This window comes from Kibdelosporangium persicum, assembly GCF_013280595.1.
Taxonomy (GTDB): domain Bacteria; phylum Actinomycetota; class Actinomycetes; order Mycobacteriales; family Pseudonocardiaceae; genus Kibdelosporangium; species Kibdelosporangium persicum.
Genome location: NZ_JAAATY010000032.1, coordinates 1 through 57,671, shown reverse-complemented (window position 1 = coordinate 57,671; position 57,671 = coordinate 1). Strand labels below are relative to the sequence as shown.

Genomic DNA, 57,671 nt, shown 5'->3' with positions numbered 1-57,671 from the left:
CTCGCGGTCGCACTGCCAGACGTACACGGCCACCCCGGCGAACGGCGAGCCGCCCTTGGCCAGGTCGGCGATCGTCAACTCCAGCGTCATGGGCACGCCTTCGGCCGTGCCGTTCGGCCCGCCGAAGCTGGACCGGATGTCGCTACGCACGACACCGCTCTGTTCCAGCACGTCGGGGCCGTTGGAGCCGTCGCCCGGGTACGGCCCCGCCGTTTCCTCCGGAATCTCACCGACCGCCGCCGAACCGCTCGAGCCGGTCGGTGTGGTGGACGCCGCCCCTCCGCCAGTGCCGGGAGTGGTGCAGGCGGCCAGTGCCGCGCCGGCCGCGCCGAGCCCGAGGAAACGCAGGGCACGGCGGCGGCTGAAGAGCGTCGCGATGTCGAAGCCGAGGCCCTGGTCGACCACTTCGTCGTGTGGTCGGGGCAAGCGGCGGCCCTCGTAGGTCAGTTCAGGTTCGGTCATGACAACCATGCTCGCGCCACGAGCTATGCGCCGCCTGTGGATAACCTGTTGGTCCGCTGTCTAACGCGTCGGCGCGTCCGTGACGCGCTCGACGTGGGCGCCGAGCCGGTTCAGGTTCTCCACGAACCCCGGGTAACCGCGGTCGATGTGGAACACGTCCCATACCTCCGTCACGCCGTCCGCGCACAGCCCGGCGAGCACGAGACCCGCGCCCGCGCGGATGTCCGATGCCCAGACCGGCGCACTCGACAGCTTCTCCAGGCCGCGGATGACCGCGTGGTGCCCGTCGGTCCGGGCGTCCGCGCCGAGCCGCATCATCTCTTCGACGAACCGGAAGCGGGCCTCGAAGAGGTTCTCGGTGATCATCGCGGTGCCCTCGGACACCGCGCACAACGCGATCGCGAACGGCTGCAGGTCCGTGGCGAAGCCCGGGTACGGCAACGTGACGAAGTCGACGGACTTCGGGCGTTCGGCCATCACCACGCGGAAGGCCTTGTCGTCGTAGACCGTGACCTCGGCGCCCGCGGTACGCAGCTTGTCGAGCACCAGGTCGAGGTGGTGCGGGTCGACACCACGAACGGTCAGGTCGCCTCGGGTGACGGCGGCGGCGAAGGCCCAGGTCGCGCCGACGATCCGGTCACCGATCACGCGGTGCTCGGTCGGTTGCAGCGACTCGACGCCGTGCACGGTCAGCGTCGACGTGCCCGCGCCCTCGATCTTGGCGCCCATCTGCTGGAGCATCGTGCACAGGTCGACGATCTCCGGCTCGCGCGCGGCGTTGTCGATCACCGTGGTGCCGTCCGCGAGGACCGCGGCCATCAGGATGTTCTCGGTCGCGCCCATGCTCGGGAAGTCCAGCCAGATCTGGGCACCGTGCAGGCCTTCGGCCTCGGCGACGACCGAGCCGTGCTCGATCTCGCTCGTGGCACCGAGCTGACGCAGGCCGTTCTGGTGCATGTCCAGCGGACGCGAACCGATCGCGTCACCGCCCGGCAGCGCGACGACGGCACGGCGGCAACGGCCGACGAGCGGGCCGAGCACGCACACGGACGCACGCAGCTTGCCCATCGACGCCGCGTCCGGTTTGTGGTTCAGCCTGGACGGGGTGGTGATGACGACGGTGTCGCCGTCGACGCTCACCTCACAGCCGATGCTGCGCAGGACGTCGGCCATGTACGGCACGTCAAGGATCTGCGGGCAGTTGGTCAGCGTGGTCGTGCCCTCCGCGAGCAACGCCGCGGCCATCAGCTTGAGCACACTGTTCTTGGCTCCGACGACCTCGACCTCACCGACGAGTCTCGCGCCGCCGTGAACCCGGAAGTGCTCAGACACGCACCCTCCTGAAGAGAAGACCCTGGGATTGGCGACAATCGTACGGCTGTCCGATTGTCACTCGGACTGGGAGGCTCCCGCCGCCTCGACCCGCTGCCGCAGGCGCAACATCGGCTTCTCGGCGAGCTCGACGAAGTGGTGCAGGGTCAGCTCCGAGGCACGAGCGCCGTCACCGGTCTCGATGGCCTGCGCGATCAGGCGGTGGTCGTCCAGGGCGCGCTGGCGGATCTCGGTGTCGTACGGCAGCGAGTCGGTGCCGAACGTGAGCTGGATGCGCAGCTGCGAGTCGATGCTCACGTAGTAAGGGTTGCCCGTGGCCTCGGCGACCGCGGAGTGCAGTGTGTGGTCGGCCGTCCGCATCACGTCGCGGTCCTCGGCCTTCTCGTAGGCCTCGACCGCCGCCCAGATCTTGCGGATGTGCTCGTCCCCGCGCCGTTCGGCCGCGATCCCGGCGATCATCGGCAGCAACGAGCGGGTGAGGTCGAACAGCCAGGTCAGGTGCTGCCACCGCGGCAGCAGCATGCTGCGGATGTGCGCCCCGGACTCCGGACCCCACGTGCTGTGCACCCGCACGCCGCCGCTGCGGCCGCGCGTGATGCCCACGTAGCCCAGGGATTCCAGCTGGTGCAGCGCGTCACGCAACGTGGTGCGGCTGACGTTGAGCCGGGCGGCGAACTCCCGCTCCGGCGGGAGTTTCTGCCCCGGCAGCAGCGCGCCGAGCGCGATCGCCGTGATCAGCCGATCCACCAGCTGCTCGGCCGCCGACTTGACCTTCATGGGGCCGGACGGCGCCATGTCGAGGCTCAGTCTGAGGGACGGCCCGTCGCTCGCACGTGTACTCAAAGTCCAACGCTCCCTGCGCAGCCGAGCATCGAACATAGCCCATCGGGTAGCTGTCGCCGATCACTCTAGATGCCGGGAAAGTTAAGGACCAGTATCTGGCCCGATCGTCAGTTTTTCGACGTTCCGCAGTCACAAAGTGGTGCGTGCGAGGCCGTTCGGGCGGCCCGCCGGCATGCCCGGGTCACATAAGGTGCTGACCATGGCCGTGCACCTCACACGCATCTACACCCGGGTCGGCGACGACGGCACGACCGGACTCGGCGACTTCTCCCGCGTGCCGAAGACAGACCCGCGTCTGGCCGCGTACGCCGACGTCGACGAAGCCAACTCGGCGATCGGTGTCGCGGTGGCGGTGGGCGATCTGCCCGACGAGATCGGCACAGTGCTGCGCACCGTGCAGAACGATCTGTTCGACGTGGGCGCCGACCTGTGCAACCCGATCGTCGAGAACCCGAAGTACGAGCCGCTGCGGATCAAGCAGGCGTACATCGACCGTCTCGAAGGCTGGTGCGACGAGTTCAACGGCAGGCTGCCGAAGCTCGAGTCGTTCATCCTGCCTGGCGGAACGCCCGGCGCGGCCTACCTGCACGTGGCCCGGACGGTAACGCGACGAGCCGAGCGCGCGACATGGGCGTTGATCGAAGTCGATGCCGAACGGACGAACGTGCTGGCCGCGAAGTACCTCAACAGGCTGTCGGACCTGCTGTTCATTCTCTGTCGCCTGGCGAACCCGGACGGTGACGTCCTGTGGCAACCGGGTGGTGCGGGAATCGAATAGCGGGGACATGCGCGCTTTGTGTTCCTTTTGGTCTTAGAGTGTGTGGCTGCGAGCAGCAGGGGCGAACCGGCGAGGAGGTGACCATGCCCACGGGTGAGCCCGCCGGTAGTGGTCCCACCGCACGCCGGATGGTGCTGGGCAGCCAGTTGCGCCGGTTGCGCGAGGCCAAGGGCATCTCACGCGAGGACGCCGGCTACGCGATCCGCGGCTCCGGCTCGAAGATCAGCCGGGTCGAACTCGGCCGCGTGAGCTTCAAGGAACGCGACGTCGCGGACCTGCTGACGCTCTACGGCGTGACCGACGAGACGGACCGGGAGATCTTCCTCGGCCTGGTCCGCGAGTCGAACCAGCCAGGCTGGTGGCAGCGCTACAACGACCTGATGCCGCACTGGTTCCAGGACTTCGTCGGTCTCGAGGAGTCGGCCTCCCGGATCCAGACCTACGAGGTCCAGTTCATCCCGGGCCTGCTGCAGACCGAGCAGTACGCCCGCGCGGTGATGCTCCGCGGCCGGCCCGACGCCCCACCGGAGGAGATCGACCGGCGAGTCACCCTGCGAATGCAGCGGCAGCGACTGCTGGCCTCGCCGCAGGCGCCCCGGCTGTGGGCGGTCATCGAGGAAGCGTGCATCCACCGCCAGATGGGCGGCCGCAAAGTCCTGCGTGAGCAACTGGAGCACCTGCTCGACCTGACCAGGATGTCGAACATCTCACTGCAGATCCTGCCGTTCGAACTCGGCGGATCAGCCGCGGAGACGCCCTTCACGCTGTTGCGGTTCGCCGAACCGGAACTCCCGGACATCGTGTACCTCGAACACCTCTGCGGAGCGCTCTACCTGGACAAGACCGACGAGGTCGAGGTCTACAACAAGGCCGCACACCGCCTGGTCGTCGAAGCGGAGACGCCGGAGCAAACCCGCAGGACGATCTCCAAAGTCCTGAAGAACCTGTAACCCGGCCTCGCCCGCCGACACGGCCCCGCGTCTTGTGCAGCCCTGGCGCGTGAGCCCGAAGGACCGCTTCCACACAGCCGCGAAGCCCTCGCACCCCGGCCGGGAAGCCGTACCACCACCACATCCACCCGGTCAGCCCAAATCAGCCCCGACGAACCCCAAGATCAACATCCCCGGACCAGCCCCCACCCATCCCAAGGGGGTGGGGACTCCCCAAGCATCAATTCTACCGGTGAAGATGGCCGTGAGCTGCGGAAACAAGGGGCGAGTCGGTGCGAACGGCCCGTTCGCGCGGACTGTTATGGCGGCGTGACCAACCAAAGGCCGACGTCAGCCGTGCAAGGGGTGTGCACGTTCGGGCAGCGACGCGTCGATCACGGCCCCGAGTCCGCCCGCGACACGCCCGACTGTCATCATTGTTCGGCAGTCGCGACGGTTATGTGTGGCACGAATTAGGCCGTACGGGGCCGTAGGAATGCAATCGATCTCACGGTGTGCGACCAGCGACTACTCGCTGTCGACAAAATCCACCAAGATCACTGTCGAGATGGCCAAGTGTGAATTACGTGCAGATGCACGTGCATGCGCACGGGCACCGGCCCGTGCTACCTTGCTTGTGCACGAAGATCCAGACGTGCCGCCGCCAGGGCAAGTCGGGGAAAAGGTGGGAGCACTCCATGACGGCTGTACACAACGGGGTTTCCGCAGACCGCCTAGGCGGCGTCGATTGGCGACGCAGCCGGATGAGCGGAGCGGTCGGTAACTGTGTCGAGGTCGCGACGCTCGAGTCTGGCGAGATCGCGGTCCGCAACTCCAGGTTTCCCAACGGTCCCGCACTGATCTACACGCGGGCCGAGATGGCCGCCTTCCTCGCGGGTGCGAAGGACGGCGAATTCGACGACGTCCTGTTGTGACTCTGACGAAGGTGGCGACATGGACGACTTCGATGCGCAACTCAGGGAGCTGATCGCCCGAGGGTTCAGCTTCGCGCACCCGCGCGACGCCACGGGGGAGGTGGCCGCCGTCGTCGGCGTGCGTGTCCACCATGGCGTGGTCGACGTAGTGCAGATCTACGGTGAGCACGATGCCGACGCCACCCGTATCCCGGGTGACGAGATGGACATCTTCTTCCCGTACAAGGTTTTCTGGCGTGCCAGCGGCTCGTCCGCCGAGGTCGTCAAGGAATTACTGGCCCTGCCGGATCCCGAGCCCGGGGACGTCCCGAAGGTCAACGGGTGCTGGGTTCCGGCCCGTCCTGGCAGGTCGAAATGGCTGTCCGCGTCCGCGTGAGCCCCACGGTGCTGCCTCGAGAGGGCAGCTCGGGTCCGCGCGCGTTCATCAGGGAACTGGGTGTCAGACTTGCCGCAGGGGTGACTCGACTGAGTCGCTCCCGCGGCGCCAAAACGAACCACTAGCCTCTCCTACCAATCCGTTCGTGCGCCGGATGCGAATCATCTGGCGTGCGGGCTGAGGTACGAGGAGGGGTGGGCATGCGGGAACGGGCGCAGCGGTCACGGGAACCCGGCGGGCCGCGACCGGCCACCCTGGATGACTTGCTGCCGCGCGTCGCCCGGGGGGACGAAGTCGCCTTCGAGCAGCTCTACCGCCACCTCTCGGCGCCGATTTTCGGCCTGGTGCAGCGGGTCCTGCGGGATCCCGCGCAGTCGGAAGAGGTCGCGCAGGAGGTCTTCATCGAGCTGTGGCGTTCGGCGACCCGCTACAGCCCGGACCGCGGTTCGGTGCAGTCGTGGGCGATGACCATCGCGCACCGCAAGGCCGTCGACCGGGTCCGCTCCGCGCAGGCGAGCAGTGACCGGGACACCCGTGCCGCACGCGCCGAGACCGCGCGTCCCTTCGACGAGGTCACCGAGGTCGTGGCCGGGCGGATGGAACGCGAACAGGTCCGCCGATGTCTCGGCACACTCACCGATCTGCAACGCGAGTCGGTCATGCTCGCGTACTACCAGGGCTACACCTATCGGGAAGTCGCGCACCTGCTTGACTCACCCCTTGGCACGGTCAAAACACGATTGCGGGACGGGCTGATCAGGCTGCGTGACTGCATGGGGGTGACGGCGTGAACAACGATGTGCACACCCTGACGGGTGCCTACGTGCTGGACGCGCTGTCCGAAATGGAGCGCCGGGCGTTCGAGGACCACATGGCCGGATGCCCCGCCTGCCACCAGGAAGTCGCCGAACTGCGGGAGACCACCGTGCGCCTCGGCACCGCGGCCGCCGCTGTCCCGCCGCCGCAGCTGTGGCACAAGGTGCACGCGGCGATCGGCAACACCCGCCAGCTTCCGCCGTTCTCCGTCAACGAGCCGGCCCGGCTGCGGTCGAAGCGCCGGGCTTCGCGTGTCGCGGTGTTCGCCGCGGCGGCGAGCATCCTGGCCGCGGCGGGCCTGGGCGTCGGCTGGATGGTCACGAACAACGACCTTCAGGACGAGCTGGCGCAAAGCCAGACCGAGCTTTCCCGGCTCCAGGCGTTGTTGAGCGCGCCGGACTCAAAGGTGGTCAAGGGCGACCTACAGGGCGGCGGCACAGCGACAGCGGTCCTTTCGCCGAGCCGCAACGCCATGGTGACAATGCTGCGGGACGCGCCGCCGTTGTCTGGGACGTCGGTCTACCAGCTGTGGTACGTCCGCGACGACGGTCCGCCTGTCCCGGCGGGAAGTTTGGCGAGCTCCAACGGCGCGATCCCGTCCAACGACCTGACACCGGCTCAGGGAGCCACCAAACTGGCGATCTCGGTCGAGCCCGCCGCCGGTGCGACGGCCCCCGGCCCGAACATCGTCGCAGCGATTTCCCTGGTCTAGCCTCGTGAGTGTTTATCCGGGTTAGAACACGGATAAACGCTCACGACTGGTTTTCAGGAGGCGTACGGGAGGCGGCGGCCGGGAGGTGCCGACTCCAGCCAGGAGAGGAAGCCGGTCAGCGCGTCCGGGGTCATCGCGATCTCGACGAGAGTGTCCGGTCCGCCGTAGGCGCGCTTGCTGCGCGGCGGGTCCAGTTCGGCGCGGCAGCGCAGGATGACGGCGCCGTTCGGCACGCCGTAGAGCTCTTGGGCTTCCGGTTCACGACGGTCGTCGATCTCGAAGCCGTCGCGCTGGATGATCCTGTTCGGGCCGTTACGCAGGCTCAGCGCGCGGTACCAGGTGAACTCGTCACCGTGATACCGCGCCACGCCGAGGTGCCAGCCTCGCGGATTGTCCAGGTGCGTACGCAGGGCGACGTTGATGCCGCCCATCCGGATCAGTCTGACCCGGCGGACACCCAGCAAGATCAATGTGGCGGCCGCGACCGCCAGGAGCGTTCCGATGAACCAGAGGATCTCCACGGCCGCTCCCGCCCAGTCCCGCGGATCAGACCGTCTGTCCGGCGGCGCGCACTCGGGCCTCTGCTCTCGCCCGCTCGTCCGCGTCCTGGGCCGCGGCTACCTCGGCCCGCGCCTGGTCGATGTCGATCTCGTCGGCGAGCTCGGCGTTCTCGGCGAGAATGCTGACGCCGTCACCCGTGACGGAAAGGAAGCCGCCCTGCACCGCGGCGATGACCGTGTCGCCGTCCACCGTGCGGATCTTGACGACACCACCCTCGACGAGCTGGCCGAGCAGCGGTTCGTGGCCGGGCAGCACACCGAGCTCACCCTCGATGGTCTGCGCGATGACCATCGTCGCTTTGCCCGACCAGAGCCGGCGCTCGACGGCGACAAGTTCAACGGAAATCTCGGCCACGCGTTTCTCCTTCGTGTCCCCTTGGCGGCCAGTCTAAACGGCAGGCGTTCGCAACCTCGACGCCCCTCCCGGTGTGAAGCGGGTCAAGGATGGCGTTAAGGGGGTTGCCGGGTGCCTGACAAGGGTGACTTCGAGCAGTTCGTGGCGGGCCGGTCGGCGGTGCTGCTGCGCACGGCGTACCTGCTCTGCGCGGGTGACCGGGGTGCCGCCGAGGACCTGCTGCAAGAGGTGCTCGAACGGATGTACCCGAAGTGGAAACGGATCAAGGGCGAGCCGGAGGCGTACGCGAGGGCCGCGCTGGCGAACGCGTCGGCGAACCGATGGCGCCGACGATCCAGGCGCGTACATGAGACACCGCTCACAGACACGACGCACACGGCGGTGAACGGCCCGGAGAAAGAGGTGCTCGACCGCGACGAGGTCGTGCGCGCTCTGGGCGGCCTGCCGGAACGCATGCGCGCGGTCCTCGTACTGCGCTTCTACGACGACTTGAGCGAGGCGGACACGGCCTGCGCGCTGGGGTGCAGCGTCGGCACGGTCAAGAGCCAGACATCGAGGGGCCTGACCAGGTTGCGGGAGTTGCTGGACGAGCACATCAGGAGCAAGCCATGAACACGGAAGAACTGAAGGCGGCGCTGCGTGGTGCGACGGTCGAGCTCGAACCGCGCCCGACGCTGACGGCCGACGTGATGCGCGGCGGCGTACGGCGCCAGCGCGTCCGCAGGATCACCGTCGCCGCCACGACCTTGGTCGCCGTCGCGGCCGTCAGCACGACAGCGTCCGCCGGCTGGCAGTTCCTGTCAGAGCCGACGCAGGTCGCGACCGACCCGAGGATGACCAAGCCGACTCGGGGCGATCTGGCCCAGGACGCGGCCTTCCTCGAAGAGGTGATCGAGGCGTGGGAGGACAAACCCAGAGAACCAGTCGACAAGGTGGTGACGAAGCCGCATGTGTACTGGGCGGGCACCACGCCCGCGGGCCGCGCGGCCGTGGTGATGCAGGAGACCGCCACCCACGAGACCGTTCGTGGGCTGGTCGGCATCAGCCAGCGGAGCGGCGAGCTGGAACTGCTGATCCTCGACGAACCCATGCCGCGCGAAGGCAAGGACAAGGCCTACAAGTTCGGGCCGGAGGACCGCGTCGTGCTCGCGCTGGAAGGCGAGCAGCCGCAGTTCGTCTCGGACAAGGTCACCTACGACAACCCGGACGGCCTGGCGGACCGGGATTGGCGCCCGATGCGCGAGGCGGACGGCGTGCTGCTGGCCGAACTCCCGCCCGGCACCGGCCCGATGGACGGCAATGTCATCGCGGGCGACCCGAATGACGGCGTCACCGAAGACGAGATCGTCGACACCTACAACGCCGACGAGGCCCGGATCTTGGCGCTCAAGCACACCTACAGTGGCCTCGACTGGGGCACGGCACAGGGTGGGGTCCACCTGATGTGGGCGCAGCCGGGGCAACCACCCGCGCACTGGAACGACTCTCCCTGGCTGTCCGAGCGCTGGCAGAAGGCACTGGCGAAGACGGACGTGATCGACCCGGCGCAACGCCATCTCTCCGGGTCCCACACGTGGTACGTCTCGGTGGCGGGGACAGCTTCGCAGCAGTACGTGATCAGCGAGCACGTGACACTCCACAGTGGACCGACCCGGCTCTACGCGGTGACCATCACCGCCGAGGGCAAGCACGGCGAGGTGTACTCACTTGGCCCGACACAGAAGGGCAGCCCACTGCCCGTGCTGGTCACCTTGCCCGACAAGAGCGGGAAGCTGGCGGTGGCCAAGGGTGCGACGCTGAGCTATCGGACCACAAAGGACGGTGCGTGGCTGGAGAACGTGCACGAGGCACTGCGAGTGCCGAACGACGCTGTCGAGATCAGGGTGTCGTACCCCGGCAAGGAGCCCGCGATCGTCCCGGCGGCCCGCTGATCGACCGGGCCGACCCGGCCCGGAAACATCCGATCACTGGCGTCACACTCGGTGACAGGATCGCGGGCCGGTACTCCATTGACAGGGATCGCCGTGCGGAAACGCTGGGAGGCCTAGCCTTGTCGGCCGTTCAGCTCCTACGCTCGTGATGCACGACGCAAACCTTTGGTGACGATCCATGCCGGACCGTCCGAGGAATCGAGGAGTGCACAGATGATCGAGAACACCGAGCGCGAGGTCTGGACCACGCCGGACTTCGTCGAGTACGAAACGCCGATGGAGATCACGGCCTACGCGGCACGGATGGACTGACCGGTCCACGGGCGAGGGCCGGCCCTACCGCGGCCCTCGCCCCTCCACCCCCGCGCATGGAGGAAACGCAATGTCCACTCCGGACTCACCGCTGTCCGCCGGCGACTTCGTCGAGGCCTTACGCGGCCTGTCGCACCGCTACTGGGGAACCCATCCCTTCCACCGCAGACTGCACGACGGCAGCCTGTCGGAGTTCGAGCTTCGCACGTGGGCGGCCAACCGCTGGTACTACCAGAGCATGCTGCCGCAGAAGGACGCGGCGATCATCAGCAACTGTCCCGTGCCACGAATCCGTCGTGACTGGCTGACCAGGATCGTCTACCACGACGGTGCGGCCGAGGGCGAAGGCGGACGCGAGAGGTGGCTGCGGCTCTGCGAAGCGGTCGGCCTGACCAGGGAAGAAGTCCTCGACGAGCGGCATGTCGCGCCCGGCGTGCGGTTCGCCGTCGACGCTTACGTGACCTTCGCACGCACCAAGCCGTGGGTCGAGGCGATCGCGTCCGGCCTGACCGAGATGTTCTCCGGGCACCTGATGCGCCAGCGTGTCGCCGACATGTTGGCGAACTACCCGTGGATCCGCCGTGAGGACCTGGCGTACTTCACCAACCGGATCGACGCGGTGTCCGGCGAGGGACAGGCCACAGCGGACATCGTGGTCGAGTACTGCCGGACCCGTGCCGAGCAGGAGAAGGCCATCGCCGCTCTGTCGTTCAAGTGTGACGTGCTGTGGTCCATGTTGGACGCGGTCGAGCGCGCGGCGAGGAAGGAGTGAGCCGATGTCCATGATCGGCCTGGACTCCGCGCCACGGTTGCGCCGTGGCGTTCGGCTGACGTACGACAAGACGCGCGAGACGCACGTCCTGCTGTTCCCCGAAGGCGTTCTGGTGCCCAACAAGACCGCCGCGGCGGTGCTCGAACTGTGCGACGGCGTTGCCACCGTCGCCGAGATCGCCGCTGAGCTCGGCCGCAGGTACGAGGGCGTCCGCGTCGAAGACGTCCGGAACGTGCTGACCCGGCTGGAAGAACGGCGGGTTGTCGAATGGAAGTGACCGCCCACCAGCCGACAGCACAGCCGCCACTGGGCATGCTCGCCGAGCTGACCCATCGGTGCCCGCTGCACTGCCCGTACTGCTCCAACCCGATCGAGCTCGTGACCAGGGAGAACGAACTGTCGACGGACGAATGGCTCGACGTCGTCGGCCAGGCGCGGGAACTGGGCGTGCTACAGGTCCACCTGTCCGGCGGGGAACCGTTGGCCCGCCACGACTTGCCGGTGCTCGTGAGCAGAGCGGCAGACCTCGGATGTTACGTCAACCTGGTGACCAGCGGTCTCGGCCTGACCGAGGAACGCCTGACGGACCTGGTCGATCGCGGTCTCGCCCACGTGCAGCTGTCCGTCCAGGGCGCCGACGCCGAGACGGCGAACCGGATCGCGGGCGTCAAAGCCCATGCGCACAAGCTCAAAGCCGCCCAAGCGGTCAAGGAACTCGACATACCGCTGACCGTGAACGTGGTGCTGCACCGCGCGAACCACCATCAGGTCGCGGACTTGATCGCGCTGGCCGAGCGGATGGGCGCCGATCGCCTGGAACTGGCGAACACCCAGTACTACGGCTGGGGCCTGCGCAACCGCTCGGCGCTGATGCCCACGGCCGAGCAACTGGCCGAGGCCGAACCGATCGTGCGCGCCGCGACCGAGCGTCTGCGGGACACGATGCAGATCGTCTACGTGGTCGCGGACTACTACTCGCCGTACCCCAAACCCTGTATGTACGGCTGGGGTTCCCGGCAGTTGACGGTGGCGCCGAACGGCGACGTGCTGCCGTGCCCGGCGGCCTCGTCGATCACCACGTTGACGCTGGACAACGTCCGGTCGAGGAACCTGGCGGACATCTGGTATCGCTCGGCGGCGTTCAACGCCTATCGCGGCGAGGACTGGCTGCCCGACCCGTGCCGCGGCTGCTCGCGCAAGGGCATCGACTTCGGTGGCTGCCGTTGCCAGGCGTTCCTGCTGACCGGCGACGCGGGCGCGACGGACCCGGTCTGTTCGCTGTCCCCGGACAGAGGGCTGATCGACACGATCCTGGCCAGCACCCCGTCCGAGCCGCCGGAGCTCGTGATGCGGCAGAACACGATCAAGGTGGTCTAGCGTGCAGGTCCTGCTGCTGGGTACGGCCGCGGGCGGCGGGTTCCCGCAGTGGAACTGCGCCTGCCGGATGTGCACGGCGGGCCTGCCCGCCCGGACCCAGGACTGCGTCGCGATCAGCGCGGACGGTGCCGGTTGGTACCTGATCAACGCTTCGCCGGACATCCGCACGCAGATCCTGTCGGCACCGGCGTTGGCCGCGGGTCCGGGCCCGCGCGACACCCCTGTGCGCGGAGCCTTGCTGACCGACGCGGAACTCGACCACACCCTCGGCTTGGCCATGCTGCGCGAAGGCGCGGGGTTACAGGTCTGGGCACCGCCCGCCGTCCTGCACGCCCTGGGCACGGATTTTCCGCTCCAGGGCATCGTTTCCCGCTACGGTTCCTGGGATTGGCGTCCGATTCCGGAAACTTTCCCGATCGACGGGCTGTCGGTGACGGTTTTCCCGGTCAGCGGCAAGAAACCCAAATATGTCCGGTCCACAGCGGACGGTCCATGGGTGGTCGCGTACAAGATCACCGACCCGTCCGGCGGCAGTGTGGTCTACGCGCCGTGCTTGAAGACGTGGCCGGACGGCTTCGACGAGCTGATCGAGGACGCCACGTGCGTGATTCTCGATGGCACGTTCTACTCACCCGACGAGATGTCCGGCGCTACCAACAAAGGCGTGGGGTCCGGTGCGCAACGCGCGATGGGCCACATCCCGATAGCGGGCCCGGACGGCAGCCTCGCGCGGATCGCGCGTCATCCGGGGAAACGGTGGATCTACACGCACCTCAACAACACGAACCCGATCCTCGACCCGGCTTCCCGGGAGTACGAAGAGGTGCTGGCGGCTGGCGCGGAGGCGCCGCTCGACGGCACCCTCATCACGGTGTAGTCCGCCCCAGCGCACGTGCCAGTTCGTCCAGGTAGAAGGCGACCGGCCGGAGCGTGAGCAACCCGCTGCCCGCCCCGGCCAGCTCCCCTGCCGCGGGACGCAGCACCTCGTGGAGCCGTTCCATCGTGGCACGGTCCCCCGCCTCGATCGCGGCCATCGCGTGCAGGCACGTCCGGGCCTCGAAAAGCAGGTCCCTTGGTGACTCCGGAATCGTCCTGCCGGGCCTGCACCACGGTTCGAAACCGCCGAAATCCCTGGTCAGATCGACCGGAAGCCCGTTGCGGACCTCGTGGCAGAACAGCGCGAAAGACAGCATTCCGTCGTCGAATCCGGGCATCTCGGCCGCGGCCAGCGAAGCGGCGGCGTCGCGGTACAGGCCTGAAGCGTCCTCGCCCGCCACCGAGGCACGAAGCGCCTTGTACCACTGCGTGAACACGCTCACCAGCGGCAACTGGTAGTCGGCACCGAGCCGCGACACCGCGGCGGCATGCGCGTCGGCGACGGAGAACTCGGCGAGCGCGGAGTGGGCCTGCATCAGGATCAGGTGCCCGAGCACCTCGAAGGTCACCAGGGAATGCCTCGACGCCAACGAAACCAGCTCGGACCCGATGCGCACGCGTTCCGGAGCGAGCCCAGCACGGGAGAACGACTGCATGAACCGGGCGTTCAAAGCGAAAGCGAGCATCGAAGGGTCGTCGAACGACCGCGCGAGGGACTCGGCTTCCACGGCGGCCTCGACCGCACGCGGCCCGCCTGAGCTGCGCAGTTCCATGGCGATCGTGGCCAGCAACCGGCTTCGCGAAGCCGCGGACACCGAAGGCAGGACACGTTCGGTGACCGCGACCACCCTGGCCGCCAGGGCTGGATCGTCGTGCGAGGGCCAGATCGCGGGCACGTCGAAGGAAGCGATCACGCGCGCGGTCAACTCGGGGTCGTCGATGGAGGCGAGCAGGTCGAGCGCGGAACTCCGGAGTGCCCGGGCCTCGCCGAGTGAACCGCTGAACGACAACGCCCGGACCAGGCCCATGGTCAGCTCAAGCTGTTCACGGACATCAGTCGCGCCGGCCAGAGCAACGCGCCAAAGCCGTGCGGCCTCACCGAAAGCGAACCGTACCTCCGCCTCCGCAGCCGCGGCACGCGCATAACGACCGGCCCGCGAGTCTGACGCCATCGCGAAGTGGTGTGCCAAGGCAGCGACGTCGTCCGGCCGCACGCGTTCGATGATCTGTCCGACCTCAAGATGCAGTTGTGCCCGGCGTGACTGCGAGAGGTCCTCGTACAGCGAGTCACGGACCAAGGCGTGCGAGAACTCGAACTGACCAGCCGCGACCTCGGTGAGAAAACCTTGCCGCACAGCGACTTCAGCAGCGTCCAACGAGCCGGCCACGTCGAGTGGGAACGAGTTGCCGACCACGGAGGCCGTCCGGAGAACCGCCTGGACATCGGAAGGCAGCTGGGACAACCGATACCGCACAACATCCCGCACCCCCGCAGGCACGCTGGACAAGTCACCGTCAGCGGCGAGCAGCCGCGCGAGTTCACGGACGAAGAACGGATTTCCGTTACTGCGCCGATGGATCACTTCGGCGGTCGACGCATCCACGTCCAGTCCGACCGCGGCGTGCACGACGGCCGGGACATCGGACACGGCAAGTCCGCCAAGGTAAATCCGCGTCGGCTCGGACCGCGCGACCCGGCCCAGGAAGGAGGTCGGCGCCTCGGTCGTCCGGAAGGTCGCCACGACCAGCACGGGTGCGTCCACTGGGTCGGTGACCACAGAAGCCAGCAGCGTCAACGTTTCCTCATCGGCCCAGTGCACGTCGTCAAGCACGACAAGCAACCGCCCTCGCGCGGCCAGGTGCGACCGGAAAGCCTGATACCGCTGGAAACGCGCCACGGCGGGATCGACGATGTCAGCCCAGCCGGACGGCAGGTCCTCCAGGTTGCCGCCCCACCGGACGTTCCACCCGTCCGATTCCAGCCGAGCACGCAGCGCGGACGCCAAAGCGGTCTTCCCCGCCCCCGCTTCCCCGCTGATCAACGCCAGCTTGAGGTGCCCGGATCGGACAACCGCCGAGGCGGTGTCCAACAGGTGCGCCATCTCCTCGTCCCGGCCGACCAGCACCGGCCCCTGACGGACGGGAACAACCTGCGCCAGGACATCGGCCTGGAGCTGGCGCAACGCCGGCCCCGGGTCCACACCCAACTCCTCGGACAGCACCCGGCGGGCCCGGTCCAACGAATCCAGCGCGTCACCCTGGCGTCCCGCGCGGTACTGAGCCAGGGCGAGCAACCTCCAGGCGTCCTCCCGCCACGGATGTCCGTCCACATGCGCCTGAAGATCGGGCACGGCCTCAGCGGCACGGCCCAGCCCCAGCAGCGCCTCGGCACGCCGCTCCACAGCCAGCAGCCGGAGCTCGTCCAGCCGGGAGATCTCGGCCCGCGCCCACGCCTGGTCCGCGAACTCGGCGTAAGCAGGGCCCCGCCACAACGCGAGCGCGGAGTCCAAATCGGACAAGGAGCCGCCGAGCGCGGCCTCGAAGTCCCAGGCGTCCACCGAGTCCGCGCGCAGTGCATAGCCAGGGCCGGACGTCACGAGCAGCTTCGCGGGAGTCCGGGGTGGCCGGTCGGGCTCCAGGGCTCGGCGCAACGCCGCCACGAAGGTCTGGATCGCGCCGACCGCCCCGTCCGGCGGGTCCTCCCACAGGTCGGCGACCAGCATGTCGACCGGGACGACCCGGCCCCTGGCGACGAGCAGTCGCGCGAGCACCGCCCGGTGCCGGGGTCCTTTGAGGTCGATCGGCCCAGCGGCGGCCGAGGCCACCAACGGGCCGAGCACGCCGAACCGAACCGAGGAACCCATCACTCAGCACTGTACTCAGCCGCCGCTGATTCACCGCTGATCGACCGCCCGCACGCTGGGTCCCATGAAGATTCCCGTCGCCGACGGCGTTGAGTTGAACGTCACTGTGCAGGGCTCCGGCAGCCCGATCGTCCTGCTGCACGGTTTCCCGCAGACCCACCTGATGTGGCGGCACGTGGCCGCCGATCTGGCCGCTGATCACACCGTCATCTGCCCTGACCTGCGTGGATACGGCGACAGCGACAAGCCTGACCACGGCTACGACAAGCGCACCATGGCCCAGGACGTGGTCGAGGTCGCCCGTCACCTCGGCTTCGAGAAGTTCGCCCTGGCCGGGCACGACCGGGGCGCGCTGGTGGCGTTCCGCGCCGGGCTCGACCACCCCGGCAAGATCACCCGGCTGACCATCCTCGACGTCCTGCCCACCCTCGACATGTGGGACGTCATGCACGGCGCCACCGCGGCCGTGGGCTTCCACCTGTTCCTGATGGCCCAGCCGCCCGGGCTGCCGGAGAAGCTGATCAGCGCGGCCCCGGACGACTTCTTCGGCTACTTCCTCGACATCTGGTCGCGCACCCCGTTCGACCAGGACGTCCGCGCGGCATACCTGGAGGCTTCGCGCAACGCCGTGCCGTCGATCGTCGCGGACTACCGTGCGTCGGCCACTGTGGACATCGAGCAGGACACCGAGGACCTGCGAGCGGGCAACCAGCTCAGGATGCCCGTCACCGTGATGCAGCAGGACTGGGGCTCGGTCCTCGGCTTCGACGCCAAAGCACTCTGGCGGAAGTGGGCTCCGGACCTCACCCACATCACGGTCACCTCGGGCCACTTCATGGCCGAGGAGGCACCGGCGGAAGTGATCAAAGCGCTGCGCGCATGAGAAAGGCCCCCGGCGACAAAACCGGGGGCCTTCCCATCAAAGAACTACAGCACGACCAGGGTGCCCCTGGCCAGCTTCGTCGCGTCGGTCGAAGCGCCGTTCCACGCGGTGGAGAACACCAGCTTCGAGCCGTCGAACAGGGTGATCGCCATGCCTTCCTTGACCTTGCCGGTCACCCGCAGGGTCAGGCCGGCGGCCACGGTCTTCGGCCGCCAGTGGTCGGTCACGTCGACCAGCTCGGCACGGCCGCGCATGTCGATCGTGCCCATCCGGGACGAGCCGAACGAGTCCACGCGGACGCTGCGGATCTGGTACTTCTTGCCGCCCGAGGTGAACGTCACCAGGCTGGCCCCGGTGGACTGCCCGTTGACGTGCGTCACCGCCAGCGTGAAGTCCGCCCTGGTGCCGTTGTCGGCGCCGTACGCCTTGCTCAGCGGCACCGAGCCGTTGCCGATCACGAGGCTGTTCCGCGAGTTGGTGACCTCAACCCGCCCAGGTGCTTTTCCCGTGTAGTTGCCACCGACGGAAGCCGTCACCTCGTGCACACCGGCCGGGAGCTGCGCCGTGCAGTTGCCGGACGCGTCCGCCGGGCCAGTGCCCAGCGGCGCCAAGGAGGCCGTGCACAGCGTCTGGTCGCCCGCGGTGAACGTCAACGTTCCACTCAGGACATCGCCGGGCGTGTTGTCGGTGTTGTCCCGCACGGTCGCCCGCAGCAGCACAGAGCCACCGTCCACCAAGGAATCCCCTGTGTACGTGACCGCGGCGTCCTCAGGGGTGACCTTGATGGGGAACGACGACTTCCCCACGACACCGGTCGAGTCGGTCACCGACACGGACACCGGGTAGTCACCGGGCGCGGCCGTGGTCGTGCCCGAGATGTTCCACGAACCCGGCCCGGCCTGGGTCAGCGAGAGACCGGCGGGCAGGCCGGCGGCGGTCGCGGTCAGGCCCTCGACCGGGCTGTCCGGGTCGTTGGCGGTCACCGGGAACGACGCCGCGTCGCTGTACTGCACAGTCGCGCCGGCCGGTGCGGTGACCCGCGGCGACGCCTGGATGGTGAAGTCCACGGCGTTGAGGTCGAAGAAGACGTTGCCGACCGCTTCGATCCTGATCCGGGCCTTCTCGGTCGCCACGTCCGGCAGGGCCAGCGACTCGCTGCCGTCGTTGGCCGTGCGCTCCGCCAGCACGTGCGGGAACGTCACGCCGCCGTCGGTGGACAGCGAGATCTTCACCTCGGCGGCGTTGACCGGTGCCGCGTTCGTGCCCGCGACGTCCCACGTGATGTCCTGCGCCGAACCGCCCTGGTAGGTGGTCCCGGCGGTGTTCTGCGAGGTCACCAGGAACGGGCCGGTGTCCGGGGCCAGCACCAACGCGGTGTCGGCACTGCCCACACCGCCACCGCCCGCGCGGTAGTCACGAGCGGTCAGGCGGAAGTGCAGCGTGCGGTCTCCGGCCAAGCCGACCCAGTCCGCCGTCGGCAGGAACTCCGAGTAGCAGTCCACCAGCGCGGCCGGCACGGTCGCGGGCGGCGCCGGTGCGGCCGGGCACGCGCCCGCCTCGGCGTTGGTGTTGTTCGCCGCCACCTGCTGCATGTCCGGGAACACCCGCGTCGGGTTGTCGTTCACCGCGTTCTGGCCCGGCGAGTAGTACTTCAGGGTGTCCTCGTCGCTGACGATCGCCGCCGTGCCGAACTGGCGGAACAGCGGGCCGTCCTTCTTCACGTTGTTCACCAGGGCCGTGCCCAGGCTGCCGCCGCGGTCGTTCTGCTCCCACATGTAGGTGAGCTTGTCGCCGTCGGCGTCCGTCGCGGTGCCGGTCAACGAGAACGGCGTACGCAGCGGGATCGTGTACTGCGCGGCAGCGGTCACGACCGGGGCGTGGTTGGTCGTGTCCTCGACCTTGAACCCGGTGTTCTCCTGCGGGCCACCGTCCACAGTCTCACCGACGACCGCGGTGGTCCCGGTGCCGGTGAAGCCGAGCGACGGGACGTCGACCGCGGCGACCGCTCCACTTTGGAACGTCACCTGGAAACCGGTGTCGTTGAACAAGGTGTTGCCGAAGCCGGCCACGGCCACGGTCGCACCCGCCGGCCAGCCCTCGATGCCCTCGATGGCGGCCTTGATGCCCGCGGCGGTGTAGTTGGTGCCCCGCACGATCGGCGCGGACTGCTTGCCGTTGTAGGACAAGGTGAACGAGTCGGTGCCGTCGAAGTCACGCAGGCCGATGTTCTGCACCTCGTTGATCGGCGCCCGTGGCGTCGACGTGAACGTGGTGATCTCGGTGAAGCTGCGCTGCGACCAGTAGGGGTCGCTGTGCGGCTGCAGGTTGTCCTGCCCGCAGATACCGGCGTACGCCATGATCGACGAGCCGCTGCCCGGCTCGTACGAGTTGGCCGCGCTGCGGTTGCCGCCGGAGCAGGCGCCCTGGGTACCGTTGAACGTGTGGTTGCCGGCGAACTGGTGGCCGATCTCGTGCGCCACGTAGTCCACCGCGAAGAAGTCGCCGACCGGCGTCGGCAGACCGGTGCAGCCACGGGCCTTTCCGCTGCCACCGACCACGCCGAGACCGGCGATGCCGCCGCCGTTCAGGCCGAGCCCGATGTGCCCGACGTCGTAGCTGCCCGCGCCGATCAGCTGGCCGAGCACGATCTGGTTGCGGTTCAACAGGCCGCTGCTGCAACCCGCGAGCTGCGAGGTCGTGAAGCACGGCGCCGCGCCGCAGGGACCGTTCGCGCCGGTCGCCTCGGCGGCCGTGTTCAGGTTGGTCTTGTCGGTGTCGTTGACCAGGACCAGCCGGATCGCGGTCTCGTCCTCGTAGATCTGCGCGACCCGGTTGACCAGCGTGACCTTCGCGGCCGTCACGTTCTCGGCGCCGAAGTAGTTGGCGTACGAGGGATCGGTGACGAGAGCCAGGCGGTAGGTCCGGAGCTTGACGATCGGGCCGGCGTCCGCGGGCAGGGCGTCCTGCAGGACCTCTTCGATCTCTTCGTTCTCCACCAACGGCCCGGCGTCGTTACGCAGGTTGTGGCCGTAGTAGCTGGCGTAGAGGCTCTGGTCGCGGTGGTAGTAGGGGTCGACGTACCAGTGACCGCGCTTCGAACGCACGGAAGCGTGGAACCCCAGTGGTGTCAGGTCCGCGCGTACGGTCGCGGTCGGGTCGTCGATGCCCTTGCCGGCGTAGGTCTTGATCTCCGGGTGCGCGGCGGCGAGCTTCTCCTCCATCACCGGCGCGTCGACGAGCGAGAACCGCTCGAACGTGCCTTCCGGCGTGGGCAACAGGACTTCCTTGCCCGCCGCCGCGGCGCGCGGCGCGAGCGACAGGTCGCCCTGCATCGCCTCCCGGTCCAAAGTGAACCCGGCGAACTTGTCCGTCCGGATGTCGGCCTGCTTGGCCGACCTCGCCGCGATCGGATTGCCTTCGACCTTCGTCCAAGGGTTCTCCGACTCGGCCGGTGCCACGGTGCCGAACACCGGCAGCAGCGCGAGCGACAGGCCCGCGATCGCGAGTGCGGCCAGACTGCGGCCGCGGGTGGGTAACGACGATCTCACGGTACTCCTCTAAAAAAACCCTCGTGAGTGGTTATCAGGGTTAGAACCCGGATAACCACTCACGAGGTGAATGGGTTATGCGATCAGGAATCCGCCGGTGTTGAGCGGGATCTCCCGTGTCTTCGCGCCCGTCCAGTCGGACGAGAACAGCAACTTGTCACCCTGCATGAGGGTTACCGCGACGTTGCGGCCGTTCTGAGTGACGTGCAACGTGACGCCCGCGGCGACGAACATCGCCTGGCCGCTGGTCACGTCGGTGAGCAGAACCTTGGCGCGCACGTCCAGCGAGCCGGACGTCCGGGCCCCGAAGGACTCGACGTTGTTGCCGAACGCCAGGTACTCCTTGCCGCCGGACCGGAACCTGACCGTGCTCAGGCCGGTCGTCTTGGCGTTGTTGTGCACCAGCAGAGCCGAAACGTTGACCGGAGTGCCGTGGTCGGCCCGGTAGGCGCCGGCGGACTTGGTCGCGGTGATCACGCCGGCCGCGAGCACGGTCCGCTTCTGCGACGCCTGGGCGTCCACCGATGTCGTTGCCGTACCGGCATAGTTGCCGCCGGCGGACACGCTCACCGAGGTGACGCCCTGCGGCAGCTTGGCAACGCACCCGCCCGAGCCGTCCGAGGTGCCAGTCCCGAGCAGACCGACAGTGGCGGTGCACAATGCCTTGCCACCGGCGGAAAACGTCACGTTCGCCTTCTTGACGTCACCCGGAGTGACATCGGTGTTGTCCCGGATCGTCGCCCGGAACAGCACGGAATCGCCGTACACCAACGAATCCCCGGCGTAGGTGACCTCGGCGTCCTCCGGCTTCACGGTGATCGGCACCGTGAGCGTGCTGGCCACACCGGTGTTGTCGGTCACCGTGAACGCGACCGGGTACGTCCCCGGCTTGTCCGTGGTGGTGCCGGAAATCGTCCACGTCCGCTTGTTGCCGTCCGCGGTTCCCGGTGCCACCGCCAAACCCGCGGGCAGGCCCGCCGCGACCGCGGTCAACACCGAACCGGCGCTGTCCGGGTCCTCAGCGGTGATCGTGACCGGCGCGAGAGCGTCGCTGTACTGCACAGCGATGTTCTGCGGGCTGGTCACCCGCGGCGAGGCGTTGATGGTGAAGTCGGCGTCGTTGACGTCGAAGAAGATGTTCCCGACTGCCTCGATCCTGATCCGGGCGGTGGTGGTCGCCAGATCCGGGATCTTCACCTGCTCGCTGCCGTCGTTGGCCGTGCTGCGGGCGATCACGTGCGGGAAGGTCTTGCCGCCGTCGGTGGACAGCGAGATCTTCACGTTCTTGACGTTGATCGGCGCGGCGTTCGTGCCCGCCACGTCCCACGTGATCGTCTGCTTCGAGCCACCGGCCAGCGCACCGGCGGCGCCCTGCGACGTCACCAGGAACGGACCCGCGGTCGGCACGAGCTTCACGGCCGTGTCACCGATACCGATCCCGCCACCACCGTGCCGCGCATCCCGTGCGGTGAGCCGGAAATGCATGGTCCGGTCGTCGTTGAAACCGACCCAGTCCGCCGTCGGCAGGAACTCCGAGTAGCAGTCGATCAGCTCCGGCGGCACGTTCGTCTTGCCGCCCGACGGCGGCTTCGGCGGGGCGGGCGGGCACGCGCCGGTCTTGGCGTTGGTGTTGTTCGCCAGGATCTGCGCCATGTCCGGGAACACCCGGGTCGGGTTGCGGTTCACCGCGTTCTGGCCCGGCGAGTAGTACTTCAGGGTGTCCGCGTCGGAGACGATCGCGGCCGTGCCGAACTGCCGGAACAGCGGGCCGTCCTTCTTGACGTTGTCCACCAACGCCGTGCCGGTCGCCTTGCCGCGGTCGTTCTGCTCCCACATGTAGGTGACCGCGTCACCGTCCTGGTCCTTCGCGCTACCGGTCAGCGCGAACGGCGTGCGCACCGGGATCGTGTAGGACGACGGCACCTTGACCACGGGCGCGTGGTTACGGGTGTCGGTGACCTTGAAGCCCTTGTTGTCGACCGGACCGCCCTTGATCGACTCACCGGCGAAGCCGGAACCGCCGTTCACCGTGACGCCAAGGGAATCCACGTTCACACCGGCCAGCGCGCCGCCGAACGTGACCTGGAAACCGGTGTCGTCGAACGGCATCGGCCGGTAGTCGGGCTGGTCGCCGAACCCGGCGACGGTCACCGTCGCCCCGGTGATCGACTCGACTGCGGCCTTGACGCCCGCCGGGGTGTAGTTCACGCCCCGCACGATCGGCGCGGACGTCTGTCCCTTGTAGGACAAGGTGAACGAGTCGTCGCCGTCGAACCCGCGCAGCGAGACGTCCTGCTGTTCGTTGATCGCGGGCAGATCCGACGTGATGTACGACGTGATCTCGGTGTAGCTCTGGTGCGACCAGTACGGGTCGCTGTGCGGCTGCAGGTTGTCCTGCTGGCAGATGCCCGCGTACGCCATGATCGACGAACCGCTGCCCGGCTCGACCGAAGTGGTCGGCTCACGGTTGCCCGCCGAGCAGTTCCATTCGGTGCCGTTGAACGTGTGGTTACCGCCGAACTGGTGGCCGATCTCGTGCGCCACATAGTCGACGGCGTAGAAGTCGCCGACCGGCGTGGGCAGACCGGTGCACCCGACGGCCTTCTCCTGGCCGCCGACAACACCGAGACCGGCGATACCGCCGCCGTTCACGCCGAGCCCGATGTGCCCGACGTCGTAGGAGTCCGCGCCGACGAGCTGACCGAGCGCGATGCCCGTGGCGAACAGCGTCGGGATGTCACAGAACTCCAGCTCCTCCGGCTTGAAGCACGGCGCCGCGCCACACGGTCCGTTCGGCTCGGACGCCATGGCCGGGGTGTTCAGGTTGGTCTTGTCGGTGTCCTTGATCAACACCAGCCGGATCGCGGTCTCGTCCTCGTAGATCTGCGCGACCCGGTTGATCAGCGTGACCTTCGCGGCCGTGACGTTCTCGGCGCCGAAGTAGTTCGCGTACGACGGGTCGGTGATCAGCGCGAGCCGGTAGGTCCGCAGTTTCACGACGGGGTTCTTGTCGATGGCCGCCTGAACTTCCTTGGCGACGCCGACAATGCCCTTCTCCTGCAACGGCCCGCTCGGGTTCTGCACGTCGTGGCCGTAGTAGCTGGCGTACAGGCTCTGGTCCCGGTGGTAGTACGGGTCGACGAACCAGGAGCCGTTCTCCGAACGAACGGAAGCGTGGAACCCCAGCGGTGTCAGATCGGCTCGCACCGACGCAGTCGGGTCGTCGATGCCTTTGCCGGCGTAGGTCCTGATCTCCGGGTGCGCCGCCGCGAGGCCCTCTTCCATCACCGGCGCGTCGACGAGAGAGAACCGTTGGAACGTGCCTTCAGGAGTCGGCAGCAGCACTTCCTGTGCCGCCGCTGCCCGCATCCCCAGTTGGCCCTGCATGAGCGTCCGGTCGAGGGTGAATCCCGCGAACCGGGAGGTCCTGATGTCGGCCTGCTTGGCCGACCGGGCCGCCACCGAAGCCGGGTCCGCTTTGGTCCACGGGTTGGTCGGTGCGGCGGGTGCCGTGGTGCTCAGCACCGGCATGAGCGCGACCGCCAGCCCGGCGATCGCGAGAGCGGTCAGACTCCTCGCGGGTCTGGACCATAACCGGGAACGTTCCAACTCACCCCTCCTGACAGAACGCGTTCACAGGCATTCTTGTCGCGGGATGAGAGAGTCATAACAGCCAAAAGTAGTAGGCCATTCGCGCAGACCGACCAATCACGCGAGCAGATCCGCAGGCCACCAGACTCGGCGAACATCCAACGACCGCCCGCGATGCCCGATCGCGCCTCACAACGCGCCCCCCAGAACAGGCCCCCACCCAACCCGGGGGGACAGCCCTGCTCCAGTCTATCGCCGCCAGGCCCAGGAGCGGAGGGTTACCGGGCGGTTGTGGACAACTGGATTTGCGAACGGACCATTGGCTCGCCCGACACCACCGAAACACCGCAAGGCCCAAGATCGGGAAGTCACCGGACAGCTGTGCACAACTAGATTCGCCAACGAACCGTCGGCTCGCCCGACACCACCGAAACACCGCAAGACCGAAGCTCGAAGAGTCACCGGACAGTCGTGGACTACTACAGACCGTCGACTCGCCCAACACCCTCCAAACACCGCTGGACCCAAGATCGAAGAGCCACCGGACAAATGTGGACAGCGCGATTCGCGAACCTCGCCCAACACCACCGAAACACGGCGAGGGCCGCCCGGTGAACCGGGCGGCCCTCGTCGGGGTTCTGCTGCGGACGGCTTACTTGCCGGTCAGCTCCTTGGTGCGCTTCTCGAGGTCCTCGAGGCCACCGATGCCCAGGAACGCCTGCTCCGGGACGTTGTCGAACTCGCCCTTGGCGATCTTGTCGAAGGCCTCGACGGTTTCCTTGATCGGCACGGTCGAGCCGGGCTGGCCGGTGAAGACCTCGGCCACCAGCATGTTCTGGGACAGGAACCGCTCGATCCGGCGGGCCCGGTTCACCGTCAGCTTGTCCTCTTCGGACAGCTCGTCCATACCGAGGATGGCGATGATGTCCTGCAGCTCCTTGTACTTCTGCAGGATTCGCTTGACCTCCTGGGCGACCCGGTAGTGCTCGTCACCGACGATGTTCGGGTCCAGGATGGTCGAGCTCGACGCCAGCGGGTCCACCGCCGGGAAGATGCCCTTCTGGAACACCGACCGCGACAGCTCCGTGGTGGCGTCCAGGTGGGCGAACGTGGTGGCCGGCGCCGGGTCGGTGTAGTCGTCGGCGGGCACGTAGATCGCCTGCATCGAGGTGATCGAACGACCACGGGTCGAGGTGATGCGCTCCTGCAGCTCACCCATCTCGTCGGCCAGCGTCGGCTGGTAACCCACGGCCGACGGCATCCGGCCCAGCAGGGTGGAGACCTCGGAACCGGCCTGGGTGAACCGGAAGATGTTGTCGATGAACAGCAGCACGTCCTGGTTCTGCACATCGCGGAAGTACTCCGCCATGGTCAGCGCGGACAGCGCGACGCGCATACGCGTGCCGGGCGGCTCGTCCATCTGACCGAACACCAGGGCGGTGTCGTTGATGGTGCCGTCCTCGCCCAGCTCCAGGAAGAGGTCGTTGCCCTCACGGGTGCGCTCGCCGACACCGGCGAACACCGAGGTACCACCGAAGTTCTTGGCGACACGGGTGATCATTTCCTTGATCAGCACCGTCTTGCCGACACCGGCACCACCGAACAGGCCGATCTTGCCACCCTGCACGTACGGGGTGAGCAGGTCGATCACCTTCAGGCCGGTCTCCAGGACCTCGGTACGACCCTCAAGCTGGTCGAAGGCCGGCGGCTTGCGGTGGATGGTCCACCGCTCCGCGTCCTTGGCGTAGCCGGGCTCGTCGAGGCAGTCGCCCAGTGCGTTGAACACGTGGCCCTTGACGATGTCGCCGACCGGAACGGCGATGGCCTGGCCCGTGTCGCGCACCGGGGTACCACGCACCAGGCCGTCCTGCGGCTGCATGGAGATGCAACGGACCAAGTTGTCACCCAGGTGCGCGGCGACCTCCAGGGTCACGGTCTTACGCAGCTGCTCGAACTCGATGTCGACCTTGAGCGCGTTGAACAGCTCGGGCACCGCGTCGCGAGGGAACTCGACGTCGACGACCGGGCCGGTCACACGGACGATGCGACCGGTGGCAGTTGGTTCTTGAGTGGCAGTCATCGCTTAGTCATCACTTCCTGCGGCGGCGGCGAGCGCGTTGGCGCCACCGACGATCTCGCTGATCTCCTGGGTGATCTGGGCCTGGCGCGCCTGGTTCGCCTCACGCGACAGGGTGAGAACGAGGTCATTCGCGTTGTCCGTCGCGGACTTCATCGCGGTACGACGAGCCGCGGACTCCGACGCGGCCGAGTCGAGCAGCGCGGAGAAGATCCGGGTGTTGATGTACTTCGGCAGCAGTGCGGACAGCAACTGGTCCGCACCCGGCTCGAACTCGTAGCTGGGCGGGATGGTGTCCGGCGTCTCCTCGGAGTACTCGACCTCCATCGGAGCGATCCGCTTGACGGTCGGCACCTGGGAGAGCATCGAGCGGAACTCCGTGTAGACGATGTGCAGCTCGTCCACACCGAGCACGCCGTCGGCGCCCGGGTTGTCACCCTCGTCGTCGGCCCCGGACATGAAGGCCTTGACCAGCAGGTCACCCGCGGTCTGGGCGTTCTCGTACCGCGGCGTCTCGGAGAACCCGGTCCACGACTCGACGAAATCACGGTTGCGGAACGTGTAGAACGAGACCGCCTTGCGGCCGATCAGGTACAGCACCGGCTGCTTGCCCTCGGAGCGGAGCAACGAGACGAGCTCCTCCGCGGCACGCAGCACGTTGGCGTTGTAGCCGCCGCACAGGCCACGGTCACTCGTCACGATGAGCACGCCCGCCCGCTTGGGGTTCTCGCGCTCGGTGAGCAACGGGTGATCCAAGTTGGACGCCGCCCCGGCCAGCGCGGAGAGCACATTCGTGATCTCCGTCGCGTACGGCCGGGAGGCCTCCACTCGTGCCTGCGCCCGGCTGATCCGCGTGGTCGCGATGACCTCCTGGGCCTTGAAGATCTTGGCAAGGCCCTGGGTGGAGCGGATCCGTTGGCGTAGTTCGCGAAGCTGTGCGGCCATTGGCTACCCGATCACTTCTTCGGGGCGGGACGGTGCACCTTCACCGACTCCTGCCCGACCTTGTCGGCCTCCAGTGCGTCGGCCGGCGTGTCCACGACCGACGAGCCGTCGGCCGCGGTGAACTGCTCCTTGAACTTGTTGATCGCGTCGCTGATGCGCTCGACCAGCTCGTCCGACAGATCCTTGGTGTCGCGGATCTCCTGCAGGATACCCGCGTGGTTGCGGCGCAGGTTGTCGAGCAGTTCGCGCTCGAACCGGCGGACGTCGTCGGTCGGCACCGAGTCGAGGAAGCCACGGGTACCGGCGAAGATCGAGACGACCTGCTCCTCGATCGGCACCGGCGAGTACGCGGCCTGGCGCAGCACCTGGTACAGCCGGTCACCGCGCTCGAGCTGGGCCTTCGAGGTGGCGTCCAGGTCGGAGGCGAACGCCGCGAACGCGGCCAGTTCGGTGTGCTGCGACAGGTCGATCCGCAGCGAACCGGACACCTTGCGCATCGCCTTGATCTGCGCGGCACCACCGACCCGGGACACCGACACACCCACCGCGATGGCGGGGCGCTGGCCCTGGTTGAACAGGTCGGCCTGCAGGAAGCACTGGCCGTCGGTGATCGAGATGACGTTGGTGGGGATGTAGGCCGAGATGTCACCGGCCTTGGTCTCGATGATCGGCAGACCGGTCATCGAGCCCGCGCCCAGCTCGTCGGACAGCTTCGCGCAGCGCTCCAGCAGGCGGGAGTGCAGGTAGAAGACGTCACCCGGGTAGGCCTCACGGCCCGGCGGGCGGCGCAGCAGCAGCGACAGCGCACGGTAGGCCTCGGCCTGCTTGGTCAGGTCGTCGAACACGATCAGGACGTGCTTGCCGGAGTACATCCAGTGCTGGCCGAGGGCCGAGCCGGTGTACGGGGCGATCCACTTGAAGCCGGCGGAGTCCGAGGCCGGGGCGGCCACGATGGTGGTGTACTCCATCGCGCCGTGGTCCTCGAGCGTCTTCTTGACCGACGCGATCGTGGAGCCCTTCTGACCGACGGCGACGTAGATGCAGCGCACCTGCTGCTTCGGGTCGCCGGTCTCCCAGGCCTTCTTCTGGTTGATGATCGTGTCGACGCAGACCGCGGTCTTGCCGGTCTTCCGGTCGCCGATGATCAGCTGACGCTGGCCACGGCCGATCGGGGTCATCGCGTCGATGGCCTTGATGCCGGTCTCCAGCGGCTCCTTCACCGGCTGGCGCTGCACCACGGTCGCGGCCTGCAGTTCCAGCACGCGCTGGTCGTCGGCGACGATGTCGCCGAGGCCGTCCAGCGGCTGGCCGAGCGGGTTGATGACTCGGCCGAGGAAGCCGTCGCCGACCGGCACCGAGAGGATCCGGCCGGTGCGCTTGACCTCCTGGCCTTCCTCGATGGTCTCGTAGTCACCGAGGATCGTGACACCGATCTCGCGCACGTCCAGGTTCTGCGCGACACCGAGCACGCCGCCGGGGAACTCGACCAGCTCGTTGGCCATCACCGAGGGCAGGCCCTCGACGTAGGCCACGCCGTCACCGGTCGCGGTGACGGTGCCGACCTCTTCCTTCGTCACGTCCGGCGTGTAACCGGAGACGTAGTTCTCGATCGCACTGCGGATCTCGTCCGACGAGATCGTCAGCTCCGCCATGTCTTCCCGCTCTCGCTTTCGTTACTGCAGTTCATGCTTGGGGGGTGCTGCGCCGAAGACCTCAGCCGGCCATCCGGCGTCGCAGGTCGTCGAGGCGACCGGCGGCGCTGCCGTCGATCACTTCGTCGCCGACGCGGATGACCAGCCCGCCGAGCAGGTCGGAGTCCACCTCGACGTGCAGCGCGATCGGCCGTGAGTAGATGCGCTGCAAGGTCGCCGCCAGCCGTTCCTGCTGCGCGTCGGTCAGCGGCACCACCGAGGTGACGTGCGCGACCGAGCGCTCCCGGCGCTTGGCGGCCAGGCCGGCCAGCTCTTCCAGGCCCTCGACGGCCCGGCGGCCGCGCGGGTAGGCCACGAGCGCCTCGGCCAGCTTCTCCGTGGTCGGGTCGACCTTGCTGCCGACCAGCGTCCGGAGCAGCTGGAGCTTGCCCTCCACCGACGCGGCCGTGTCGGACAGCAGGCGTTCCAGCTGACCGTCGGCCGCGACGATCCGGCCGAGCCGGAACAGCTCGTCCTCGACCGTGTCGAGCTTCCCGGTGCGCTCGGCGCCGACCAGCAGCGCGGTGCGGGCCAGCGACTCGACGCCGTCGACCAGCTCGCGCGGGTTGGACCAGCGCGAGGAGACCACGGCTTCGAGCAGCTCGACCGCGGGCGCGGAGAGCTTGCCCGCGAACAACTGGCGGACCAGTCCGGTCCGCCGTTGCGACTCGGCCGACGAGTCCGCGAGCGCCCTGCGCAGCCCGGGTTCCCGGGTGAGCAGGCCGACGACCGCGAACAGGTCGTCGCCGACCGCGGCGAAGTCGTCCACGTCGAGCAGTTTCAGCTCGGCGGCCGCGAGCGCTTCGCGGCTCGCGGCGTGCAACAAGGTCATCTTGGCTGTCCCCTACGTGTGCGCAGCAGCAGCAGCGTCATCTTGACCGTCCCCCTGCTATTTCTTGGCAGGCGCCGAAACGGAGTCCAGCTCCTCGAGGAACCGGTCGACGGTGCCGCGGCGACGGGCCTCGTCGTCCAGCGACTCACCGACGATCTTGCTGGCCAGCTCGACGGCGGTACGGCCGAGGTCGGCGCGCAGCTCGGCGACGATCTGGGCCCGCTGTGCCTCGAGCTGGTTGCGGCCCTGCGCGACGATCCGCGCGGCCTCTTCCTGCGCCTGGACCCGCAGTTCCTCGCGGATCTGCTCGGCCTCGATGCGGGCGTCGTCGCGAATCCGCGCGGCCGCTGCGTTGGCGTCGGCGAGCAGGTCCTTGTACTTCTGCAGGTTCTCCTCAGCCTGCGCCTGCATCCGCTCGGCCTTCTGGATGCCGCCCTCGATCGTCTCGGTCCGCTCCTGGTAGAGCTTCTCGAACCGGGGGACGACGAACTTCCAGAGGATGCCGAGCAGCAGCAGGAAGGCAACCAGTCCGAGGATGATCTCGGACGTGTGCGGCAGAACCGGGCTCGGTTCTCCCTCAGCCGCCAGCAGCGTCAACTGATTCAGCACGACAACTCCCTATGATCTCCGCCGGGCTGGATCAGGCAGTCGACGCGATGAAGTACAGAACCAGACCGATCAGGGCGAGCACCTCGGTCAGGATGAACGTCTGGAAGGCCAGACCACGCAGCTTGCCCTGGGCCTCCGGCTGGCGGGCGGTGCCGCTGATGACGGCGGCGAAGATGATACCCACACCGATACCGGGGCCGATCGCGCCGAGACCGTAACCGATCATCGCCAGACCCGGGTTGATGTTGACCGCGGCTTCCTGCGCAAGAACGACTGCACTCACTTCGATTTTCCCTTTCGAGTTCGGTCCGCGATGACGCGGATCCGGGAACTTGTCACTGGCCGTAGGCGTCCGGCTCAGTGGTCTGCGGCCAGTGCGGCTCCGATGTATCCAGCGGACAGCAACGCGAAGATGTACGCCTGGACGACCTGGACGAACGCCTCGAGGAACGTCATCGCGATGGCGAACAGGAAGGCGACGATGGAGGCAGGCTTCAGCCACGCGTTCGCCTCGAGCAGCAGGAACTCGCCACCCATGGTGAACACCAGCAGGATGAGGTGTCCCGCGAACATCGCCGCGAACACCCGGATCGCCAGGGTGATCGGGTTCATGAAGAACTTGGTGAAGATCTCGATCGGCGTCAGCAGGAAGTAGATCGGCTTCGGGATGTCCGGCGGAAAGAGTTCCTTCTTCAGGTACCCGCCGATGCCGTGCTTCCGGATGCCCGCGATGTGGTAGACCGGATAGACCACCAGGACCGACAACGCCAGCGGGAACCCGATGTGCGAGAACGTCGGGAACTGAATGATCGGGATGATGCCGAAGATGTTGTTCACCAGCACGAACGTGAACAGCGTCAGGATCAGCGGCACGTACGGCCGGAAATCCTTGGCACCGATCTGCTCGCGCGTGATGCCATTGCGGCTGAAGTCGTACACGCTCTCGGCCGCGAACTGGAACTTGCTGGGCACGATCTTGAGGTTGCGCGACGCGAGCAGGAAGAACGCGGCGATGATGATGACCGACAGGACGACCAGCACCATCGGCTTGGTGACGCTGCCGAAGATCGGCGGCAGGAAGAAATCTCTGACGCCCGGCGGCTGAAACTCGCCCTGCGCCAGCAACGGCATGCCCAACGGGGGCTCCTTCCGGTTCTCCCGGCCGGCCGTGTGTCACACCACCGGGGGAATCGTCACGATCAGGACTTAACGTACCTGACGTACTGCAAGCACTCGAAAGCGGGGCTCCCCGGTGCGAAACCGGGCATCACCGCCCTTGGGGGCGAACACTATCAACCGGCCGAGACCCAACCGGACGGGCGTACTGCTCAGCCCTCGTCGCTCGCCGGGATGATTGTAGGGACCTTGGTTCGCTGGAAGGCGAACACCTCCGCCGTAGCGGTCACCACGATGGTCGCGAGCAGGGTGAACGCGAGCGAGTTGCGGTGCAACGCGTCGACACCACCCAGCAGGGTCATGGCCACCAGCAGAATGATCATCTTCGCGGCGAACCCGCCGAGCACAGCCGCCATCAGCATGTGCGGCTTGATGCCCGCGGTCACCCGCATCAGCACCAGAGTGGCCACAGAGGACAAAAGGCCCACGGCGCCGCCCACCAGCGCGCCGAAGACACCGTTCCAGCCGACGAGCACCCCGGCGAGCACGACAGCGATCGCGACCGTGCCGACCGTCCACCAGATCGCGCCACGGAACATGGCCATGGCCAGCGTCTGCACGATCTCCCGGTGGGATTCGGGCTGCTTGGGTATCTCGAAGCTCTCGCTGTTCTCGCTCATCGCTGCCTGAGTCTAGGTATGGCCGAGACGAGCAACGCGACCAGGAGGCCGATCGCCATTCCCCAGACCACCACGAGCCCGTCGAACAGGCTGAGCGAGACCGCGCCGAACGCCAGCACGGAGGCCCACAGGTAGATCAGCAGAACGGCCCGGCGCTGCGAGTGACCGATCTCCAGCAGACGGTGGTGCAGGTGCATCTTGTCGGCGTGGAACGGGCTGAGCCCGCGCCTGGTCCGGCGGATGACGGCCATCAGCAGGTCGAGCAGCGGCACGAACAGCACCGCGGCCACCACGATCAGCGGGGACAGCACCGCGAGGGTGCCCGCCGGGCCCTGCTGCGTGGGCACGAGCTTGCCCGCGGCGGACGTGCTGGCCGCGGCCAGCGTGAGGCCGATCAGCATCGAACCGGAGTCGCCCATGAAGATCCGGGCGGGCTGGAAGTTGTGCGGCAGGAAGCCCAGGCACGCGCCCGCGAGCGTGACGGCCACCAACGCGGGCGCGTAGTTGACCACGTCGTTCTGGCTTTCGGCGAGCATGTGGAACGAGAACGTGCACGTGGCCAGCGACGCGATCGCACCGATGCCCGCGGCGAGGCCGTCCAGGCCGTCGATGAAGTTCATCGCGTTGATCAGCACGAGCGCGAGCAGGACCGTGAGCAGACCGCCCTGGTTCATGTCGAACGAGATCAGCGACCCGCTCGGGCCGTAGTCGTTGCCGCCCCACGGCACCCACACCAGCACCCATTGGATGCCGAACAGCACGATGATGCCCGCGGACATGGTCTGTCCGGCGAACTTGGTCAGCGCGTCCAGCTCGAACCGGTCGTCGAGCATGCCGATCGCCATGATCACGCCGCCGCCGACCAGCACCCCGATCGGGTCGAGCGTGTAGTCGAACGCCCTGCGCAGCAACGGAAGCTGGTGCGCCAGCAGCATGCCGCCGCAGATGCCGAGGTACATGGCCAGGCCGCCGAGCCGCGGGATCGGCTGCGTGTGCACGTCCCGCGAACGCGGCACGGCGACCGCGCCGATCTTGAACGCCAGCAGCCGGACCGGGCCGGTGAGCAGGAAGGTCAGCGCCAGGCTGAGCAGGCCGACCAGGAGGTACTCCCGGATCGGCAGGCCGTTGAGGGGAATGTCGGTCGACACGTTCAGCTCCGTGGATATGCCGGCCGGTCGGCGACCATGCGCTGGACGTCCTGGGCGATCGCGGCGAGTTCCCCGTCGCTGTCACTGCCGGCGCGCACCGCCCGCCCGATCAGCCGGGCGATCTCGGCCATGTCGGACTCGACCATGCCCTGCGTGGTGACACACGGCGTGCCGACCCGGATGCCGGACGCGACCATCGGCGGGTTGGGGTCGAAGGGGATCGCGTTCTTGTTCACCGTGATCCCCGCCCGGCCACAGCGTTCCTCGGCCTGCGCGCCGGTCACCCGGCTGCCCAGATCGAGCAGGGCGAGGTGGGTGTCCGTCCCGCCCGAGACCGCACGCATTCCTTCTGCCTCAAGGCCTTTGGCCAACGCGGCGGCGTTCGCGACGACCTGCGCCGCGTACGCCTGGTACGCGGGCGTCGAAGCCTCCTTGAGCGCGACCGCCTTGGCCGCGACCACATGCATCAGCGGGCCGCCCTGAATCGCCGGGAACACAGCCTTGTCGATCGCCTTGGCGTGCTCCCCTTTGCCGAGGATCATGCCACCGCGCGGGCCGCGAAGGACTTTGTGGGTGCTGAACGTGACGACGTCCGCGTACGGCACCGGAGACGGGATCACCTTGCCGGCGACCAGACCGATGAAATGCGCCGCGTCGACCACGAGCACCGCTCCGACCTCGTCGGCGATCTGCCGGAACGCCGCGAAATCGACGAGCCTAGGGTACGCGGTGCCGCCCGCGATGATCATTTTGGGGCCGTGCGTCAGCGCGAGGTCCCTGACCTGGTCGTAGTCGATGAGTTCGGTGTCCTTGCGGACCCCGTACGACACCGGCCGGAACCACTGTCCGGAGAAGTTCACCTTCGAGCCGTGGGTCAGGTGCCCGCCGTGCGGCAGCGACATCGCCAGAACGGTGTCCCCGGGCTCGCAGAACGCGGCGTACGCGGCCAGGTTCGCGCTCGCGCCGGAATGCGGCTGGACATTGGCGTGCTCGGCGCCGAAAAGCGCCTTCGCCCGTTCGATCGCGAGCTGTTCGGCGCGGTCGGCCTGTTCGCACCCGCCGTAGTAGCGGCGGCCCGGATATCCCTCGGCGTACTTGTTGGACAGGGCGGACCCGGTGGCCGCGAGCACGGCCGGGCTCGCCAGGTTCTCGCTGGCGATGAGCTGCAGGCCGCCACGCAGCCGGTCGACCTCGCGCAGCAGGACGTCGGCGATGTCCGGATCGGCCGTGGCCAGAACCTCGAAATCCGGACCCCAGAAGGTCACCGGGTGCTTCCTTTCACGCCTCAGGCCGGGCTGGCCACCGCGACACCAAGCGCCTCCTCGACGGCCTGGCGGCTGACCGCGCCCTCACGCAGCAGGACCGGCTCGTTGCCGGTGAGGTCGACGATCGACGACGGCACCGGATCGCCCGACGGTCCCCCGTCCAGGTATACCGCGACAGACTCGCCCAGCTGCTCACGGGCCTCCTCGGCGGTGGACGCGGGCGGGTGGCCGGACCGGTTCGCGCTGGACACGGCCATCGGGCCGACCTCGCGCAGCAGCTCGATGGCGACCGGGTGCAGCGGCATCCGGAGCATGACGGTGCCCCGCGTGTCGCCCAGGTCCCACGCGAGGCTCGGCGCGTGCGGCAGCACCAGGGAGAGGTCACCCGGCCAGAACGCCTCGACGAGCTTGCGCGCCTGGTCAGGGACGGAAAGGACAAGGCCGTCGATGGCCGACCAGCTGCCGACGAGAACGCCGACGGGCATGTCCGGGCCGCGGTTCTTGGCCTCCAGCAGCGCCCGCACCGCGCCGCCGTCGAAGGCGTCGCAGCCGATGCCGTAGACAGTGTCGGTCGGGATGACCACAAGCCGTCCGGACCGCACCGCCCCAGCGGCGGCCGCGAGCCCGTCCTGCCGGTCCTCAGGCAATGAACAGTCGTACAGCGTGCTCACGCCTGTGACTCTATCCCTCGTGCTGATCGCCGCCACCCACCGGTCGAGATGGCACGGACACGCCGCCCCGGCTCAGCCCGTCCGGCGTCACCTGACCAGGTGCGATCCCTGTTCTCATGACGTCCGGCGCCGCGCGGTGGCGAACCGCGGGCGGCCGGCCAGGTCCCTGTGATCCTCCACTTCGGACAGCACACTTCGGGCGGCCAGCAGTCGCGGGACCGAGGATCCTTGGGTGTCGTCGTGTTCGATGCCGACCCGGCCGCCGGGCTTGAGCAGCCGCGCGGCGCAGGAGATCACGGACCTGATGACGTCGAGCCCGTCCGGGCCGCCGAAGACCGCGATGCCGGGGTCGTGGTCGGCCACCTCCGGCGGGACCGGGGTGTCGTCGGGGACGTAAGGCGGGTTGCACAGCACGAGATCGACCGTGCTTTCCATGGACGCCAACAACTTCGGGTCGGTGACGTCACCGGAGTGCAGCCGGATCGGGGTGTCGCCTGCCTCGCGCCGGATGTCGGCGTTGCGCCGGGCCCAGGACAATGCGACGGGGTCGAGCTCGACGGCGTGCACGACGGCATCGGGCCGCGCCTGGGCGAAAGCCAGTGCGAGAGCACCGGATCCCGTGCACAGGTCGACCACGACGGGGGACGGGCCCACGACGGAAAGGCCCCATTCCAGCAGGAGATCCGTTTCCGGACGCGGCACGAACACACCAGGGCCCACGACCAACGGGATGGTGCCGAGCCAGCCGGTGCCGGTGATGTGCTGCAACGGTTCACGGGCCGCCCGGCGGGTCACGAGTTCACCGAAAGCGTCCACAACGGACGGATCGACGAGCGGCACCAACGGAAGACGGCTTCGTTCCACCCCAAGCACATGCGACGCCAGCAGTTCGGCGTCCACCCGCGGACTGTCCACACCGGCCTCGGCGAGGATTCGTTCGGCCTCGAGGATGGCCAGTCGCAGCGGGGTTCGGGTCACGGCGCCACAGCCTAGATCAGCGCGGTCAGCCCTGCGCGGACGCCAGTCGTTCGGCCCGGTCGGCCTCGGCCAGCGCGTCGAGCACGCCGTCGAGGTCGCCTTCCAGGACCTGGTCGAGGTTGTACGCCTTGTAGTTGACCCGGTGGTCGGAGATCCGGTTCTCCGGGTAGTTGTAGGTGCGCACCCGCTCGGACCGGTCGACGGTGCGGACCTGGCTGCGCCGCGAGTCGGAGGCCTTCTTGGCCGCTTCCTCGTCGGCCAGCGCCTGGAGGCGCACCTTCAGCACGTGCATGGCCTGCGCGCGGTTCTGCAGCTGGGACCGTTCGTTCTGGCAGGACACCACGATCCCGGTGGGCAGGTGGGTGATCCGGACCGCGGAGTCGGTGGTGTTGACGCTCTGGCCGCCGTGCCCGGACGACCGGAACACGTCGATCCGCAGGTCCTTCTCGTCGATCTCCACCTCGACGTCCTCGACCTCGGGGTAGACGAGCACGCCCGCGGCGGACGTGTGGATCCGGCCCTGCGACTCGGTGACGGGCACGCGCTGCACCCGGTGCACGCCGCCCTCGAACTTCAGCCGCGCCCAGACACCTTCGGCGTCGGCCGCCTTGGATTTCACCGAAAGGGTGACGTCCTTGTACCCGCCGAGATCCGACTCGGTCGCGTCGAGCACGTCGATCTTCCAGCCGCGCCGCTCGGCGTAGCGGGTGTACATCCGGAAAAGGTCGCCGGCGAACAGCGCGGACTCCTCGCCGCCCTCACCGGACTTGATCTCGACGAGCACGTCGGAACCGTCATGCGGGTCGCGGGGCAGCAACTGCTCGGACAGGCGCTCCTCCAGCTCGGGGATGCGCTTGCTCAGCGCCTCCGCCTCGGCGGCGAACGTCTCGTCCTCGGCCGCCAGCTCCCGTGCGGCGGTCATGTCCTCACGAGCGCTGTCGAGCTCGCGCAGGGTTTTCACGATCGGGGTGAGCTCCGAGTACCGGCGGCCGAGTTTGCGGGCACGCGCCTGGTCGGCGTGCACGGCCGGGTCGGCCAGTTCACGCTCCAGCTCGGCGTATTCCCTGAGCAACTCGTCCACGGTTTCACCCTCCTTCGCCAAGAACTCCGGACACGACAACGGCGCCCAGCCCTCGTGGGCCGGGCGCCGTGAACGCAGCTACTTCTTGCGCTTGCCGTAACGCGCCTCGAAGCGCGCGACCCGGCCACCGGTGTCCAGGATCTTCTGCTTGCCCGTGTAGAACGGGTGGCAGTTCGAGCAGACCTCGACGTGGATGGAACCGGAGGTCTTGGTGCTGCGGGTGGTGAACGTGTTGCCGCAGCCGCAAGCCACCTCAGTGGTGACGTACTCGGGGTGGATACCGCTCTTCACTGATCTCGCCTCTCGTTGTGGCCGCCGGGTCCCCTGCTTGATCTTCGGGGTGAACCGGAGCCGGACTCGACCTACTAGTGTGCCAGACGCGCTGACCAGCCAGTACAACACCTCCCCGGGGAGGTTTGTTCCCGCGCCCGTCCGCCCGTCCGCCCGTGGCTCCCCCTCGTGAGTGGTTATCAGGGTTCTAACCCGGATAACCACTCACGAGGGGTATTGAGCCTTTAGTCCTTCTCAGTCGTTGTCCGCGCCCGGGGTGGTCTTGGCCACCTGCATCAGGAACTCGATGTTCGTCCGGGTCTTGCGCAGCCGGTCGAGCAGCAGCTCAATCGCGGCCTGCGGCTCCAGGGCGTGCAGGACGCGGCGCAGCTTGTGCGTCACGGCCAGCTCGTCCGGCGAGAGCAGCAGGTCCTCCTTACGCGTGGACGACTGGTCGACGTCCACCGCGGGGAAGGTGCGCTTGTCGGCGATCTTGCGGTCCAGCTTGAGCTCGGCGTTGCCGGTGCCCTTGAACTCCTCGAAGATCACGCTGTCACCGGCGGAGCCGGTCTCGACCAGCGCGGTCGCGAAGATGGTCAGCGAGCCGCCGTTCTCGATGTTGCGGGCCGCACCCAGGAAACGCTTGGGCGGGTACAGCGCCGTCGAGTCGACACCACCGGACAGGATCCGGCCGGACGCCGGGGCCGCCAGGTTGTACGCACGACCCAGACGGGTGACCGAGTCGAGCAGCACCACGACGTCGGTGCCCATCTCGACGAGCCGCTTGGCCCGCTCGATCGCCAGCTCGGCCAGCATGGTGTGGTCCGAAGGCGGGCGGTCGAACGTCGCGGCGATGACCTCGCCGTCGACCGAGCGCTGCATGTCGGTGACTTCCTCGGGACGCTCGTCCACCAGGACCACCATCAGGTAGCACTCGGGGTTGTTCTTGGCGATCGCGTTGGCGATCTGCTGCAGAACAGTCGTCTTACCGGCCTTCGGCGGCGAGACGATCAGCGCACGCTGGCCCTTGCCGACCGGCATCACCAGGTCGATGACGCGGGTCGAGAGGATGTGCGGCTCGGTCTCGAGACGCAGCCGCTCGTTCGGGTACAACGGCGTCAGCTTGGTGAACTCCGGCCGGTTCTTGGCCTGCTCGGGGTCCATGCCGTTGACGGTCTCGACACGCACCAGCGGGTTGAACTTCTGCCGCTGCTGCTCGCCCTCACGCGGCTGACGGACCAGACCGGTGATCGCGTCACCGCGACGCAGGCCGTAGCGGCGCACGAGCGACAACGAGACATAGACGTCGTTCGGGCCCGCGAGGTAGCCGGAGGTACGCACGAACGCGTAGTTCTCCAGCACGTCCAGCACACCCGCGACGGGCAGCAGGACGTCGTCCTCACGCACCTCGGTGTCGGCGCCGCCGCCACCGGTGCCACCCTCGCCACGGCCACGACGGCGACGGTCACGGAACCGGCGGCCGCGGCGGCCGCCCCTCTCGTCGTCGTCCTCGTCGTCCTGCGCGTTGCTCTGGTTCTGGTTCTGCCTGCCCTGGCCGCCACGCTCGTTGCGGTCACCGCGATCCCCGCGGTCACCACGCTCGTTGCGGTCACCGCGGTCATTGCGGTCACCGCGGTCGTTGTTGCGCTCGCGCCGGTCCCGTCCCGGACGGTCCCCCTGCTGGCGCTCCTGGCGCTCCTGACGCTCCTCACGGCCGGCCTGCGGCTCCGGCTTGGTCTCGGCCTGCGGCTCCGGCTTCGGCTCGGCCTTGACCTCGGCCGTCTTGGCCTCGGCCTCCGGGCTGCCCGTGGGGCGGCCGGCACGGCGGCGACGGGTACGCGTCGGCGCCTGCTCCTCGTCCGCGGACGGGGCGGGCTTCTCGGCCTTCTCAGCGGCCGGAGCGGACTTCTCGATGGCCCGCTTGGGCTCCTTGGCAGACCTCGGCTGCTTGACTTGAGGCAGGTTGTCGAGCGGCAGCGTGTCCGCGGTGCCCCCACCGGACCCGCCCTGCCGCTCCTTGATCGCAGCGATCAAGTCGCCCTTGCGCATCCCGGTGGTCCCGGTGATGCCGAGCGTGCCGGCCAACTCGCGCAACTCCGCCAGCACCATGCCGGACAGCCCTGCACGGCGGCGCGGGGCACCGCCGTTGGAGCCGGCGACCTGGGACTTGCTCGAAGTGCCCGCAGCCGTGTCGCTGCTCAACAGATCGGTGTTGCTCACTAATGTCCTTCCTGACCGGTCCCCGCCTCCTACGTGGACCAGCGGACCGCCGCCCGACGGAACGCGGAACGGCTTGTCTCTCCTGTTTCGGCCAACCTTGTTCACGGCCTCGGCCACGACTTGGACCAGGCGTGCGACGGATTCGCCAATACGGAGCATCGGTCACCACGGCTGTCGGGAAACCCTTGGACATCGACTCCAGTTGGATGGGGCCGACATCCTTTACGGCAGATGCGACCCAGGAAGAAATCCCTGGGAACGACACCGGGCGCCCGCGCGCGCGGTGACTGAACGCCCCCGAGGGTAGACGGCGACGCAGCCACGTGCAACAACCACCCCCCGGCGCGTCGAGGTCGGTCAGAGGGCTCTGACCTGCACTCCAAGCCGGTCGACGGCCAGTTCCCGCGGGTCGAACCCGGTGAGGTCCACTCCATCGGGCAGTTTGCCGTCCTGGGTGAGCACCATCACGGTCGGGCCCGCGCCGGAGACCGTCGCGGCCAGCCCGTGCTCGCGCAGGATCTTGACCACCCGCAAACTCGCAGGCCAGGCCGCTTCCCGGTAGTCCTGATGCAGCCGGTCGGCGGTCGCTGGCAGTAGCAACCGCGGGTCGGCCGTGACGGCCTGGACGGCCAGCGCGGCGCGGCCCGCGGCGAACGCCGCGTCCGCGTGCGGGACACGATCCGGCAACAGTTGCCTGGTCACCGAGGTCTTCGAGGATTCACCCGGAATGAGCAACACCGGCCGGATCGCCGGATGCGGTTCGAGACGGACCGCGTGGTACCGGTCACCCTCCGTCCACGCCAGCACCAGACCGCCAAGGAGGCTGGCGGCCGCGTTGTCGGCGTGGCCTTCGAACTCCGCAGCAACCTGCAACGCCTGCTCGTCGAGTTCCATTCCCGCCAGGCCGTACGCGGCCGCGACGCCCGCGACGACGGCCGCCGCGGACGAGCCGAGCCCCCGCGAGTGCGGAATGGCGTTGCGACAGCGCAATTCCAGGCCAGGCGGCCGGAATCCGATGACCTCACCGGCGGCACGCAGGGCACGTACCACGAGATGGGCCTCGGTCCGGTCCACTTCGTCCGCACCCTCACCTTCGACGGTGATTTCCACACCCCGCGGGATGATCCGCGCCTCGATCACGTCGTGCAGCCCGAGAGCCAGCCCCAGCGCGTCGAACCCGGACCCGAGGTTGGCGCTGGAAGCGGGCACTTCGACCCGGACCGCGCCGGTCGGCCCCGCGGCCGGGTCCTCGGCGGTCATGCCAGTTCCAGGGCCGCGGCGACGGCGCCCGCGTCGACCGGAACCGGCTCGACCTCGTGCATCGCCAGCAACGCGGTGTCCGGGTCCTTCAGACCGTGCCCGGTGACCGTGCAGACCACCGTGGACCCGGCGGGCAGCCGGCCGTCGCCCGCCACCATCAGCAGTCCGGCCACACTCGCGGCCGACGCGGGCTCGACAAAAACGCCCTCCCGGCTCGCGAGCAAGCGGTACGCGTCGAGGATCTGCTCGTCGGTGACCGCGTCGATCAGGCCATCCGACTGGTCGCGGGCGGCGATCGCGCCGGTCCACGACGCCGGGCTGCCGATCCGGATCGCGGTCGCGATGGTCTCCGGGTTGCTCACCGGCTCGCCGTGCACCAGCGGCGCGGCCCCGGCCGCCTGGAAGCCGAACATCCTTGGCGCGCCGGGGATCACGCCGTCGTCGGCGTATTCGCGGTAGCCACGCCAGTAGGCGGTGATGTTGCCCGCGTTGCCCACCGGCAGGCAATGCACGTCCGGCGCGCGGCCGAGCACGTCGCAGATCTCGAACGCGGCGGATTTCTGCCCTTCGAGGCGAACCGGGTTGACCGAGTTGACCAGCGTGACGGGGTGGTCGGCCGCGGTCTTGCGCGCCAGCTCGAGGCAGTCGTCGAAGTTGCCGTCGACCTGGAGGATCCTCGCGCCGTGCACCACCGCCTGGGCCAGCTTGCCGAGCGCGATCTTGCCGCGGGGAACCAGCACCGCGCAGGTCAGCCCGGCGCGCGCGGCGTACGCGGCGGCCGACGCCGAGGTGTTGCCGGTGGACGCGCAGATGACCGCCTTGCTGCCCTCGGCCAGCGCGTACGTCATCGCCACGGTCATCCCGCGGTCCTTGAACGAGCCGGTCGGGTTGGCGCCCTCGACCTTCAGGTAGACCTTGCCGCCGGTCAGCTCGCCCAGGTACGGCGCCTCGACCAGCGGTGTCCCGCCTTCGCCGAGGGTGACCACCCGGGCGCCGCCCGGCACCCCGATCCGGCCCGGATAGGCGTGCACGATGCCCGGCCAGGCGGGTGAGATCACCGATGTGGTCATGACTCCTCGCCTTCGACCCGCATCACGCTGACCACCTCGCGCACCGCGGGCAGCCCGGCGACTTTGTCCACTGTGGACCTCAGGGCGGCGTCCGGCGCCGCGTGGGTGACGATCACCAGGCTGGCGTCGTCGGTCCGGCCCTCCTGCCGGACGGCCGCGATGCTCACGTCGTGCTCGGCGAACACCGCGGCGACACTGGCCAGCACACCGGCCTTGTCGGCCACGTCCAGGCTCAGGTGGTACCGCGTCTCGACCTGGCCGATCGGGCGTATTTCCAGTGCGGCGTAAGCGGATTCACGCGGTCCGCGACCGCCGTGCACCTTGTTGCGGGCCACCGCGACGAGGTCGCCGAGCACGGCGCTCGCGGTCGGCGAGCCACCGGCGCCCTGGCCGTAGAACATCAGTTGACCGGCCGCCTCGGCCTCGACGAAGACCGCGTTGAACGCGCCGCCGACGCCGGCCAGCGGATGGCTCCGCGGGATCATCGCCGGGTGCACGCGGACCGCGACCGAGTCGTCGACACGCTCGCAGATCGCCAGCAGCTTGATCGTCCGGCCGAGCGTGCGCGCCGCGACGATGTCGGCCGAGGTGACCGCGGAGATGCCCTCGCGGTGGACGTCCCCGGCGGTGACACGGGTGTGGAACGCGATGGACGCGAGGATCGCGGCCTTGGACGCGGCGTCGTAACCGTCCACATCGGCCGTCGGGTCGGCCTCGGCGTACCCGAGCCTGCTGGCCTCCTCGAGCGTTTCGCCGTAGTTGGCGCCGGTTTCGTCCATCGCCGACAGGATGTAGTTGGTGGTGCCGTTGACGATGCCCATCACGCGGGTGATCCGGTCACCGGCCAGCGACTCGCGCAGCGGCCGCAGCAACGGGATCGCACCGGCGACGGCCGCCTCGAAGTAGAGGTCCGCGCCCGACTCGTCCGCCGCGGCGAACAGCTCGCCGCCGCTCTCGGCCAGCAGCGCCTTGTTCGCCGAGACCACGGACTTGCCCGCCCGCAGGGCGTCCAGCAGCAGCGTGCGGACCGGCTCGATGCCGCCGATCACCTCGACCACGACGTCCACATCGGACGCGACCAGCCCGGCGGCGTCCGCGGTCAGCAGGTGCCTGGGCACGTCGCGGTGCCGGTCCGGCCTGCGGACCGCGATCCCGGCCAGCTCGACCGGCGCGCCGACTCTCGCGGCCAGGTCACCGGCCTGCTCGTCGAGCAGCCGGACCACCTCGGTGCCGACGGTCCCGCACCCCAGCAGCGCGACCCTGATCGGTTTCAAGACTGGACCTCCAGTGCGAACAGGTCGTCCTCGGTCTCCCGGCGCAGCAACAGCCGCGCCTGCCCCTCCTTGACCGCGACCACGGCGGGCCGCGGCAGCCGGTTGTACCCGCTCGACATGGCGTAGCAGTACGCGCCCGTCGCCGCGACCGCCACGAGATCGCCCGGCGCGACCGTGTCCGGCAGCCAGCAGTCCCGGACGATCACATCGCCTGCCTCGCAATGCTTTCCGACTATCCGGCTGAGCTTCGCCTGCGTGTCGCCTGCGCCTTCGTCGCTACGGCGTGACACCAGGCGCGCGTCGTACACCGCGTCGTAGAGCGCCGTGCGGATGTTGTCGCTCATCCCGCCGTCCACGCTGACGTAGCGCCGCGAGGAGCCCGCGCCGAGCGTGATGTCCTTGATGGTCCCGACTTCGTAGACGGTGACGGTGCCGGGACCGACGATCGCCCGGCCCGGTTCGACCGCGATCCGCGGCATCTCCAGGCCTTCGTGCTCGCACTCCTTGGACACGATGGTCCTGAGCTGCTCGGCCAGCCAGCCGGGCGGCGGCGGGTCGTCCTGCGGCGTGTAGGCGATCCCGAGCCCGCCGCCGAGATCCACGGTGGTCAGACCGGCGATGGCCTCGGCGCCGTGCTCGTCCCGCAGCTCGGCGAGCAGTTTGATCACGCGGTGCGCGGCCACCTCGAAGCCGTCGACGTCGAAGATCTGCGACCCGATGTGGCTGTGCAGCCCGACGAGCTGGAGACCGCCGGACTTCAGCGTGCGCCGCACCGCCTCCTGCGCGTCGCCCGAGGCCAGCGAGAACCCGAACTTCTGGTCCTCGTGCGCGGTGGCGATGAACTCGTGGGTGTGCGCCTCGACGCCGACCGTGACCCGGATCAGCACGGGCTGGACGACCTCGCGCTCCCGGGCGATCTGGTCGAGCCGGACGATCTCGTGGAACGAGTCGAGCACGACCGCGCCGATCCCGGCCTCGACCGCCGCGGTCAGCTCCGCGACGGACTTGTTGTTGCCGTGCAACGCGATCCGCTCCGGCGGGAATCCCGCCCTGAGCGCGATCGCCAGCTCACCGCCGCTGCAGACGTCCAGGCTCAGCCCCTCCTGCGCGACCCACCTGGCGATCTCGACCGACAGGAACGCCTTGGACGCGTAGTGCACCAGCGCCGGGTCGCCGAACGCCCTGGCGTGGTCGCGGCAACGCGAGCGGAAGTCGTCCTCGTCCATCACGAACAACGGCGTGCCGTACTTCTCGGCGAGCTCGCGGACGTCGACACCGGCCAACCGGACCGCACCGTCCTGCCCACGCGTGGCGTTGCGGGGCCACACCTGCTCAGGCAGCTCGTCGATCTCGGCGGGCGTCACCGGGCGTGGCCCGGCGGTGTTCGCGGGCAGCAGGACGTCCGCGTGCCGGGGTCCAGCGGGGTGGGCTCTCACTTCTCACATCCGTTCAGGGGCCGAGACACCGAGCGCCTCAAGGCCGTTCGCCAAGACTTGCCGCACCGCTCGCGACAGCCGCAGCCGCGCCAGGTGCACTGCGGCGACCTCCTCGTCGCCTTGCGGCAGGATCCTGCATTCCGGGGTGTCGTACCACCCGTGCAACGCGTCCGCCAGCTGTTCCAGGTACCGCGCGACCAGGTCGGGCGCGAGAACTTCGAACTCGCCGAGGGCCCGGATCACGGCACCCTCACGCTCGTGCGTCAACAACCCTAGATCGGCACAGGCCGGATCCATGCCGAATTTCACCGAGTTGTGCACCACTTGGCAGATCCGCGCGTGCGCGTACCGGACATTGAAGACCGGGTTGTCCCGTATCCGCCGTTCACGCAGGTCAGCGGGGACGTCCTGCCACGCCCCGGGCACGTGCGGCCGGGCCCCGTAGCGTTCGCCCGCCGCCTCGATGTCCGCGACGACGCTCGTCAGCGCGGCCGTGGTCAGCCTCAAGTTGACGAAGCCGGCCCCGGCCGCCTCGGCGGAGTCGATTCCGTCACATCCGGTCAACCGGCTGGCCAGCATCCGGGCGAGGTCGGGTGCGGACATCCCGGCGCGGTCGCCCACCCGCAGCGGGAGCGACGTCGAGTAGTCGCCGTGCGCCGGGTTTCGCGGCCGCCGCAAATCGACCGATTCGGGCAGCACGGTACTGTCGAGACCTCGACCAGCGAGGACCTCGACGGCAGCGGCCCGAACCTTCTCGGCGAGCGCGGCGGGGTTCACTCCGCAAAGTCTAGGTAGAGCGCCCCGACCTGGACGAACCGGCTCTTGCAGACCACCTGACGAAAGGGTGTCGCCGACCGTGCGTATCCGACCGATCCTCGCCGCCGGGCTCGTCCTGCTGGCCACCGCGTGCACCGGCGGCGGCGACCAGGCGACCGGCCAGAGCACCGCGCCGGCCACCGAGGACGCCGTGCCACCCGAGCAGCGCGACCGCTCGGTGCTGATCCCGGGCATCGAGATCAAGGCGTACAACGACCCGCAGCACGTCCGGGCGCCGCAGCGGGTGGCCTACGACGAGAGCCCCCCGTTCGGCGGAACCCACGACGCCTCCTGGGCGGCGTGCACCGGCGTGGTCTACACCAAACCGGTCCGCAATGAGAACATGGTGCACGCGCTCGAACACGGAGCCGTGTGGATCGCCTACAACCCGGAGACACTGCCGGCGGCGGGCGTGGAGGCACTGGCGAAGAGGGTCACGGGAGTGCCGTACATGGTGATGTCGCCGTACCCCGGCCTGGACAAGCCGGTCTCGCTGCAGTCGTGGGGTCACCGGCTCAAGCTCGACGACCCGGCCGACCCGCGCGTCGAAGCGTTCGTCAGCGCGCTCAAGCAGAACCGCTACACCCACCCGGAACCGGGCGCGCCCTGCGAGAACCCGACGTTCGACCAGGAGAACCCGCCGCCGTTCGACCCGGCCCCGGCGCCGGACGGCTCCGCCCCGGTCGGCAGTTGACACCCAGCAGACACACTGTCCTTACACTGTCCCACGGTGGTCGGTAAGTAACGAAACGAGGTCCGAGATCGGCATGGCCAGCGGCACGAAGAACAAGGGCGGCTCCAAGTCGGCAAAAGGCGCGAAGGGCAGTGTCAGGGCCGCACGGTCCGCGGCCGCTGTCAAGAAGCCCAAGCCGTGGGGCACAGTGGCGATCGTCTTCGGCCTCGTCGTACTGGCCGTGGTCGTGATCGGCTACTCGGTCATGCGCGTGAACGAGGCCACCGCGTGGCGGCCCTCGGACAGCAACAGGGACCCGTCCGAGGACATCCCGGGCGTGGTGAAGGTGGACTACCAGGCCGCCATGCACGTCAAGGCCACCCAGCGGGTCGCGTACGACCAGTCGCCGCCGTTCGGCGGGCCGCACGACGAGATCTGGGCGGACTGCAACGGCATGGTCTACGCGACGCCGGTGCGCAACGAGAACATGGTCCACATGCTCGAGCACGGCGCGGTCTGGATCGCCTACAACCCGGACAAGGTGCAGGGCGCCGACCTCGACGCGCTGAAGAACAAGGTCTCCGGCCAGGACTTCATGGCGATGTCGCCGTACCCGGGCCTGGACAAGCCGCTCTCGCTGCAGTCGTGGGGCCACCAGCTCAAGCTGGACAGCGTCAACGACGAGCGGATCGACCAGTTCATCCAGTCGCTGCGCCGCAACGAGTACCAGTACCCGGAGCCCGGTGCCCGCTGCGACACCCAGCCCGGTTTCGACCCGACCAACCCGCCGCCGCTGGACACCACGCCGCCGCCCGCCGACGCGGTGAAGATGGACGGCACCGGCGCCCAGCAGGGCCAGGTCTCCAACGGCCAGGAAGTGCCGCCGGCCTCCGGCTCGCCGGCCCCGTCGGCTCCGTCCGCCCCGGCCTCCGGCTCGCAGCCGCCAAGCCAGTGACCGTCGACGATCGCGTGGACGACGAGGCTCTTGTCGACGAGGACGAGGATCCCCGCCCGAGCGGGCAGCGGATCCTCATCTTCTCGGCCGCGGCCCTGGCCATCCTGCTCGTCGGAGCCGCGATCGGGATGCTGATCACCCTGGCCGTCACCGACCAGACGGCGGCCAACCCCGGTCCGGACTCGGTGGACGTCGGTTTCGCGCAGGACATGACCACCCATCACCTGCAGGCCGTGACCATGGCCAGCTGGGCGCGTGACCACACCGAGGACCCGACGATCAAGACGCTCGCCTTCGACATCGAAGGCACCCAGAAGGCCCAGGTCGGCATGATGGCCGGCTACCTGGACATCTGGGGGCAGCCGGAGAGCCGTCCGCCGGGCCGGCAGGCGATGAGCTGGATGTCCACCAACGCCTCGGGCGCGCACCAGCACGGCTCGATGCCGGACCACCCGGGCATGCAGCCTGGGCAGCTGATGCCCGGCATGGCCAGCCAGGACGAACTGGTCCAGCTGCGCAAGAAGACCGGCAAGGACCTGGACGTCTACTTCCTGCAGCTGATGATCCGCCACCACGAGGGCGGCCTGTCGATGGCGCAGTACGGCCAGGAACACGTGCAGCTGGCGCCGTTGCGCAACCTGGCGCGCACGATCGTGACGTCGCAGAACGGCGAAGTGCAGTACATGAAGAGCCTGCTGGCTGAGCGCGGAGCCCAGCCGCTGCCAGGGTCCTAGGAGGTCCTGAGCTCCAGCGCGCGATCGAACACCACTTCGCGCGCGGAGCGCAGGCCCATCGCGATGGCACCGGACTGCACGGCTGTCTCCCCCAACTCCCCGGCCACGATCCGTGGCCGCAGCGGCGTCGTGCCGCGCAGCGCCTGCTCGAGCGGCTCGGCGAGCAAGTCGGTGTTGGAGCCGATGCCGCCGCCGAGGACGACGAGTTCCGGGTCGATCACGGCCGCGACGGCGCCCACGACGAACGCGAGCTGCTTGGCCTCTTCGCCGACCGCCTTGAGCGCCGGCTCGTTGCCTTTCCTGGCCAGTTCGAAGACGTCCTTGGCGCTCCTGACGTCCACCAGGCCCTGCTGATGGGCCTTGCGGACCACGGAGTCGCCGGAGACCTCGGTTTCCAGCATGCCGCGCTCCGGTGGCGTGCCTTGCGCCGTGCCGTACGGCAGATAGCCGATTTCGCCCGCCGCCCCGTGCGCGCCGCGGAACAGCTGGCCGTTGACGACGATGCCCATACCGATGCCCGTGCCCACCGTGATGCACACGAAGGTTTCGGCGCCGCGTGCCGCTCCGGCGGTCAATTCCCCTACCGCGGCAAGGTTCGCGTCGTTCTCCACGACGACGCCTTCGCCCAGTGCGCCGGTGAGTTCGTCGATCAGGCCGCGCCTGCCCCAGCCCGGCAGGTTCTGCGCGTGCTGTAGTCCGCCGGTCTCCTTGTCCGGAACACCAGGGCTGCCAACGACTTTGGCGACCACGTCGGCGGGGCTGATGCCGGCTTCGGCGACCGTGCGCTCGCCGAGATCGCCGACCAGCCGGACGAGTCCGCGGGCGCTGCGACAGCGGTTGCGTTCGTCCACTCTGGACACAATGGCACCGGACAGGTCGGCGACCGCGAGCCGCAGCCGTTCCCGCCCGATGTCGATGCCGAGCACGAAGCCCGCGGCCGGGTTCTCCCCGTAGACAACGGCGGACCGGCCGGGTCCGGTGGACGTGCGGCCGATCTCGCGGACCAGTTGGCGCCGTTCGAGATCGAGCAGTGCCTGGCCGACAGTGGGCTTCGACAGGCCGGTGTCCTTGGCGACCTGCGGGCGCGTCGCGGGGCCCGCGGTGCGCAACCGGGCCAGCACGGCACGTTGGTTCAGCTCACGCATTCCGGCCGGCGTGCCCACCTGCGGCGTTCTGCCCACGTATCACTCCTTCGCCGGAAACCTCAGGCGAGTGTACGCGGCGGGGTTAGGAAATCTTCCTAACTACCAGCTGAGTTCCCGGCATTTGACGGAAGGTTGCTCGACCTGGAGCGTCGCGTGGTCGATCGAATAACTGTCCGCGAGCAGACCTTGCGCCGCGACAAGGATGCCGGCCTGGTCGGCTCCGTCCACCATGGTCAGATGCGCGGAGACGACCTCCATGCCGCTGGTGAGCGTCCAGACGTGCAGGTCATGAACCTCACACACGCCAGGCAACCGGGTCAGGTCGGCGGTCATCTGCTTGATGTCGACGCCTTCGGGGGCGTGCTGGAAGAGAATGCGCAACGCACTGCGACCAAGCCGGTACGCACGGGGAAGAACGAAAAGGCCGATGCCGATACCGATGACGGGGTCGGCGTACCGCCAGCCGAAGAAGAGGGTGGCGAGACCGGACACCAGAACGCCGATGGACCCGATCATGTCGGCCATGACTTCGAGATAAGCACCCCGGACATTGAGGCTCTCCCGGGCGCCGTCCTTCAACAGAAGGAAAGCGACGACGTTCAGGACAAGGCCGACGGCGGCGACGATGGTGACCGGCAACCCAGGAACCTCAGGCGGAGCGCTGAACCGCCCCACGGCCTCGTAGAGCACCCAACCCGCGACACCGAAGAGAAGCACGGCGTTGACAAGCGCGGCCAACACCTCGCTGCGGTAAAGCCCGAACGTCCGCCCGTGCCCCGTCTTGGCCTTTTTCGCGACGACAATGGCAACCGCGGCGAGCGCCACCCCGAAGACATCGGTGAAGACATGCGCGGAGTCAGCCAGCAACGCGAGAGACGACGTGGCAAGCCCCACCGTGAGCTGAAGGACGAACGTGACGAGCCCCAGCCCCACGGCGATCCAAAGCCGCCTTAGGTGCCGTCCCCCCGCGGACATCGCCTGCTCCGGCGACACCCCATGCCCATGTCCGTGCCCCATCACTCCTCCTCACTCCCAGGCAACGTATAGCGACATGCGCATGAATGCAACCCGCCGATGGACGCCCCTCGCGAATACCCGGACGACAGGTACGCTAAGCTTCTGTTCGCAAGGCCAGCCCCCGTAGCTCAGGGGATAGAGCACCGCCCTCCGGAGGCGGGAGCGCAGGTTCGAATCCTGCCGGGGGCACTCATCAGGGCGCCGAGGACCTACCTGCGGTAAATCCGCAGGTAGGCCGCTCTTTTCCGAGTGTCGGCGAGGCTCCGTCAACCGCACTGCCAGTGGTCCAGAAAGAGGCCACATGACATGACGGATGACGTAACTGTCTTCCCCCACAATTCCGATCCTCACATCGTCTTGATCGTCCGGTCGATGCGTACACCTCGTCACCACGCCGGGTCCCGAAGCAATGCCAATGGCTTGCCTGCCAGCCGAACCCGACTTCCTCGGCGGACATAGACGTAGCGGTGTCGGCACGATTCTGTTGGGGGGTCAATCTTTCTGCGGCTTGAGCGGCGACGGTGACATGGTCGCGTTCCAGGCACGGCGTCCGAGCCAGAACGGATCTGACAGCGACGTCCGTCCTGCGCTCGCGGCCAAGCTCGTCCCTGAATTGATCTTCGGCCAGGAGGCCAGCCATGTCACGGTGGGATTGAAGTCAGCGTTTCGTGACATGACTGCTCATGACACGAGCTACACCGCTCCGAGCTGGGAATATGCCTGGTCTGCAGCGCGGTCGACGCGCTATCACCCAGGTGTTGTTTTCGCCCGGGAGATGGCCTCACCCCTCGAAACCCGCCGCCGGAACCTCCGTCTGGGGGTGTCAGGACGGTGGCTCGACCGAAAGACGCCACCGCCAGTCGTGCCGATCGCCTGGGCAGCATCGGCATCCTGCCCAGCGGATCACTCCGCATCCGCGTATACGCCGGTCTCACCCCAGACACCAAGCGCCCACGCTACCTGTCCGAGACAGTCCCATCAGGACCTAACGCCGATGACGAAGCCGAACGGGCCCGGCTACGACTAATCACCATCGTGGAGCAGCAACGCGGACTGCGCCTGCACGCCACCCTCGACGAGCTGATCACCCGGCACATCGCCCTCATGCCCGGCGCCACGTCGACCAAGACCAACTACCGCGGCTACCACCGCAACCACATCAGTCCGCTGATCGGCCATCTCTCAAGCGGCATGGTCGCCGCGGAAACGCTGGACGAGTTCTACGGCGAACTCGCCCGATGCCGCGAGCACTGCACCGCAGACCCCACAACAGCTCCGGCAGATGCCAGCCATGAATGCCGACCGTTGGGCGCCGCGTCGATCCGCAAGATCCACTTCCTGATCACCGCGGCCTACCGATCCGCCATACGCTGGCACTGGACCACCCACAACCCTGCCACCCTGGCGAACCCACCCCGCAAACCACACCCCCGACCCCAACCACCAACACCCACCGAAGTAACCCGCATCCTCACCCACGCCTGGAACCAACCCGACCCCATGCTGGGCATCGCGACCTGGACAGCCATCGCCACCGGCGCACGACGCGGCGAACTCTGCGCCCTGCGCTGGACCAGCTTCGACGCCGACCGCCGGGTCCTGCACATTCGGGCCAGCATCGCCCACGACGGATTCGGCCTGGTGGAAAAGAACCCCAAACTGGGCCACGACCGAGAGATCGCGCTCGATCGCGACACGACGGCGTTGTTGGTCGCGTACCGTGATCATTGCCGTCGGCAGGCAGCGGCGCACGGGACCGAGCTTGCGCCGGACGGTTTTCTTTTCTCGCTGGTTCCTGATGGGTCGGTGTGTCTTGCTCCCGCGTCACTGGGCCAGCGGTTTCACCGCCTGGTCGCCTCCCTGGGTATCAAGACCACCCTGCACAAACTCCGCCACTACAACGCCACCGAACTCATCCTCGCCAACGTCGACCTGCGCACCGTCGCCGGGCGCCTCGGCCACTTCGACTGCAGCACCACCCTTACCACCTACACCGCCTGGATCAACGAAGCCGACCAACGCGCCAGCACACAACTCGTCGAGCGCCTCCCCCTGCGGCTCGCCGTCACCCCACAGCACCGCCGCCATGCCGTGCCGCCATCACAACCTCGCAGCATCTCCTCACACATTCGCCCAGGAACTGCGCGCGGCCATGCGGTCGAGTTTGTGGAAATAGTGACGATCCTGCCGGGCTGGCTGCAACACCCTGGAGCCTTATGACGATAAGACCATGGGACGCCGGGGGTGAGATACTCAGGCGATCTGACGCATCACGGAAGAGAACAGCTCTCTGACCGAAGCGGACGATGAGCGGTAATTCCGAGAAGGATTGATCGCCGAATCCCGTCGTGTGCGGATTCCCAGCCTTCCCCTTCGGGTGTTCACCATGTTTGTCGGCGAAGACGATGACGATGAGAATGTCACCGACGACGAATACCACGACTACCTGCCTCCCGACATCCCCGCCGCTGAGCGAGATGCCGCACACGCTCGACGCGGAGCGATCATCATGGCGGAGGTTTCTTCGTTCTTTCGTTTGCTGCGTAGTTCGCGTAGGCCCGAACCAAACGCCAGGGGAACAAGGGCGCTGTAGCCGGAGGGGGTCATCGCTGGTAGTTCAGCATCAGGAAGTCGCCGTCTCGGACCACTGAGGACAGCTGCAAGCGTCGCAGGTCCGGCAGGATCGGCCCGTTCACAATCCGGCCGCCGTCTCCGGCAGCACGCCGTGGAGACACAGCCAGGCACACCTCATCCACCAGGTCCGCCGCGATCAGACTGCCGAACAGGCGTGGACCACCTTCATAGTTGATTCGCCGCAGCCCGCGCTTCTCCAACTCGGCTAGGGCGGCGACACGGTCTACCTGGCCCCTGCGGAGTATCTGAAGTCTGCCCTCTGGCTGTGACCTGCGCATTAGGCTGCTGTGGGTTCGTACTCGTTGATCAACCCGCCGAGGATCGGTCGGCGGCGAACCCGGGCGTGACTCGGGTGTGGAATCGGGCGGTCAGGTCGTGGCGGCAGGTAGTGGCCTGCTCGGTTCGACGTTGCCGCCGTGACTGGTTCGCGCACTTGTCGACGGCCAATTGGATCGCAACGGTAGATGATCTGCCGACAAATGGGTGGCACCGTGAAAGCCGGATGACGAGCCTTTACGCCGCTTGGATTACATCCCTTGACTCTGTCTGACGCCCGCGTCACGCTCATCGGACATTGCTCAATTCTGTTCGGGGACGAGCGCTGCGGGGATCTCACGCCAGTCAAAGGAGTCGAAATGGGAAAGTCGCTGCGACGCCGCTTCTGGGTGCAGACAGTATTGGCCGGAATCACCGGTCTGATGACGATTGTCACGCTTCTCTGGCGGGACTGGATCGAGATCCTTTTCGATAGCGGGCCGGATCAAGGCAGCGGCGCGTTCGAATGGCTGATCGTCGGAGTGCTCGCCTTGGTGACCATTATTCTCGCGGTAGCGGCGAGGTACGAGTTCCGCCGGGTAGCGCCGGCGTCCTGATCGATTTCCTGTTTCCTCCGGAGGGAACTCATGCCAGACGAGCCTGATCCCGTCCTGCCGCCAGCCGAACCGGAAGGTGGTCCGTACGCCCGCGAGGCCGCTTTTCTCAGCACACGGCTCATCCCGGCACAGCCGGAGGAAAGCCCGCCCCAGCCGCTGATCGCCGATGCGGAAGAGCCGGGCGCCGAGGAGGTGGTCACCCTGGCGGCGGACCAGGTCCCGCCCGACTTTCGCACCCGGCGGCTGAACGAGTTCCGTGCGATCCAGCAACCGCGTCCGGCCGTGCGCGACGATGCCGGGATGCCGCTCGCCCCGGTCGAACCGCCGCTGGAAAACTGGGTGCCGATCGGCCCGTCGGTCGTCCGGCAGGGCCAGTCGGGCGCCCAGGCGGCGACCAGCGGGCGAACCCCGGGAATCGCCGTGGCCCCCGGCGGGCGGCGGGTCTACATCGGAGCCGCGAACGGCGGGGTGTGGCGGTCGGACGACGCCGGCCGGACCTGGGAGTCCATGATGGACGGGTTCGACCTCGACGCCGTGCAGCAAGGTCGATCGGATTCGCTCTCCATCGGCGCGATCGCTCTTGACCCTGGCGATCCGGACCGGCTGTTCGTGGGGACGGGGGAGGGCGCCGCCGCCATGTTCTTCGGTGTCGGACCGGTCGTCACCGCTGACGGCGGCCGCACCTGGCGGACCGAGCCGGTGGCGCCGGACAGCGATCCGTTGGCGGGCAGCGCTTTCTATGCACTCGCCGTGGATCCGAAGCACACCAACCGGGTCGTCGCCGCCACGCACGCGGGTCTCTACTGCCGCGAACCGGACAGCGAGAGGTCTGCCGACGGCAAGCCGGGTTTCCAGTGGGTTCAGAAGAAGAAGGGCACGGGGTACTGGAGGCAGGGGCCGACGTGGACGAGCGTGGTCGCGGCGGCTTCGGATTCCGGCACCACCTTCTTCGCCGCGGCCAGGTGGACCGAGAATGGCGTGGATAAGGGTGAGGTCTACCGCTCGTTCGACGGGGACACGTGGGTGGCGGTCGGTACCGATTTTCCCGCGGGGGACATCGGCCGAATAGGCCTCGGTGTGCAGGCCGGCAATCCGATGGTGGTCTACGCACTGGTGGAAAAGCGGAGCAACCACCACTTCCGCGGCGTTTACCGGCTCGACATCGCGAACGGGAACTGGCTCGGCATAACCGAAGCCACGGAACCCCGGCTGCTGCCCGAACTGTTCGGTCCGCCGAACAGCCTCGTCGGCCAGGGTTCCTATGACCTGGCCATCGCGGTGGATCCCGGGAACGTCAACCGGATTTACCTCGGCGGGTCAATTAAAGCGTCGAACGGCGACTGGTCGGCATCGGTCTACCGGTGCGAGGTCACCCCGTCGGAGAAGTCCGTGAGCCTCAAGGCGACTTACATCGGCAATTCGGCACACGGCGACATTCACACGCTCGTCTTCACACCGGGCGACTCCGACCAGTTGTGGATGGGCTGTGACGGCGGGGTGTTCGTCAACGAAAGTCCCATCACGAAAGACGATGCCTTCGAGTCCCGCAATACCGGTCTGGCCACGCTCACCGTCAACTACGTGGGGCAGCACCCCCTTGAGGACGCGGTCGTCCTGGCAGGCACCCAGGACAACGGCGCGGTGCGGTACACCGGCGAGGAGGCCTGGCTCTATTCGGCCGGCGGTGACTGCGGGTACGCCGTCGTCAACTGGGCTGATCCCTACAAGATGCTAGCGACCTACGTTCGCGGCGGGGTCAGGCTCACGACCGATGGAGGCAGACGGTACAGCTACACCTCAGTCGATGTCCCCCTGGCGGACAAGGAGCCGTGCGAGTTCTACGCCCCCTTGACCGGCGCGCCCCGTAACCCGGACGCACCAGCGGAGGCCGACCTGGTCGCCTTCGGCTCCGATCGGCCGTGGATCAGCAGCGAATTCGGTGCCAACTGGAAGTCCATCCCGGCCGACGATCGCACTGACGCGCTCAACGGCACGATCCTGTCGCTCGCTTTCGCTTCGGCGAAGACGCTTCATGTAGGCACGCGCAACGGCGGCGTATATCGGTTCGACCATGAGGGCGGTTCGTGGCGGCGGACGCGGCTGGACACCTCGGGCGCGCCAGGTCCACGACCGCCGGTACGGCCGGTGACGGCGATTGCCGTCGATCCGTGGGACCCCACCGGGACCTCGATCTTCATAGCGCTCGGCGCGTACCAAGACTACCGGCACGTGTGGCGCTTCAACGGCTCGGCGTGGTCCTCGGCGAGCGGGCCCGTCGAGACGCCGATCACGTCGTTCTTCGGTTCCATCTCGTCGGATGGCACCCAGTCGTATGTAGCGTCGATCGGGTTCACTGCTGGGGAGCGATACGGCTCGACCGGCAACGGCATCGCATTCGACGACGCGGACGCCACCAAGGCCGCCGGGCCGTTGACGAAGCTCACCGTGCGGCACGGGGACATCGTCGACTGCATTCAGGCCACGTACGGGACGACGGTCCTTCCCGCACACGGCGGCACGGGCGGGAGTGCCACCGACATCCCGATCCAAGCCGACGATCCGCTGGTGGAGATCTGGGGGTTCACCGGCTCGTGGTTCGGCCGCGAGCACGTGCTGCAGCTCAGCCTGCGCACCCGTAGCGGCACGGTCCACGGACCATTCGGCACCCGGAAGTACGCGAGCTCGTACCGCAGGTTCAGGTACGCGGTGAAGCCCAGCCCCGGGCGCCTGCTGGACGTTCACACGAGCGCGCTCGTGGCCGATCCCTCCTGTCCCGGCAGGTTGTTCGCGGGTGCGGACATCGGCGTCTGGGTGACCGAAGACCACGGCGCGACGTGGCGGCCTTACTCGGAGGGCTTGCCGGATGCCGCGGTTCTCGACCTCGCCCTGCACAAGGAGCGGCGGCTGCTCAGGGCGTCCACGCATGGCAGGGGTGTGTGGGAACGGCGGATCGACAGCCCTTCGGCGGCGCCTGTCGAGCTTTTCGTACGAGACACGCAACTGGACCAGGGCCGGTTCCCGACGGTCGACGACGGCAAGCTCGATCCAACGGTGCAGAACCAGCCGGTGAACCCTTCTCGTGGGCCGGACATCAAGGTGGACGGCGGCCGGCTGCTGCCCAAGGAGATCGACTTCCACCAGTTCGTCGACAAGCTCGCCGACCCGGCGGGGCCGTTGAGCTTCCGGCGGGGTTCGCCGGACGTCACGCGGGTTTTCGTCCAGGTGCACAACCGTGGCGTGAAGCAGGCCTCGGATGTCAGGGTGTGGCTGCTGGCGGCGAACGCGACCACGGCGATTCCCGCACTGCCGGCCGGGTTCGAGTCGAGCATCCTGACGTCTCCGGTGAGTTTCGCGGGCTGGTCGGTGTCCGGACCTGTTGTCCTGAACGGACTCAAGGTGGGTGTTCCGCGGATCGCGGCGTTCGAGCTGACCGCTGACCAGTTGCCCGGTTCCCTTGCCGGCACCGGTCCGCGCAAGCTGTGCCTGCTGGCCCTTGTGCATCATGCGGACGACCGGTTCACGAACGGCACCAGCGACGCCACCCGGTTGAGCCTCGCGGACAGAAAGGCCGCGTTCAAGATCTACGACGTTGAACTGGCGTGACCGGCGCTACGGCTTGCCAGTGCTCGGGCCTGTGCCGCTCAAAACTCATTGCCGCAGTTAGGTCGTGTTTCAAATGCCCGATCGCGATAGCCGGGCCGGATGCGGCCCCTGACGCCACCGAGCCGATTCCGGCCTCCGGCCGGGGCAGACTCTCATCGACCGGGACATCCGAAACACGACCTAGGTGTTGCGGGTCATGAGGTTGTTGACGCCGGGCAGGGCCTGAGGATGGGGACGGGTCTTTCGGCGGCAGGATGAGAAGTACCACCAACTCGTCCGCCGAGCAGAAAGACCCGTCCATGCTCCACCGTAACGCCCCGCTGTCGGTAGAAGGCCGCCGCCGTCTG

51 protein-coding genes and 1 tRNA gene (1 of these 52 running past the window's edge) are annotated in these 57,671 nt (G+C 68.1%); 21 read left to right on the top strand and 31 right to left on the bottom strand.

Translation table 11 applies throughout. The annotated features are described in order from the left end of the window. The 3 genes in view from GC106_RS38110 to GC106_RS38100 are tightly spaced (at most 60 nt apart) and all read right to left on the bottom strand, a layout consistent with a single transcriptional unit that may run on beyond the window. A protein-coding gene (locus GC106_RS38110) for a dioxygenase family protein (RefSeq protein WP_173140645.1) crosses the window boundary here: on the bottom strand, window positions 1–462 show its 5' portion. 405 nt of this gene lie to the left of the window's left edge; 462 of the gene's 867 nt are visible here — the first part of the coding sequence; it begins with the start codon at window positions 460–462; the stop codon falls past the left edge of the window. Between the two features lie 60 nt (window positions 463–522). Then, entirely contained in the window at window positions 523–1,794 is a 1,272-nt protein-coding gene (murA, locus tag GC106_RS38105; protein ID WP_173140643.1) for a UDP-N-acetylglucosamine 1-carboxyvinyltransferase, read from the bottom strand. 57 nt (window positions 1,795–1,851) lie between these two features. Beyond that, the gene (locus GC106_RS38100) at window positions 1,852–2,637 is read right to left on the bottom strand and encodes a FadR/GntR family transcriptional regulator (protein WP_173140641.1); all 786 of its coding nucleotides are present in this window, start codon (window positions 2,635–2,637) and stop codon (window positions 1,852–1,854) included. Window positions 2,638–2,836: 199 nt separating this feature from the next. On the opposite strand from GC106_RS38100, the gene GC106_RS38095 reads away from it, so the two are divergent. From GC106_RS38095 to GC106_RS38070, 6 genes are all read left to right on the top strand, one after another. Further along, window positions 2,837–3,415: a cob(I)yrinic acid a,c-diamide adenosyltransferase gene (locus tag GC106_RS38095; protein WP_173140639.1), complete on the top strand. Its 579-nt coding sequence runs from the start codon at window positions 2,837–2,839 to the stop codon at window positions 3,413–3,415. A gap of 83 nt (window positions 3,416–3,498) precedes the next feature. Further along, entirely contained in the window at window positions 3,499–4,365 is an 867-nt protein-coding gene (locus GC106_RS38090) for a Sco1979 family transcriptional regulator (RefSeq protein WP_246367772.1), read from the top strand. A gap of 677 nt (window positions 4,366–5,042) precedes the next feature. Beyond that, entirely contained in the window at window positions 5,043–5,279 is a 237-nt protein-coding gene (locus GC106_RS38085) for a DUF397 domain-containing protein (RefSeq protein ID WP_037268232.1), read from the top strand. A 19-nt stretch (window positions 5,280–5,298) separates the two neighbouring features. Continuing rightward, a complete protein-coding gene (locus tag GC106_RS38080; RefSeq protein WP_173140637.1) occupies window positions 5,299–5,655 on the top strand; it encodes a hypothetical protein in 357 nt (118 codons plus the stop codon). Between the two features lie 200 nt (window positions 5,656–5,855). After that, a complete protein-coding gene (gene sigK, locus GC106_RS38075; RefSeq protein ID WP_173140635.1) occupies window positions 5,856–6,446 on the top strand; it encodes an ECF RNA polymerase sigma factor SigK in 591 nt (196 codons plus the stop codon). After that, complete coding sequence (locus tag GC106_RS38070; RefSeq protein WP_173140633.1) at window positions 6,443–7,183, top strand: anti-sigma factor; 741 nt, start codon at window positions 6,443–6,445, stop codon at window positions 7,181–7,183. Before sigK ends, GC106_RS38070 begins: the two co-directional genes overlap by 4 nt. A gap of 53 nt (window positions 7,184–7,236) precedes the next feature. On the opposite strand, the gene GC106_RS38065 is transcribed toward GC106_RS38070, so the two are convergent. Then, window positions 7,237–7,704 (bottom strand): DUF2550 domain-containing protein, encoded by a 468-nt coding sequence (locus tag GC106_RS38065; protein ID WP_312873210.1) that lies wholly within the window; start codon window positions 7,702–7,704, stop codon window positions 7,237–7,239. A gap of 25 nt (window positions 7,705–7,729) precedes the next feature. Next, the gene (locus GC106_RS38060; RefSeq protein WP_173140631.1) at window positions 7,730–8,098 is read right to left on the bottom strand and encodes a F0F1 ATP synthase subunit epsilon; all 369 of its coding nucleotides are present in this window, start codon (window positions 8,096–8,098) and stop codon (window positions 7,730–7,732) included. Between the two features lie 111 nt (window positions 8,099–8,209). Here GC106_RS38060 and GC106_RS38055 point away from each other — a divergent pair, with 111 nt between their 5' ends. From GC106_RS38055 to pqqB, 7 genes are all read left to right on the top strand, one after another. Continuing rightward, window positions 8,210–8,710, top strand: coding sequence for a SigE family RNA polymerase sigma factor (locus tag GC106_RS38055; protein WP_173140629.1), 501 nt, complete (start codon window positions 8,210–8,212; stop codon window positions 8,708–8,710). Continuing rightward, the gene (locus GC106_RS38050; RefSeq protein ID WP_173140627.1) at window positions 8,707–10,029 is read left to right on the top strand and encodes a hypothetical protein; all 1,323 of its coding nucleotides are present in this window, start codon (window positions 8,707–8,709) and stop codon (window positions 10,027–10,029) included. Before GC106_RS38055 ends, GC106_RS38050 begins: the two co-directional genes overlap by 4 nt. Before the next feature lie 213 nt (window positions 10,030–10,242). Next, window positions 10,243–10,341, top strand: a complete 99-nt coding sequence (gene pqqA, locus GC106_RS38045; protein ID WP_173140625.1) for a pyrroloquinoline quinone precursor peptide PqqA — start codon at window positions 10,243–10,245, stop codon at window positions 10,339–10,341. A 70-nt stretch (window positions 10,342–10,411) separates the two neighbouring features. Beyond that, on the top strand, window positions 10,412–11,113 hold the full coding sequence (pqqC, locus tag GC106_RS38040) for a pyrroloquinoline-quinone synthase PqqC (protein ID WP_173140623.1): 702 nt from the start codon (window positions 10,412–10,414) through the stop codon (window positions 11,111–11,113). 10 nt (window positions 11,114–11,123) lie between these two features. Continuing rightward, entirely contained in the window at window positions 11,124–11,390 is a 267-nt protein-coding gene (pqqD, locus tag GC106_RS38035) for a pyrroloquinoline quinone biosynthesis peptide chaperone PqqD (RefSeq protein WP_376777810.1), read from the top strand. After that, complete coding sequence (gene pqqE / locus GC106_RS38030; protein ID WP_173140619.1) at window positions 11,381–12,490, top strand: pyrroloquinoline quinone biosynthesis protein PqqE; 1,110 nt, start codon at window positions 11,381–11,383, stop codon at window positions 12,488–12,490. The genes pqqD and pqqE overlap by 10 nt, the downstream gene beginning before the upstream one ends. 1 nt (window position 12,491) lies before the next feature. Further along, complete coding sequence (pqqB, locus tag GC106_RS38025; RefSeq protein ID WP_173140617.1) at window positions 12,492–13,367, top strand: pyrroloquinoline quinone biosynthesis protein PqqB; 876 nt, start codon at window positions 12,492–12,494, stop codon at window positions 13,365–13,367. Here the strand turns inward: pqqB and GC106_RS38020 are convergent. Continuing rightward, window positions 13,357–16,230 (bottom strand): ATP-binding protein, encoded by a 2,874-nt coding sequence (locus tag GC106_RS38020; RefSeq protein WP_173140615.1) that lies wholly within the window; start codon window positions 16,228–16,230, stop codon window positions 13,357–13,359. The genes pqqB and GC106_RS38020 overlap by 11 nt on opposite strands. A 64-nt stretch (window positions 16,231–16,294) precedes the next feature. Between GC106_RS38020 and GC106_RS38015 the strand changes: the two genes are divergently transcribed. Further along, window positions 16,295–17,113, top strand: a complete 819-nt coding sequence (locus GC106_RS38015) for an alpha/beta fold hydrolase (protein WP_173140613.1) — start codon at window positions 16,295–16,297, stop codon at window positions 17,111–17,113. A gap of 44 nt (window positions 17,114–17,157) precedes the next feature. Here the strand turns inward: GC106_RS38015 and GC106_RS38010 are convergent, their stop codons facing one another. The 22 genes from GC106_RS38010 to GC106_RS37905 form a co-directional block, all read right to left on the bottom strand. Further along, complete coding sequence (locus tag GC106_RS38010) at window positions 17,158–20,661, bottom strand: M12 family metallo-peptidase (protein WP_217281469.1); 3,504 nt, start codon at window positions 20,659–20,661, stop codon at window positions 17,158–17,160. Between the two features lie 75 nt (window positions 20,662–20,736). Next, complete coding sequence (locus GC106_RS38005) at window positions 20,737–24,270, bottom strand: reprolysin-like metallopeptidase (RefSeq protein ID WP_217281468.1); 3,534 nt, start codon at window positions 24,268–24,270, stop codon at window positions 20,737–20,739. A 634-nt stretch (window positions 24,271–24,904) separates the two neighbouring features. Continuing rightward, window positions 24,905–26,332 (bottom strand): F0F1 ATP synthase subunit beta, encoded by a 1,428-nt coding sequence (atpD, locus tag GC106_RS38000; RefSeq protein WP_173140611.1) that lies wholly within the window; start codon window positions 26,330–26,332, stop codon window positions 24,905–24,907. Between the two features lie 3 nt (window positions 26,333–26,335). After that, window positions 26,336–27,274: a F0F1 ATP synthase subunit gamma gene (locus GC106_RS37995; protein ID WP_173140609.1), complete on the bottom strand. Its 939-nt coding sequence runs from the start codon at window positions 27,272–27,274 to the stop codon at window positions 26,336–26,338. A gap of 11 nt (window positions 27,275–27,285) precedes the next feature. Beyond that, window positions 27,286–28,926 carry a F0F1 ATP synthase subunit alpha gene (gene atpA, locus GC106_RS37990; protein ID WP_173140607.1) on the bottom strand — a complete coding sequence of 547 codons (1,641 nt, stop codon included), beginning with the start codon at window positions 28,924–28,926 and terminating at the stop codon, window positions 27,286–27,288. A gap of 61 nt (window positions 28,927–28,987) precedes the next feature. Continuing rightward, entirely contained in the window at window positions 28,988–29,797 is an 810-nt protein-coding gene (locus GC106_RS37985; protein ID WP_173140605.1) for a F0F1 ATP synthase subunit delta, read from the bottom strand. Between the two features lie 57 nt (window positions 29,798–29,854). Continuing rightward, complete coding sequence (locus GC106_RS37980) at window positions 29,855–30,403, bottom strand: F0F1 ATP synthase subunit B (protein WP_376777809.1); 549 nt, start codon at window positions 30,401–30,403, stop codon at window positions 29,855–29,857. 34 nt (window positions 30,404–30,437) lie between these two features. Next, window positions 30,438–30,689 carry an ATP synthase subunit C-like protein gene (locus GC106_RS37975; RefSeq protein WP_173140603.1) on the bottom strand — a complete coding sequence of 84 codons (252 nt, stop codon included), beginning with the start codon at window positions 30,687–30,689 and terminating at the stop codon, window positions 30,438–30,440. 74 nt (window positions 30,690–30,763) lie between these two features. Continuing rightward, window positions 30,764–31,537 (bottom strand): F0F1 ATP synthase subunit A, encoded by a 774-nt coding sequence (gene atpB, locus GC106_RS37970; protein WP_376777808.1) that lies wholly within the window; start codon window positions 31,535–31,537, stop codon window positions 30,764–30,766. A 197-nt stretch (window positions 31,538–31,734) separates the two neighbouring features. Continuing rightward, window positions 31,735–32,202 carry a Cg1360 family ATP-synthase-associated protein gene (locus GC106_RS37965; RefSeq protein WP_173140599.1) on the bottom strand — a complete coding sequence of 156 codons (468 nt, stop codon included), beginning with the start codon at window positions 32,200–32,202 and terminating at the stop codon, window positions 31,735–31,737. Continuing rightward, a complete protein-coding gene (locus tag GC106_RS37960; protein WP_173140597.1) occupies window positions 32,199–33,350 on the bottom strand; it encodes an MraY family glycosyltransferase in 1,152 nt (383 codons plus the stop codon). The genes GC106_RS37965 and GC106_RS37960 overlap by 4 nt, the downstream gene beginning before the upstream one ends. Window positions 33,351–33,352: 2 nt before the next feature. Next, on the bottom strand, window positions 33,353–34,615 hold the full coding sequence (gene glyA, locus GC106_RS37955; protein ID WP_173140596.1) for a serine hydroxymethyltransferase: 1,263 nt from the start codon (window positions 34,613–34,615) through the stop codon (window positions 33,353–33,355). A 20-nt stretch (window positions 34,616–34,635) separates the two neighbouring features. Beyond that, entirely contained in the window at window positions 34,636–35,286 is a 651-nt protein-coding gene (locus GC106_RS37950; RefSeq protein WP_173140593.1) for an L-threonylcarbamoyladenylate synthase, read from the bottom strand. A gap of 114 nt (window positions 35,287–35,400) precedes the next feature. Further along, window positions 35,401–36,264 (bottom strand): peptide chain release factor N(5)-glutamine methyltransferase, encoded by an 864-nt coding sequence (gene prmC / locus GC106_RS37945; RefSeq protein ID WP_173140591.1) that lies wholly within the window; start codon window positions 36,262–36,264, stop codon window positions 35,401–35,403. Window positions 36,265–36,289: 25 nt separating this feature from the next. Continuing rightward, complete coding sequence (gene prfA, locus GC106_RS37940) at window positions 36,290–37,345, bottom strand: peptide chain release factor 1 (RefSeq protein WP_173140589.1); 1,056 nt, start codon at window positions 37,343–37,345, stop codon at window positions 36,290–36,292. Between the two features lie 78 nt (window positions 37,346–37,423). Further along, window positions 37,424–37,636 carry a 50S ribosomal protein L31 gene (gene rpmE, locus GC106_RS37935; protein ID WP_037268298.1) on the bottom strand — a complete coding sequence of 71 codons (213 nt, stop codon included), beginning with the start codon at window positions 37,634–37,636 and terminating at the stop codon, window positions 37,424–37,426. A 234-nt stretch (window positions 37,637–37,870) separates the two neighbouring features. Beyond that, the gene (rho, locus tag GC106_RS37930) at window positions 37,871–39,835 is read right to left on the bottom strand and encodes a transcription termination factor Rho (protein ID WP_312873207.1); all 1,965 of its coding nucleotides are present in this window, start codon (window positions 39,833–39,835) and stop codon (window positions 37,871–37,873) included. 357 nt (window positions 39,836–40,192) lie between these two features. Continuing rightward, entirely contained in the window at window positions 40,193–41,095 is a 903-nt protein-coding gene (gene thrB / locus GC106_RS37925; RefSeq protein WP_173140585.1) for a homoserine kinase, read from the bottom strand. Next, window positions 41,092–42,153, bottom strand: coding sequence for a threonine synthase (thrC, locus tag GC106_RS37920; RefSeq protein ID WP_173140731.1), 1,062 nt, complete (start codon window positions 42,151–42,153; stop codon window positions 41,092–41,094). Before thrC ends, thrB begins: the two co-directional genes overlap by 4 nt. 8 nt (window positions 42,154–42,161) lie before the next feature. After that, window positions 42,162–43,439, bottom strand: a complete 1,278-nt coding sequence (locus GC106_RS37915) for a homoserine dehydrogenase (protein WP_173140583.1) — start codon at window positions 43,437–43,439, stop codon at window positions 42,162–42,164. After that, entirely contained in the window at window positions 43,436–44,875 is a 1,440-nt protein-coding gene (lysA, locus tag GC106_RS37910) for a diaminopimelate decarboxylase (protein ID WP_173140581.1), read from the bottom strand. The genes GC106_RS37915 and lysA overlap by 4 nt, the downstream gene beginning before the upstream one ends. Before the next feature lie 3 nt (window positions 44,876–44,878). Next, a complete protein-coding gene (locus GC106_RS37905; RefSeq protein WP_173140579.1) occupies window positions 44,879–45,652 on the bottom strand; it encodes a DALR anticodon-binding domain-containing protein in 774 nt (257 codons plus the stop codon). A gap of 79 nt (window positions 45,653–45,731) precedes the next feature. On the opposite strand from GC106_RS37905, the gene GC106_RS37900 reads away from it, so the two are divergent. The 3 genes from GC106_RS37900 to GC106_RS37890 all read left to right on the top strand — a co-directional run bounded on the left by GC106_RS37900 (window position 45,732) and on the right by GC106_RS37890 (window position 48,053). Then, window positions 45,732–46,385 carry a thioredoxin-like domain-containing protein gene (locus GC106_RS37900; protein WP_312873206.1) on the top strand — a complete coding sequence of 218 codons (654 nt, stop codon included), beginning with the start codon at window positions 45,732–45,734 and terminating at the stop codon, window positions 46,383–46,385. A gap of 73 nt (window positions 46,386–46,458) precedes the next feature. Next, complete coding sequence (locus tag GC106_RS37895) at window positions 46,459–47,319, top strand: thioredoxin-like domain-containing protein (RefSeq protein WP_173140575.1); 861 nt, start codon at window positions 46,459–46,461, stop codon at window positions 47,317–47,319. After that, entirely contained in the window at window positions 47,316–48,053 is a 738-nt protein-coding gene (locus GC106_RS37890) for a DUF305 domain-containing protein (RefSeq protein ID WP_312873205.1), read from the top strand. The genes GC106_RS37895 and GC106_RS37890 overlap by 4 nt, the downstream gene beginning before the upstream one ends. Here GC106_RS37890 and GC106_RS37885 read toward each other — a convergent pair. Continuing rightward, complete coding sequence (locus GC106_RS37885) at window positions 48,050–49,198, bottom strand: ROK family transcriptional regulator (RefSeq protein WP_173140727.1); 1,149 nt, start codon at window positions 49,196–49,198, stop codon at window positions 48,050–48,052. The two genes, GC106_RS37890 and GC106_RS37885, sit on opposite strands and share 4 nt — an antisense overlap. Before the next feature lie 99 nt (window positions 49,199–49,297). After that, window positions 49,298–50,215: a cation diffusion facilitator family transporter gene (locus tag GC106_RS37880; protein ID WP_173140573.1), complete on the bottom strand. Its 918-nt coding sequence runs from the start codon at window positions 50,213–50,215 to the stop codon at window positions 49,298–49,300. A gap of 117 nt (window positions 50,216–50,332) precedes the next feature. Between GC106_RS37880 and GC106_RS37875 the strand changes: the two genes are divergently transcribed. Together GC106_RS37875 and GC106_RS48380 are read left to right on the top strand one after the other, a co-directional pair. Beyond that, window positions 50,333–50,404, top strand: a tRNA-Arg gene (locus GC106_RS37875). Between the two features lie 642 nt (window positions 50,405–51,046). Next, window positions 51,047–52,435 (top strand): tyrosine-type recombinase/integrase, encoded by a 1,389-nt coding sequence (locus GC106_RS48380; RefSeq protein WP_173140571.1) that lies wholly within the window; start codon window positions 51,047–51,049, stop codon window positions 52,433–52,435. Window positions 52,436–52,818: 383 nt separating this feature from the next. Here GC106_RS48380 and GC106_RS37865 read toward each other — a convergent pair whose 3' ends face one another. Further along, window positions 52,819–53,127: a dihydrofolate reductase family protein gene (locus GC106_RS37865; protein ID WP_173140568.1), complete on the bottom strand. Its 309-nt coding sequence runs from the start codon at window positions 53,125–53,127 to the stop codon at window positions 52,819–52,821. A 357-nt stretch (window positions 53,128–53,484) separates the two neighbouring features. Here GC106_RS37865 and GC106_RS37860 point away from each other — a divergent pair, with 357 nt between their 5' ends. Continuing rightward, a complete protein-coding gene (locus tag GC106_RS37860) occupies window positions 53,485–53,721 on the top strand; it encodes an ABC transporter permease (RefSeq protein WP_173140566.1) in 237 nt (78 codons plus the stop codon). A gap of 30 nt (window positions 53,722–53,751) precedes the next feature. Next, the gene (locus GC106_RS37855) at window positions 53,752–57,324 is read left to right on the top strand and encodes a jacalin-like lectin (protein WP_173140564.1); all 3,573 of its coding nucleotides are present in this window, start codon (window positions 53,752–53,754) and stop codon (window positions 57,322–57,324) included. Window positions 57,325–57,671 lie beyond the last annotated feature (347 nt).

Bases quoted from the DNA above. Each gene is read 5' to 3' on its own strand.
- GC106_RS37855 (WP_173140564.1), top strand. From the start codon at position 53,752: ATGCCAGACGAGCCTGATCCCGTCCTGCCGCCAGCCGAACCGGAAGGT.
- thrB (WP_173140585.1), bottom strand. From the start codon at position 41,095: ATGACCGCCGAGGACCCGGCCGCGGGGCCGACCGGCGCGGTCCGGGTC.
- GC106_RS37895 (WP_173140575.1), top strand. From the start codon at position 46,459: ATGGCCAGCGGCACGAAGAACAAGGGCGGCTCCAAGTCGGCAAAAGGC.
- pqqC (WP_173140623.1), top strand. From the start codon at position 10,412: ATGTCCACTCCGGACTCACCGCTGTCCGCCGGCGACTTCGTCGAGGCC.
- pqqE (WP_173140619.1), top strand. From the start codon at position 11,381: ATGGAAGTGACCGCCCACCAGCCGACAGCACAGCCGCCACTGGGCATG.
- GC106_RS37885 (WP_173140727.1), bottom strand. From the start codon at position 49,198: ATGCGTGAGCTGAACCAACGTGCCGTGCTGGCCCGGTTGCGCACCGCG.
- GC106_RS37985 (WP_173140605.1), bottom strand. From the start codon at position 29,797: ATGACCTTGTTGCACGCCGCGAGCCGCGAAGCGCTCGCGGCCGCCGAG.
- atpA (WP_173140607.1), bottom strand. From the start codon at position 28,926: ATGGCGGAGCTGACGATCTCGTCGGACGAGATCCGCAGTGCGATCGAG.
- GC106_RS37880 (WP_173140573.1), bottom strand. From the start codon at position 50,215: ATGGGGCACGGACATGGGCATGGGGTGTCGCCGGAGCAGGCGATGTCC.
- GC106_RS38015 (WP_173140613.1), top strand. From the start codon at position 16,295: ATGAAGATTCCCGTCGCCGACGGCGTTGAGTTGAACGTCACTGTGCAG.
- GC106_RS37965 (WP_173140599.1), bottom strand. From the start codon at position 32,202: ATGAGCGAGAACAGCGAGAGCTTCGAGATACCCAAGCAGCCCGAATCC.
- sigK (WP_173140635.1), top strand. From the start codon at position 5,856: ATGCGGGAACGGGCGCAGCGGTCACGGGAACCCGGCGGGCCGCGACCG.
- GC106_RS37995 (WP_173140609.1), bottom strand. From the start codon at position 27,274: ATGGCCGCACAGCTTCGCGAACTACGCCAACGGATCCGCTCCACCCAG.
- pqqA (WP_173140625.1), top strand. From the start codon at position 10,243: ATGATCGAGAACACCGAGCGCGAGGTCTGGACCACGCCGGACTTCGTC.
- GC106_RS38020 (WP_173140615.1), bottom strand. From the start codon at position 16,230: ATGGGTTCCTCGGTTCGGTTCGGCGTGCTCGGCCCGTTGGTGGCCTCG.
- GC106_RS38050 (WP_173140627.1), top strand. From the start codon at position 8,707: ATGAACACGGAAGAACTGAAGGCGGCGCTGCGTGGTGCGACGGTCGAG.
- atpB (WP_376777808.1), bottom strand. From the start codon at position 31,537: ATGCCGTTGCTGGCGCAGGGCGAGTTTCAGCCGCCGGGCGTCAGAGAT.
- GC106_RS38090 (WP_246367772.1), top strand. From the start codon at position 3,499: ATGCCCACGGGTGAGCCCGCCGGTAGTGGTCCCACCGCACGCCGGATG.
- pqqD (WP_376777810.1), top strand. From the start codon at position 11,124: ATGATCGGCCTGGACTCCGCGCCACGGTTGCGCCGTGGCGTTCGGCTG.
- GC106_RS37860 (WP_173140566.1), top strand. From the start codon at position 53,485: ATGGGAAAGTCGCTGCGACGCCGCTTCTGGGTGCAGACAGTATTGGCC.
- GC106_RS38095 (WP_173140639.1), top strand. From the start codon at position 2,837: ATGGCCGTGCACCTCACACGCATCTACACCCGGGTCGGCGACGACGGC.
- GC106_RS37865 (WP_173140568.1), bottom strand. From the start codon at position 53,127: ATGCGCAGGTCACAGCCAGAGGGCAGACTTCAGATACTCCGCAGGGGC.
- GC106_RS38080 (WP_173140637.1), top strand. From the start codon at position 5,299: ATGGACGACTTCGATGCGCAACTCAGGGAGCTGATCGCCCGAGGGTTC.
- atpD (WP_173140611.1), bottom strand. From the start codon at position 26,332: ATGACTGCCACTCAAGAACCAACTGCCACCGGTCGCATCGTCCGTGTG.
- GC106_RS38085 (WP_037268232.1), top strand. From the start codon at position 5,043: ATGACGGCTGTACACAACGGGGTTTCCGCAGACCGCCTAGGCGGCGTC.